Below are 57,671 nucleotides of genomic sequence, written 5' to 3'. Positions count from 1 at the left end.
AGAAACACTTATTAATAGCACTACATATAAACCAACGCTATATTCCTCATCTATAACAAGGTATAATTGGTTAATATTTAAAATAATCAATAAAAATATTAAACCACCAACTACAAACAAGTTTAAAGAACTACGTTTGTACAAATCTACTAACGACTCGAAATCTCTATCATTTAAATACTTTGCCGACATAGGTGATAATAATTGATGCATAGCACGTTGAGGAACTGCAATAACTGTCGAAATAAAAATAGCTACATTATAATAAGCAATGTTCCTCATAGGATTAAGGTACTGCCCCATCATAACCTTATCAATATCTAAAAGCTGGGTCGCTATTAATCCAGCAACAATAATTAGTGCAGAGTATTTTAAAATATTACTTAATCCGCTTACTTTTTTAAATGTAATTACTGGGAATTTTATACTAAAGGCATAAAATTTCATGACCAACATACGCAAAACATAAATTACCACAAGTCCAGCCATAAACTGCTCTAAACTTATAACTTCAAAATGTAATGCAAACAACAGCAGCATAGTGCCAACCCTATGAAAGACTTCTTTCATGAAATTCCCAAACACCGTTTGCATTTGCACTTTTGCCCAAGCAAAAAACACTTCAAAATAAGCCAAAGCAACCGCTATAAAAAAGGTGTGCCATAAATAACCTTTTATTATTTCATTTTCACTTGATAGAAAATCAGCAATGGCATCATGACTAAAATAGACAATCAATATTAATGGAAGTATAATACAAATAGGCAGTATTAACATTAGCGTTAAAAAACTATTTAACGCCACTCTTGTTTTAAATGTAGAATAGAATTTAACCAAAGTATTATGCATACCAAAAGACATTAACGGCATAATAACATAAGCCAAAGACAGCATATAGCCTACCATTCCGTAATAATCGTCGGTTAAAAACTCAGTGTAAAGAAATAATGTGTTTATAGCGCCTATAAAAAACCCTAAATAGGTAGAAATAATATTCTTAAAGGATTGTGTTGCAACGACGCCCATTATAATAAACTAGCTAATGATTTGGTGAGCGCTTTTCTATGATACTTTTGCAATCCAATGGGATGCGTTTGTAAACTATTATTAAGAAAAGCATTATAATGCTCTAAGATAATTCTTTTTAATGAGTCGTAATCATTGTAATTAAAGTAGTGCCCTGTATTAGTTTCTTTTATAATTTTCTGAACATCGGAATCTTTTGGACCAATAGCAACTATAGGTCTATTTGAAACCATATACTCAAACAATTTACCCGGAACTATACACTTTGTATCTTCTGAATCTATTTCTATCAACAATAAAATTTGAGATTGTTTTTGAAATTTAATAGCTTCTTTATGCGACACATACCCTATGTTATTAACATAATTACTTAAATCATACTTTTCAATAGAACCTAATACTTCATCACTAACAAAACCAACAAAATTAAGTTGTAGGTCTTTAGCCAAACTTGAGTTTTCGATAACCAAATCGCTAAGAACTTTCCAAAATATTTCAGGATTTCTTTTGGATAATAAAGAACCTATATGAGACAAAGTAAATTTATAATCCGTAGTGAAATCTACATGAGCTTCGTCATCATAACCATTTGTAATAACCTCAATGGGTTTACTTGTTATAGCTTCAAACTCTTTTTTAGTAGTAAAGCTTGTAACTATAATTTGACCTGAAGTGTTTAAAACTTGTTTCTCTAAAGCTTTATGCTTAGCTGCAGAACTAGCCATTAACTTTAGTTGTTTATGATAACCAATGGTTGTCCATGGATCTCTAAAATCTGCTAACCACTTTACGCCTAACCTCTGTTTTAATTCTAAACCAATAAGATGCACACTATGTGGAGGCCCTGTAGTAATAATAGATTCTATATTTTCGTTTTTAATATAATTTTCAAGAAAGGCCACCGAAGGCTTTACCCAACCTACTCTGGCATCTGGTATAAAAAAGTTTCCACGCACAAAAAGCATAGCCTTTTCGACAAAAGACTGCTGTTTCTCATTTGAAATAATCCCTTTACTAATGGTTTTTGAAGACTTTTTCGAAAATAACCCCGCCCATTTATATGGTTCCTTTATCGGATGTTTAATTATAGTTACTCTATCTGATACTTCAAGCTCCAAACTTTCATCTACAATAGGATAATTAGGGTTTTCTGGAATAAAAACAATAGGATCAATGTCGAACTCTGGTAAATACTTAACAAATTTCAACCAACGCTGAACACCTGGTCCGCCAGCAGGTGGCCAATAGTAGGTTATTATTAGCGTTTTTTTAGACACTTTTATTCTTTTTGAACTCATAAAACAAACCACCAAGTATTAATAAACCTAACAATATTGAACTTGCTAAGGTTATTTTACTTCCCGTTTTAACCACATCTGGATCAAACTTAAACTCAATAATATGTCTTCCTTTTGGAATTTGCATACCGCGCAAAATATAGTTTACGCGCATATGATTCGTTTCTTTTCCGTCGATAAAAGTTTTCCAACCTTTAGGGTAATAGATTTCCGAGAACACCGCAAAACCATCATTTGAGTTATTGGTTTCATATTTTAAGTAGTTAGGTGTAAACGCCTTTAAATCAATACGCGCTAAAGAATCTACGGCATAACTGTTTTTAATATCCCCATCCAATAATGCAGGTTTCATGTAAACCGCCTTGTTTTTAGAATCTAAACTATCTAAAGCCTTAATTTCATCATTAGCCGATTTTACTTCTTCTATAGTACTTACAAACCAAGCATTACCATTAGTGCTTTCATTTTTAAAAGGAAACGCTCCGCCTTCTTCATCTTGCGCCACAATATACTTTGCATTTAGCATATTAAGCACATTAATATTGTTTCTAGAAATATAAAAATCGAATACTTCGCGATAGCGCCTTAATTCGGCTGCATTATAGCCATTTAGAGAATTATGAAAATAGGATGGCTTTGATGGCCCTGAAACCAAATCGTATACCTTATAATGCGATTTATCTTTTAAAATATATTGATCCACCTCTGTAGCCTGAAATGGTTTATTCATTTGAATTCCAGAAACAAAATCATCATTATTAACGTAGCGTCTATCTACACCAACCAAATCAAAAAGAATTAAAGCTCCAAAAGCAACAATAACCCATTTTTCTTTTAGCTTTTCGGTTAAAAAGAAATAAATAGCACCCGCTGATAATAACACCAAAACCAAAGTTCTAAAAGTATCAGCTGTAAACATAGATTTTCTATCGGCTTTTAGGGCATCAACAAAATCTTGCCCGTAATTTTGACGATAAAAACCATCGTTAGCACCAACAAAATCAAATAAGGAGGGTTTAAATAACAAAAATACTAAAGCCAAACCAGCTGTAATACTTACCGAATATTTTAAGGCTTTAAGCTTAACTTCTTTACCTTCATAATCATTAAAAAGCCTCACCAACCCGAAAATAGCTAAAGCCGGTACGCATAATTCTAAAATAACCTGAATAGAACTTACCGCTCGGAATTTATTATATAGCGGTACAAAATCAATAAACAAGTCCGTTAAAAAACCTAAGTTCTTTCCGTAAGACAACAATAAAGACAGTAGTGTACCTCCAACAAGCCACCATTTTAATCTGCCTTTTACTAAAAACAGAGCAAAAACAAATAAAAATAATACGACTGCCCCTATATATGCTGGCGCTTCAACTATAGGCTGGTCGCCCCAATACGTTGGTGCACGACTCGCTTCTTGTGCTGCTTGAGTTGTGGTTGCTCCTAATTTTCTAAAGGCTTCATAAGTAGCAGAGCCTTTACCAACATCTTCGGAGTTTCCACCACCTGTAAAACGAGGTATAAATAGATTAAAAGTTTCCACAATACCATAACTAAACTGAGTTATATAGTCTCGATCTAAACCATTTGTAATTTCTTTAGGCGAACCATCAGGATTGATTGTTAGCTCACTTTTACCACGTTTACTCTCTTTAACATATTCGTTGGTAGCTAAAAAGTTAGTAGCATTTAGCGCTATAGATAAAACAACAGCAGCAACCAAAATACCAAGGGATTTAAAGTAATGAGGCAACATTTGTTTTTTATAAGCATCTATTAAATATGCAATACCTAATATGATAACCAAAAACATAAGGTAGTACGTCATTTGAAAATGATTAGATACTAACTCCAGCCCCATTGCAATGGTTGTTAATAAAAAACCAACAATATATCGTTTTTGAAACACCAATAAGATACCGCTTAAAACCAACGGCATATAAGCTATAGCATGCGCTTTACTATTATGCCCAACCCCTAAAATTATAATTAAATACGTGGAAAAACCAAAGGCTAGAGCACCTAAAGCAGCCAATTTAAAATCGACTTTTAACACTAGTAAAAACACATAAAAACTTAATAAATACAGAAATAAATAGTCTGCCGGACGTGGCAAAAACCGCAAGGTTAAATCTAATTTTTTAATGTAGTTATGCGGATATTTCGCACCCAATTGATACGTTGGCATGCCTCCAAAAGCACTATTAGTCCAATATGTTTCTTCGCCCGTATCAGCTTTAAAGTCTTTTTGCTGTTTGCTCATGCCAATATACTGCACGATATCATTTTGATAAATAGCTTTACCTTGTAAAACAGGACTAAAATATGCTAATGAAATTACTATAAAACCTAATAAAACTAATACGTGGGGTAATAATTTTTTAATTGATAATGGCATGAATCGTATTTAAGAAAATGATTCTGAAAAATAGTTATAATTTTTCAGAATTAAGTATAATGAGATTACTAAACTTTAAGCGAATAATTCCTGTTAAGCGGAACAATAAAAAAGAGAGCACTACTCTATTTCCTCATAATCCACATATTCTCCAACATTTTTGTTTGAAGTTTTTGTTTCCGGGATTTTATCAATAGTTATTTCGCCTTCCTTTTTTTCAGTCTGTTGATTTTGTCTTTTTTGAAATTGACCAAACTGACCTCCAAAACGTTCTTCGGCTTTTTTAGCAGCGAATTTAAGCAGTAAAGGTGCAAAAATTCTAGAAAGAATTTTAATTCCGTAATACACCAAGGCTATTATAAGAATGGTTTTTAATAAACCCATTTTTTAACTTTTATGATTTAATTTAACAAAAATACAATTCTATCTGTTTAAAAAAGGCTCAAGAATGATAAAAAAAGCATAAAATATCTATATTTGACAACCTTTAATACATTTTATTAAAGAAATAATTAAACCTTAGTATTATGACCCCAATAAAATCTAAATTGTTTTTCCTGCTATGCCTAGTAACCACTCAGGCATTTTGTCAATATACAGATGTAATTAATTCTAATAGACCTGGAGTATCTAGAAGTGCTTTTTCTGTAGGTACCAATGTGGCACAATTAGAAATAGGACCTTATAGTGTTAAGGAAGAAAGAACACCAGCAACAGCTTATGAAGTTTCTGGTTTTGGAGTTGATTTTGCCGCACGATACGGATTATTATTTGAAGAATTAGAATTAAATATTGAAGGTACCTACCAAAATGACACAAAATCATTTGCTTCCAATTTTTCTTCTGATCAAGATCGAGGTAATTTTAAATTTTTGGCTATAGGCGCTAAATACCTTGTATACGACCCTTATAAGAACGCTGAAGAGGATAAACCTAACCTTTACAGTTGGAAAGCTAATAGACAATTTAAATGGAAAACTTTAATTCCTGCCGTATCTGTATACTTAGGAGCAAATTACGACACAAAACCTAATCCTTATACCTATTCTGGTATTGAAGGATTCAGCCCTAAAGTAATGATTGCTACGCAAAACAATTTTTCTGGAGGATGGGTGTTTGTAATGAATTTAATAAAAGACAGAATTGGAACAGAACAATCTGATTTTCAATATATCTTAACTTTAACACACTCCTTTAGTCCTAAATGGGTTGTTTTTGGTGAAACACAAGGCATACATAGTGATTTTTATGCAGACAATCTTTTTAGGTTTGGTGGCGCTTATTTATTATCTAAAAACTTTCAATTAGACACCGCCGCAACCTTTAATACTAAAGACACACCATCGATATTTGGTGTTAATTTTGGAGCGTCGTATCGCTTAGATTTCCATAAAGATAAAGAGATTGACAACGGCACGTCTGCTGAAGATCAAGGCGGATTTCAATTACCAAAAGCTAAAGGAAAAAAGAAGAAAAAGAATAAAGAAGCAGATAATCCTGAAAAAATTAATAAACGCAAAAAGAAAGACGTAGATTTTGATGATTAAACTCATTAATTGCTAACCAAAATATATGATAACACTTAAAGAAGTAAAAAATAAAAAGGAACTAAAAGCTTTTGTAAAGTTTCCTTTTAAGCTCTATAAAGACTCAGAATTCTGGGTTCCTCCTATTATTAGCCAAGAAATAAAAACCTTTAGTAAAAAAGAAAACCCAGTTTTTGATGATGCAGAAGCACAACTGTTTTTAGCATACAAAAACGGTGTTATAGTAGGTAGAATAGCTGCTATAGTAAACTGGTTAGAAATTAAGGAGCAGAAAATAAAAAAAATGCGTTTTGGATGGTTTGATTTTATTGATGATCAAGACGTATCTAAAGCACTTTTAAATGAAGTAGAAAAAATAGGAAAAGCTTATAACTTGGAATATATAGAAGGTCCTGTAGGATTTTCTAATTTAGATAAAGTTGGTGTAATGACTGAAGGTTTCGATTCTATAGCACCAATGGTAACGTGGTACAACTATGCCTACTATGCTAAACATTATAGGGATGCTGGTTACGTGGTTGAAAAATCATATTCTGAAAGTAAATTTCCTTTTGAAAATGTGAAGCCAGAGTTTTTCAAAAAAGCACAAGAACTTATTAAACGACGCTATCAACTTAAAGCTTTAAAATTAACAACTACAGAAGAGGTTATGCCCTATGCAGATAAAATGTTCGATTTATTTAATGAAAGCTACGCATCCCTGTCTTCTTTTGTTGCTATTAATGAGGTACAAAAAGCCTATTTTAAAAAGAAATTTATAAGTTTTATAAATCCTGAATACATCAAATTTGTTGTAGATAAAGACGATAAAATGATTGGTTTCGCTATTGTTATGCCCGCTTTCGCGAAAGCTTTACAGAAAATGAATGGTAAATTATTTCCATTTGGATTTAGACATATATTAAATGCTAAAAAGAATAGTAAAGACGTTATATTTTATTTAATAGGCATTCATCCAGACTACCAAAATAAAGGTGTTCATGCTGTAATATTTAACGAATACTACGAAACCTTTAAAGCTAAGGGCATAGAAACTTGCTACAGAACTCCGGAGTTAGAAGATAACGAAGCCATTCATAAAATATGGAAACACTTTTCGCCAGAAGTTTATAAACGACGAAAAACATTCAGAAAAAATCTTGCATAAAAAAAATCCGATTCAAAATTGAATCGGATTTTTTCATAAATATATGTATTAATCTACTCGCCCATTGCAGCAATTAAAGCTGCAGATAAACGCTTGTATGTTCCGTTTTCTAATCGGTCTCTAATCGCATCAAAAGCATCTAGAGTTTCCGAAACATCCTCTAAAGTATGTGTTGCTGTAGGTATTAATCTAAGCAAAATTAACCCTTTAGGTATAACTGGGTAAACCACTATAGAACAGAATATTCCGTAATTCTCACGTAAGTCTCTTACTAAAGCCATGGCCTCAGGAATACTTCCTTTTAAATATACTGGAGTTACACAACTTTGAGTTGTACCAATATCGAAACCACGCTCTTTTAAACCAGATTGTAATGCATTAACATTCTCCCATAATTTGTTTTTCAACTCAGGCATAGTTTTAAGCATTTCTAAACGCTTAAGTGCACCAACCACCAATTGCATTTGCAAAGATTTTGCAAACATTTGAGAACGTAAATTATATTTTAAGTAATCAATTATTTCTTGATCTCCTGCAATAAAAGCTCCAGTACTCGCTAAAGACTTCGCAAAAGTTGCAAAATAAACATCAATATCACCTTGAACACCTTGCTCTTCACCTGCACCTGCTCCTGTTGCTCCTAAAGTTCCGAAACCATGAGCATCATCAACAAATAATCTGAAATTAAATTTCTTTTTAAGTGCTACAATTTCTTTTAAGCGCCCTTGCTCACCTCGCATTCCAAAAACACCTTCAGAAATTACAAGAATCCCTCCACCTGTTTGTTCTGCCATTTTAGTAGCACGCTCTAAATTCTTTTCTAAACTAACAATATCGTTGTGCTTATAGGTAAAACGTTTTCCCATATGTAAACGAACACCATCAATAATACATGCGTGCGCATCAACATCATAAACAATGATATCATCTTTAGCTACCAATGCGTCTATAGTAGACACCATACCTTGATAACCAAAATTTAAAAGATAAGCCGCTTCTTTGCTAACAAATGATGCTAATTCATTTTGAAGTTTTTCATGTAAATCTGTGTGACCAGACATCATTCTAGCCCCCATTGGATAAGCAGAACCATATTCAGCAGCTGCTTCAGCATCAACCTTACGTACTTCAGGATGATTTGCTAAACCTAGATAATCATTAATACTCCAAGTAATAACATCTTTTCCTTGAAATTTCATACGGTTAGAAATTGCTCCTTCTAACTTAGGAAATACAAAGTAACCTTCTGCTTGTGACGCCCATTTACCTAATGGCCCTTTGTCTTTGTAAATTTTTTCGAATAAATCTTTCATTTATTATAATCGTATTGCTATTAAAATTAAGACATAACTACAACTAGTTAATCGCTTTTAAAGAGAATTAAACAAGATATGCTTAAAATTAAAGAAGCTTTTAGTATTTAGTTAGTAACTGCAAAATTAAATATTTATATGGTTTGAGCATAATTTTTAAGGCTCAATTATTAACAAAACCAAAAAAAGGTAATATTTTACCATTTTAGCAAAATATCACCTCTTTTTATATCCTAATAATTCTATTATTTAATGTATTGTATATTTTCTGCAGCCGCCTCGTTTACGCTATCAAAGAAACCTTGATCGCTCATCCATTTATCACTATACACTTTACTCATGTAGCGAGCGCCATGATCTGGATAAATAACAACTACATAATCATCTTTTTTAAACAATCCGTCGTCGCCAAGTTGAAGTAATGCCTGGGTAGCAGCTCCAGAAGTATATCCTACAAACATACCTTCTTTTTTAGCAATTAACCTTGCTGTATGGGCACTATCCTCATCTGTTACTTTTATAAACTCATCTATAACATCAAAATCTGTGGCAGAAGGAATTAAGTTTTTCCCTAACCCCTCAATTCTATATGGATATATCTCTTTTTCGTCGAACTCTCTAGTTTCGTGATATTTCTTTAAAACAGAACCAAAAGCATCAACTCCAATAATTTTTATATTTGGGTTTTGCTCTTTTAAATACTTTCCTGTACCAGAAATAGTACCACCTGTTCCACTACACGCTACTAAATGCGTTATTTTACCTTCAGTTTGATTCCAAATTTCTGGACCTGTAGATCTATAATGCGCATCAATATTTAATTGATTAAAGTATTGGTTAATATAAACCGAACCTTTAATCTCGCTATGTAAACGCTTAGCTACTTCGTAATAGGATCTTGGGTCGTCTGCGCTAACGTGCGCTGGACAAACATAAACCTTTGCTCCCATTGTTTTTAGCATATCTATTTTGTCTGGCGACGATTTAGAACTTACTGCCAAAACACAATCATACCCTTTTATGATACTAACCATTGCAATACTAAATCCCGTATTACCAGAGGTGGTTTCTATAATGGTATCACCTGGAGATAAAATTCCTTTTCTTTCGGCTTCTTCTATAATATAAAGTGCTATTCTGTCTTTAGATGAGTGTCCTGGGTTAAAAGATTCAACTTTTGCGTAAAAGTTACCTTTAAACTTGGAAGCTATTCTATTTAGTTTAACAAGCGGAGTGTTGCCTACCAAATCTAATACATTATCAAATACTTGATTTCTGTTTTTCATATAAGCTTTTTATAAATCATAATTATGCAATTAATCATAATTTAAACCGGACAAAAATAAAACTTTTTTTTTTATTAACCACAAATTCCTTCTAAATCTAGTAAAAACGCATACTCTAAGGCTAATTCCTTTAAACTTTCAAAACGTCCGGAGGCTCCTCCATGTCCAGAATCCATATCAATATGAAACAATAATTTATTTGAATCTGTTTTTAATTCTCTTAATTTCGCAACCCATTTTGCTGGTTCCCAATACTGCACTTGCGAATCGTGCAAACCTGTAGTAACAAGCATATTAGGATAGTTTTTAGCTTCAACATTATCATAAGGAGAATACGACTTCATGTAACTATAGTACTCTGGATGATTTGGGTTACCCCATTCATCATACTCACCTGTTGTTAAAGGAATAGAATCATCTAGCATTGTAGTAACCACATCTACAAACGGCACAGCGGCCAACACACCATTATACAGCTCTGGATTCATATTAATAATGCTTCCCATTAACAAACCACCTGCCGATCCTCCGTAAGCGTATAAATGCTTGTTAGATGTATATTTTTTTTGAATTAGATACTTAGAACAATCTATAAAATCTGTAAACGTATTTCTTTTGTTGAGTAATTTCCCATTTTCATACCATTCGCGCCCCAAATACTCTCCTCCTCTAATATGTGAAATGGCATAAATAAAACCACGATCGAGCAAACTTAATCGCACGCTTGAAAATGAGGGGTCGATAGTTGAACCATAAGAACCATAAGCATATTGTAAAACAGGGTTTGAACCATCTAGCTTTATGCCTTTTTTATATACTAGCGATATAGGGATTTTTACACCATCGGAAGCTGTTGCCCATATACGTTTAGACTCATAATTTTCTTTTTTAAATGCTCCGCCAAGAATTTCCTGTTCTTTTTTTACTTCACTTTGCTTTGTCTTTAAATTATAATCAATAACAGAACCTGGAGTGTCCAAGGCATTGTATCCATAGCGTAATAAATCACTATCAAAATCGGGATTATTACCTATATATGTAGTGTAGGTTTCTGAATTAAACGGTAAATAATAGTCTTCCTTTTTATCCCAACTAATTATCCTAATGTTATTAAGTCCGTTTTCGCGCTCATTAACGATTAAATAATCTTTAAAAATCTCTATATCCTCAATTAACACAGATTTTCTATGCGGAATAACATCTTTCCAGAACCCCTTGCCGGTATTAGTTTCATTACACGTAGAAATCTTGAAGTTTGTAGCATTATCAATATTAGAAATAATGTAAAAACTATCATTATAGTGGGCTATATTATACTCTAAATCCTTTGTCCGTTTTTGAAAAATTTTAAAATCGCCATCTGGTGTATCAGCATTTAAAAATCGATATTCAGAAGACAATGTACTTGAAGACCCTATAACTAAATACTTTTTTGATTTTGTCTTATATATAAAGGTATTAAATGTTTCATCTTTTTCATGAAATACAACTTCATCTGAATCGTTTGCAGCGTGTAGTTTATGCTTATATATTTTATGAGAGCGCAAGGTTACTTCATCTTTCATGGCATAAAACAAAGTCTTATTATCATTCGCCCAAGTAGCACTACCTGTTGTGTTTACTATTTTATCCGAATAAATCTCACCTGTAATTAAGTTTTTTACTTGAATAGTATATTGGCGTCGGCTAACAGTATCGGTAGAAAAAGCTGCTAATTTGTTATCTGGACTAATAGAAATACCTCCTAAATTAAAATATGAGTGCTCCTTTGCCATAACATTACAATCAAAAAGCAACTCCTCCTCGCCATCTAAAGTATCTCTTTTACGCACGTAAATAGGGTAATCCTTACCTGTCTCGTATTTAGTTAAATACCAATACCCATTTAATTTATAAGGTACAGATGTATCATCCTCTTTAATTCGGGCTTTCATTTCTTCAAACAAAGTCTTCTGAAATTCCTCTGTATGCTTAAGCATAGACTTAGTAAAAGCGTTTTCCGCATTTAAATACTCAATTACTTCTGGGTTCTCCTTATCATTAAGCCAATAATAATTATCAATTCGTGTGTCGTCATGAATTGTTAATTCTTTGGCTATTTTCTGTGCTACTGGATATTGATTTTTGTTTTTCAATTAAAGCGTATTAATTCATAAAATATAAGCTTCCAAAAATAGAAAATTTAAATAGCTTTGTATTAAAATAATTAATATATAAAATTATGTTTGGAGATATAATGAATATGATGGGTAAACTTAAAGAAACCCAGAAGAAAGTTGAAGCTACAAAGAAGCGCTTAGATACCGTTTTAATTGATGAATCGAGTAACGACAGCAAGCTAAAAGTAACTTTAACAGCCAATAGAACAATAAAATCTATTGAAATTGATAATGAGTTGCTTGAAGATAAAGAGCAATTGGAAGACTATCTTGTTATAACCTTAAATAAGGCCATTGAGAAAGCAACTCAAATAAATGAGACAGAATTGGCGGCTGTAGCCAAGGATGGCATGCCCAATATTCCTGGTATGGACATGTTTAAGTAAAAAACAGATCCTTATTATATATTCAAATAAAATTGGCTTTTAATAATTTATTTTCAAATAGAGTTCTATAAAACGTTAAATTCATAATAAAATTGTTTTTAACTTCATAATTTAAAGTTAAAATTCCTTATGAAAAGTAAATAAAACCGACAAGTTGTAAGTAAAAATTCATAAAACTAATAGTTTGGTACTTAGTCTAAAAAAACAACACGCAATCGGTACTTCTAATATCTTTGTACATGTAAATTGTAAAAACTAATATTATATTATGAAAAATCTTACCAAAATTTTATTACTAGCAATGCTCGTAGCATTTGCTTCCTGTCAAAATGAGACAGTAACTGAAGACACTTCTGCTCTTTCTGAAGAAGAAGTAGTGTTAGACGAATTAGCCTTAGAAAACGAAATTTTAGTTTCTGATGGCGAAGAAGATGAAACATTTGTATTAAACAATGATCTTACAACTGAAATGCCTGCTCAAGACCTTTCTTTCTCTCTTGTGAGTAAGTCTTATTCTGGAGGTTCATCATCATGTGAACCAGATATCGAAGGATTTGAATTAAATTTACCTGAAACGGTAACTATTACAACTAAAGATCCTGAATGTAGCTCTACAGGAGGAGCATTTATTGGATTAGATATTGCTGATGGTTCATTAGCTGGAGCAGATTACGATGCTTATTGTGTAGATTTAGAAGGCTTTATAGGTCTTTCTACTTACACATATGATGTTTATTCTAGTTATGAAGACTTAAGCGGATTAGAGCAAAGTGCTGGAGTTCCTTTATTTGAAAATGCATCTGATTTTGATAGAATTAACTGGTTATTAAACCAAGATATTATTGGTACTGAAAGCCCACTTGGTGGAACTTATACTTTCGGACACGTTCAATGGGCTATATGGCAAATTATTGAAGGAGAAGGAAACAACTGTACTAACGATTGTGACTACCTTTCTTGCGACCCTATTGATCAATGGGATAACGACAAAACTTATAACGAAAGTTTAGGTTTAGAGTTAGTTGCTGCTGCTGAGGCTGGTGAAGGTTTTGTACCACAATGTGGACAAAAAATAGCTATCGTTCTTGCATCTAAAACTTCTCAATCTCTTGTTATTACTGTTGACGTTCCTGAAAAAGAAGAAGTTTGTAGTGATTGTGACGGAGAAGTTACTGAATTAGAATTAGAATTCGATTGGGGATGTGCTAAGAAAATTGACATTGTACAAAGAGATGAAAACACTTGCTACGGTAAAAGAATTTACTGTAACAGAAGTGTACAGCCAGGTGAAACTATCAGTATAAGTGGTGCGAACCATGATGGTACTTTTGGATCAAAAATTTACATCTACATTAACAACTGTTATTATACTACAATAGATACTGATTGTGATGTTAATATTGGACCTGGATACGAAAAAGGTGTATTTAACGTAATTAGTGGAGCTAGCAGTAATGGTGGTGAGCTATGTGAGTACGTTAAACCAGAGCCTAAATGTTACAGACACTGGGGTTGTAAATACTACAGCAAATGTAGATATTACAGTCATCATCATTAATATTTTTGGTGTAAACACATAATTAAAAGAGGAGCTAAATTAGCTCCTCTTTTTTTTTTAAAATTTACTATTAATTCTATACTCCGATAACTTATTATATAAGTCTTAGCTGTTTTAACAGTATTTCGTGCAAGTTATCTGTATAATCTAAATGTGTTACCATTCTTAGCTTTCTACTTCCCATACTTATAATAAAAATGTTTTTATCAGCTAGTTTGTTTACAAATTGTTGCTCATCAATATCTTCCTTTAATTGAAAAATAACAATGTTAGTTTCAATAGGTTCTACTTTTTTAATTATCGACAAACACTTTAAGGTCGCTCCAATTTCCTTTGCCTTTTCATGATCACTTTTTAAACGCGATATATTATTTTCTAAAGCATATAATCCAGCTGCTGCCAAATATCCCGCTTGCCTCATATTGCCACCAAAAATTTTTCTAACTCTAAGTGCGTTAGACATGATTGCGGAATCTCCAACTAACACAGAGCCTACTGGTGCTCCCAAGCCTTTACTTAAACAAACAGATATAGTATCAAATACTTCACCATATTGTTTAGTAGTTTCATTTTTAGAAATTAAGGCATGCCATAAACGTGCACCATCCAAATGAAAACCTAATTTATTATCTTTACAAACTTGCTTAATCTTTAGGATTTCTTTAAAATCCCAACATGCTCCACCACCCTTATTTGTGGTGTTTTCAATTTCAACTAACGCTGTTTTACTATAATAATAAGCATTTGGATTTATAGCTTCTTCAACTTGCTTAGCTGTAAACATCCCTCTATTTCCATTAATCAAATTACAAGACACACCACTATTAAATGCAGCACCACCAGATTCATAATTAAAAATATGGGCGTATTTATCGCAAATTACTTGATCTCCAGGTGTTGTATGCAATTTAATAGCAGTTTGATTTGCCATAGTGCCACTAGGAAAAAACAAAGCTTGTTCTTTTCCAAACATCTCAGAAATAAGCTTCTCTAATTTATTAATTGTTGGATCCTCCCTAAACACATCGTCGCCTACTTGAGCCTCCATCATTGCCTCCAGCATTTCTTTTGAAGGTTTCGTTACGGTATCACTTCTTAAATCTATAATCATACATTAAATATATCTGTGAAATTATAAAATAAATTTTAACGAACTAAAATTCATTAAAAAAATAGTTTATATAGTTAAAAGGTCCTAAATTAAACCAGAAGACTAAAATTTAAAATAAAATGTTTTGAGATAAGTGCTGCTGTAATCGTCTAAGTAGACAATAAAACTATTTTAGTGAAACACTACTTTTTGAAAAGTACTTTTTCCTTTTATAACGAAGGTTTTGCTTTCTGATTTGTGCTGGTATATCTCAATATTATTGTAATGTTCGAATTTATAGTACAAGAAATTACATATATTCTTCATTAAAAACTGATACTCTGGAGCTCTCCAATTAATTAAAGCAAATGTTTTAATTTCATCTTTTAAATTATCAAACTCTAAAACTTCAAAGCTTTTCTCTGAAGTCTTTATGCTTTGTGCTCCTTTTGAAAAATTACTTTTAATTTTTTTTAAAGTTTCAACAGCTTGTTTCTTTCTTAAAAACGCTTTTAATCGAACTTTTAAAACTTCTATATTTGATATAATTATAGGTTTCAAATCACTTTTATTATACACAACGTGATGCTTAAAGTTATAAATTAAATTACTCCACCTCCGCTTGTATTCCAAATCACCATGTCCTTGGTCGTATATAGAATAGTTATTTTCAATACACCACTCTATTTGCTTATAAACCCCAGTATTTCCTAAACCAAACACCTGATAGTCTATATTATAAGACGCTATAGACCCAATTAAAATATCTTTAAAATGGTATTGAACATTGATTTGAATAGGTTCATTATTATTATAAATTACAAAAAGAGATGCCTTTTTTATTTTTATAAGTTTATAGGTACTTTCAACTAACTTTTCCCACTCACCTAAACGATAATTAGCATCATTTCTTTGTTTAAATCTTTTGATTAACATGTTTCGAAGAGCTTCCATCAATAAGATATATTCTGCTTTTTCAATTTCACCATGATAGAAAACATAATTAACATTAAAACACATTTCTAAACGTTTAATGTTTTTTAATATAGGTTTTACATTTTTACCATATTGACTACGTACATAGCTATTAATATCTTTAAACCCCTTTAATTTTGAGGCATACCCCAACCGATATTCATTAATGACCTTATTTGTTAAATGGTCTTGATAGCTAATATTTAAATACTCTGGTACAATTTGAATTGATATATTTTTTTGTTCAATAGCCTTCTTAAAATTACTATAAAGTATAATGTCATTATCCTTGTAACCAATTTTTATAATACAATCAGGAATAACTTGCCTTTCAAAAAGATCATCATATAAATTAATTCTATTAGTATTCAAGTTTGACATAAATTTTAAATTAACCTAGGACTTTTATTTGTTTAATTAAGAAAAAAGAGGTTTATAACAACTAATTAGATTTTTTTAAACTTTTCAAAAAAACCACAACCCCTTTATGCTTTAAAAATTCCTTTAAATAGACTTTGCCATATTCAATTTTACCTAAAATAAAACCACTAAAAGAATTTCTTTTACTTAAAACATGATGCTCAAAATTATAAACAATATTACTCCATTTCGATTTATAATCGTGATCGCCATATCCTAATTCTATAAGCCCGTAATTGTTTTCAAAACACCACTCTACGTGCTTATAAAGGTCTACATGCCCCAAACTAAACCTTCCATAATCGGTATTATATGAAGAAATCCAACAAAAAATCATATTATTAGACAAGTAGTTCAGTGAAATACTTATTGGTATATCAGCATTGTAAATTACAAAAATGTTTGCCTTCTTATTTTTTAAACTCTCGTAAAAATCATTTTTTATTTGCAACCATTGGCTTAACTTTTCGTCCTTCTCATTTTTCTGCTCAAACCTTTTATCTAGCATTTCCCTTAACTGGTCAAATAAAGAAATATAATCTGATTCTAAAATATTATGCCCCAACATTCTGTAGCTTATTTTAAAACCATCTTCCAAACGCCTAACAGATTGTCTGATTGCTTTTCTAAAACTACGACTCATATGGCTCTCCATATAGGCTTGTATATTTTTTATTTCCGAAATATCAATAGCGTATCCCTTATTAGCCTGCTTAACTTTAGTTAACTTGTATACATCCTCATTAACCAAATATTCTAGATAGTTTGGACATAAACTATGAGAATGAACTAAACTATTTTTTTTCTCATCTTTAATATTATTTTTTAAGATATTCTCTCCTCTATTTTTTATTTCCAAATAACAATTAGGAATTTGTCCTTTTTGAAATAATTCTAAAAATAAATTTAATTTATTTAAATTCTTTTTCATAAAAACAGGCCTGATTTATAACAAGTTAACTTTTTGAAACTTATTTTTAATTGCCAATATAAATTCTGATTTATTGGGCGTTTTATACACTTTTAATAGGCTTTTATGAGCTGAATTAGAAAATAAAAAGTCGTTAATAGGCTTCATCAATTTTAAATAATCATTTTGCTCATCATTTAATACTTCCATGCTTTTTAGAGCTTCCGCGTCATTAAAAGCACTGTAAAGATATTCTGATTCTAGTTTTTCTGTATTTATAAAATGTAGTTTATTTTTCATAGTATTATAAATCAGATTTAACTTTTTAGAACGCAAAAATTCAAAAAATTGAATTTTAAAACCTTCAATTTTAAAGGCTAAAGCTGATTTAAAATTTGATTTCTTCGGAATTGCTAAAAAATGATCTAAGATATAAATTTGGTTACTCCACCTTCTCTTATAGTCATAATCTCCCCTACCCATTTCGTAATGCTTAAATTTATTGATTATACACCAATCTAGCTGTTTATAGATAATTACATTCCCTAGTCCAAACTTGGAGTAATCTAGATTGTAAGACGCTATGGCATTAAAATAAAAATCTCCAAAAATATAATTTAAGGAAATAGATATTGGTTTACCAGACTCGTAAACAACAAAAATAGAAGCTTTATTTTCATTTATAAGCATAAAAAATATCTTATAAAGTCTATCCCACTCCAATAATCTATCATTTATCTCTTTTTTCTGCATAAATCGCTCTTGAAGCATTACGCGAAGTGCTTCAAATAATTGATTATATTCCTTTTTCGAAATCGTACCAATATGCATCTTATAATTAATATCAAAACACATTTCTAAGCGTTTAACATAGCGCCTAATTTCTCTAGCTTTTTTCTTAAATTGAGCCGTAACATAAGGGTCTACAGAAGTATGATCTCGATCAATTTTGATAGAATAACCTTGATGAAATTGAGTTATTCGTTTCGTTTTATAATGAATATTAAATGACGGAACTAAATACCTCGGAATCGATTTTAAAGAATAATACCCCTTTTGCTTTATTAATTCTTTTGAATCAATATTACTTAAAAGCACTTTTTCTGGCTGCTCTACATGTACAATATTATCTATAGGTTCCGGAATTACTTGACTTTCATAAAGGTCAAAAAAGAAATCTCTATTTTCTTTAAAACTCATAGTAATTATAAAATAATCAGGTTAAGTTATTACGAAAAAACCATCGTTTTAATCAGTAATTATTAAGCTTATTAATAATATGCAATAATACGATAAGCAAGAGTTATTTGCGCTCACAAACTTGCATCTTTATTTACCCGTTATCAAAAATATTCTTCAAAGGGTTATTAATTTCTTTTATCTGTAAAAACAGAATTCATTTTGCTTTATTCAATAAATTGTCACCTTATTTTCTATTTTTGTTTAAAATAAAAAAACCATGATAACAACAGATCAAATTAAAGATCTAAACACCCGCCTCGACAAACTTAGGCACTATCTTTGACATAGATGCTAAACTTATAGAAATACAAAACGAAGAAGAACAAACCTTCGACCCTAATTTCTGGAATGATTCAAAAGCTGCTGAGGCTATTATGAAATCACTTCGTGTGAAGAAAAAATGGGTACAAGATTACAAAGCCTTAAAAACGTTTATTGAAGACCTTGAAGTCATCTACGAGTTTTTCAAAGAAGATGAAGCAACCTTAGAAGACGTTGAAAAGCGATACAATAAAGCCTTAGAATTACTTGAAGATATCGAATTTAGAAACATGCTTTCTGAAGAAGGGGATAGCTTAAGTGCCGTATTGCAAATTACTGCTGGTGCTGGAGGAACCGAAAGTTGCGATTGGGCAAGTATGCTAATGCGTATGTATTTAATGTACGCAGAAAAAAGCGGTTTTAAAGTTAAAGAATTAAACTTTCAAGAAGGTGATGTTGCCGGAATAAAAACAGTAACCTTAGAGATAGAAGGCGATTTTGCCTTTGGTTGGCTAAAAGGAGAAAATGGTGTGCACCGTTTAGTGCGTATCTCTCCTTTTGATAGCAATGCAAAACGCCATACTAGTTTTGCTTCGGTATATGTTTACCCGCTAGTAGACGATACTATAGAAATTGAAATTAACCCTGCAGATATTGAGATTACAACAGCACGTTCAAGTGGTGCCGGCGGACAAAATGTAAACAAAGTAGAAACCAAAGTACAACTTACCCACAAACCTTCTGGTATTCAAATTTCATGTTCCGAAACCCGTTCTCAACACGACAACAGGTCTAGAGCTATGCAAATGCTTAAATCGCAATTGTATGAAATTGAACTACAAAAACAGCTATCGCAACGTGAGGATATCGAAGCCGGAAAAATGAAAATTGAATGGGGTAGTCAAATTAGAAACTACGTGATGCATCCTTATAAATTAGTGAAAGATGTTCGTACGGCTCACGAAACTGGAAATGTTGATGCTGTTATGGATGGCAATATAGACGCCTTTTTAAAGGCTTATCTTATGGCTATGGGGCAAAAAGTTGAAGACGATAACCAATTATGAGTAAAATAGACACTATAATTTTCGATCTTGGTGGGGTTTTAATCGACTGGAATCCAGAATATGTTTTTTTAGATGTTTTTAATAACAATAAAGAGAAAACAAAATGGTTTTTAGATAACATTTGCACTAGCGATTGGAACGAAAACCAAGATGCTGGCTATCCTATTGCTCAAGCTACCGAAGATAGAGTTGCACTTTTTCCTGAATACGAGAAAGAAATTCGTTTATTTTATGGGCGTTGGCCAGACATGTTAGGTGGTGCCATTGTGGGTACTGTAGACATCCTAAAAAAATGTATAGCGTCTAATGATTATAAATTAGTTGCTTTAACTAATTGGAGTGCTGAGACCTTCCCTATTGCTTTAAAGCGTTTTGAGTTTTTACAATGGTTTGAAGGCATTTTAGTTTCCGGCGAAGAAAAAACTAGAAAACCTTTTAAGGATATTTATACCTTAACTTTAGAGCGTTTTAACATTAGTGCTGAAAAGTCTGTATTTATAGACGATAATCTAAGAAATATTGAAGCCGCCAAAACATTAGGAATTCATGGCATTCACTTTGAAACACCAGAAAAACTTCTTCACCAATTAAAAACCTTTAATATAAATATATAATGATAAAAATATATCACAATAACCGTTGTAGCAAATCGCGTAACGGATTAGCCCTTTTAGAAGAATCTGGAAAACCTTTTGAAGTTGTTAAATATCTTGACAATGTTCCAACTGTTTCAGAGTTAAAAAAAATCATTAAGTTACTTAATATAAAACCCATAGATTTAGTTAGAAAAAACGAAGCTATCTGGAAAGAAAATTTTAAAAATAAAGACCTAAGCGATTCAGAAATAATTGCTGCCATGGTGGAATTTCCTAAGCTAATAGAACGCCCAATAGTAATTAATGGAGATAAAGCAGTTATTGGCAGACCAACAGAATTAATTTCAACTATTTTATAGACTAAATCGGCACGAGCATTAACATAACTTTAACCTATTACCATTAAACCTTAAGTTAAATTTGTAGTCAAATTTTTTAAAGGTAACTCATGCTCAAAAACTATTTACTACTATTATCAGTACTATTTTTTACCCAATTTTCATTTGCTCAAAAATCAGAAGGAAAAGATGTTAACATCTCTGGTGTTGTTTTAGATAAGGAAACAAACCTCCCACTAGAATATGCAACAATAGCCTTTTTTAGCAAAGCTGAAAACAAAATAGTAACTGGTGGCATTACAGATATTAAAGGTCTCTTTAATATTCCTGTATCTTCTGGATTATACGATATTTCAATCGAATATATTTCATTTAAAACCATTACTCTACAAAATAGAAAAATAACAAAATCTGAAAATATTGGTGAATTTTATCTTGAAATTGATGCTGAATCCTTAGGCGAAGTTGAAATTATTGCAGAAAGAACTACAGTAGAATTAAAGCTTGATAAAAAAATATATAATGTTGGAAAAGACTTAACTGTAAGAGGCGGAACGGTTAGCGATGTTTTGGATAATGTACCTTCGGTTTCGGTTGATGTTGAAGGAAATGTGGCCTTAAGAGGTAATGATAATGTACGTATTTTAATTAACGGAAAACCATCAGGCTTGGTTGGGTTAAATTCTACTGATGCTTTACGACAGCTACCAGCAGAATCTATTGAACGGGTTGAAATTATCACCTCACCTTCAGCAAGATACGATGCCGAGGGTACCGCTGGAATTTTAAATATTATTTTACGCCGAAGCAAATTACAAGGTTTGAATGGAGCTATTACAACTTCGGTTGGTTATCCAACTTCAGCAGGAATTTCAGGCAATATAAATTACAGAACGGGCGATTTTAACTTCTTTAACACCACTGGTTATAGTTATAGGGAGTCTCCTGGTAACGCATTGTCTGCAACACAATACTTTAATGAGTACTATGACGATAATTTAATGACAACTATAAATGATCCCGACACTTTTTTAAATGAAATCCGTAGTTTTGATAGAGTTAGAAAAGGGTTAACCACTAATACAGGTTTAGAGTGGTATATTAATGAAACCACCTCTGTAACATCCTCCATAGTTTATAGAGATAGCGACAATAGTGGCGATACCAGTAATTTAATTTCAGAACTTGACCTAAATGGCAATTTATTAAACCAATCCACACGTTTGGAACCGGAATTTGAAGACGACAAAACTATACAGTATTCATTTAACTTAGATAAACAGTTTAATGGAAATTCGGAGCACAGGTTTACTTTAGATTTTCAATATGAGCAAGCTAAAGAAGTTGAAAAAGCTATTATTAATGAAAATGGTATAGACACCGAAGATGTTGAAACGGCAGAGGTTCAAAATGAAATACTTTTACAATCTGATTACGTTCAGCCACTTGGAGAATTAAGCCAAATTGAATTTGGATATCGTGGAAATTTTAACGAACTAAACACAGATTACACATTAGCTTTTAACGAAAATGGTCAATTTGTTGTAGATACAGACGTAAGTAATTATCTAATTTATAGAGAATATATAAATGCAGCCTATGCACAGTTTGGAAGTAAAATTAAGGAGCGTTTTTCATATCTATTGGGTTTACGCGTTGAAGATACGCGCATTACAATAGAGCAATTAACAAGTAATCAGTTTGAAAGAAAAACATATACCGAATTTTTTCCAACTATTAATTTAGCCTACGAAATTTCAGAAGATCAAAGTTTCACGTTAGGCTATAATCGACGAATTAGAAGACCTCGCTCACGTTATATTAACCCATTTCCGTCAAGAAGTAGTGCAACAAACCTATTTCAAGGAAATCCAGACTTAAATCCGAGCTATTCTAATTCGGTAGATTTAGGATATTTAAATAAACTTGGTAGCCTAACATTAAATTCTTCTATATATTATACCCATTCTACCGATGTGTTTACATTTATAAATGAGGATTCTGGAGAAGTAGTTGATGTAAATGGAACAGATATACCTGTTATTAGAAGAACACCTATTAATTTAGCAAGTAATGACAGAATGGGCTTTGAATTCACAGTAACCTACCGTCCAAATAAGAAATGGAGCTTAAATAGTAATTTTAATCTTTTCGACTCTAAAACAAGAGGTGATTATAACGGCGTGATTTATGATGCTAATAATTTGAGTTGGTTTGTTAGACTTAACAATAAATATACTTTACCTGGCGATATAGATTGGCAAACAAGATTATTTTATGGTGGTCCAAGTGAAGATGCTCAAAATAAAAATAAAGGTATATTCTCTACTGATTTAGCTTTTAGTAAGGATTTGTTTAATAATAAATCATCTATAGCCTTTTCAATTAGCGATTTGTTTAACAGCAGAAAGCGAATAACAAACTCGTACACAGAAACATTCAATAGCTATTCTGAATTTCAACGTCGAGAAAGAAGTTTTAACTTATCATTTACACATCGCTTTAACCAAACGCAAACAAAAGAACGTGAAAAACGTGGTGGCAATAGTAATGGTAATGACTTTGATTTTGAGGAATAAGCCTCTATTTAAAGCACAAAAAAAGGGAAACTAAATTAGTTTCCCTTTTTTTTATATATTAATTTAATGTTTTAAGCATGACGCTTAGCCTTCTTTTCTTCTCTAATTTCCTTTAATCTTTCAATTATAGAACCTCCTATCCAATAAGGAATAACAAAAGTTAATAAAAAAATCATTAACCAAAACCCTAAAGTTAAAATGCCTAAAAATGCTAAAAAGCCTAAATACTGGTCAAAATCAAACATAATTGTAATTGTCTTTTATAAATACCTGACAAAGATAATGCAAAGGTTTGTTTTAAACAATATCAAGTTGAAAATTATTAACAGAGTTTTTAACTAATCTAAATTTGGTTGAGGCGTCATACGTAGGTAAGGCTTAATTTCGTTAACCCCTTTAGTAAAGATGTTTTTAGCATCAGCAGTTGAAATAGCTGGACTAATTACCACATCTTCACCATGTTTCCAGTTAGCTGGTGTAGCTACTTTATGATAGGCCGTTAATTGTAAAGAGTCAATAACACGTAATAACTCCTCAAAATTTCTACCCGTAGATGCCGGATAAGTAATTATTAATTTAACTTTTTTATCGTTACCAATTACAAAAACAGAACGTACCGTTAGTTTACTATCAGCATTTGGATGAATCATGTCATAAAGTTCAGAAACTTTTCCGTCTTCATCTGCAATAATTGGAAAATTAACAGTCGTATTTTGAGTTTCATTAATATCCTTAATCCAGCCATGGTGGGACTCTACACCATCAACACTTAACGCCATTACTTTAACATTTCGCTTATTAAATTCTTCGGTATACTTTGCAACAGTACCTAATTCTGTTGTACAAACAGGCGTATAATCTGCTGGGTGAGAAAATAAAATACCCCAGCTATCCCCCAGCCATTCATGAAAATTAATTTGACCTTCAGAGGTTTGTGCTGTAAAATTTGGAGCTTCATCTCCTAATCTAATTGTTGCCATATTATTTATGTTTTAAATTTAAACTTAATTTTTAATCCTACTAAATTAATAGATTTAAAGCTTATTAGATAATTAAATTCGTTATTTATATGTTAAAAACTAACAAAAATCAGCTTTAAAAATACCATAAATGAATTACCTTAGCATTTCATAATTTAAGCATTATTAAAATGAGTTACAGAATTGAAAAAGACACTATGGGCGAGGTTAAAGTGCCTGCCGATAAACTTTGGGGAGCACAGACTGAACGCTCTAGAAATAATTTTAAAATAGGTCCTTCAGCATCCATGCCACTAGAAATAGTTTATGGTTTTGCATACCTAAAAAAAGCTGCTGCTTATACCAATTGCGAATTAGGTGCATTGGCAATAGAAAAACGCGATTTAATTGCACAAGTGTGTGATGAAATTTTAAAAGGTAAGCATGACGACCAATTCCCTTTAGTAATTTGGCAAACGGGTTCGGGAACGCAAAGTAACATGAATGTTAACGAGGTTGTTGCTAATAGAGCACACCAAATAGCTGGTAAAGTTATAGGTGAAGGCGAAAAAACAATTCAACCAAATGATGATGTAAATAAATCGCAATCGTCTAACGATACATTTCCAACAGGTATGCACATTGCAGCTTACAAGAAAATTATTGAAACTACTATTCCGGGCGTAAAGAAGTTGCGAAACACTTTAAAAAGTAAATCTGAAGCTTTTAAAAACGTTGTGAAAATTGGTAGAACGCATCTTATGGATGCCACACCACTTACACTTGGTCAAGAGTTGTCAGGTTATGTAGCACAATTAGATCATGGCTTAAAAGCTCTTGAAAATACTTTAGCACATTTAAGCGAATTAGCACTTGGCGGAACTGCTGTAGGGACAGGATTAAATACGCCTAAAGGATATAGCAAGCGTGTAGCAGAATACATTGCAGAATTTACAGGATTACCTTTTGTTACGGCACCAAATAAGTTTGAAGCTTTAGCGGCGCATGATGCTTTAGTAGAAACTCATGGCGCTTTAAAACAATTGGCTGTTTCATTAAATAAAATAGCTAATGATATTAGAATGATGGCTTCTGGACCACGTTCTGGTATTGGTGAAATTATTATTCCTGCTAACGAACCAGGAAGTTCTATTATGCCAGGAAAAGTAAACCCAACGCAATGTGAAGCTTTAACTATGGTTTGCGCTCAAGTTATGGGTAATGATGTAGCTGTTTCGGTTGGTGGTATGCAAGGACATTATGAGCTTAACGTTTTTAAACCTGTTATGGCCGCTAATGTTTTACAATCTGCACAACTAATTGGTGATGCCTGCGCTAGTTTTGAAGAACACTGTGCTGCCGGAATAGAACCTAACCAAGAAGTGATTACCAAACTTTTAAACAACTCTTTAATGCTTGTTACCGCATTAAACACAAAAATTGGGTATTATAAAGCTGCAGAAATTGCTAATACTGCTCATAAAAATGGTACGACATTAAAAGAAGAAGCTGTTAATTTAGGCTATGTTACTGCTGAAGACTATGATGCTTGGGTAAAACCAGAAGATATGGTTGGCGGACTTAAATAATAAATAGAATACTTTAATCTCATAAAAAAAGACAGGCGAATTAATTCTCCTGTCTTTTTTGGTTGGTTAGTTAACTATCCTTTTATTAAAAAGAATATGCTTCAAATATATATAAACATTATTGAATAAAAAAAGCCTCAAACTTTACGTTTGAGGCTTTTTCACTTTATAGGGATGCAATGGATTATTTTAAAGTAAACTCTGAGCTAGACACTAAATCTTTTTCATTAAAAACGTTTACTATGTAACGTCCTTTTTCAAAATCTGTGCTAGAAGTAACAAATTCACAAACATTAAGACTAGCATTTTCATAGTTAAACTTGCTAATTATACTGTAGTTTAAAGTTTTCTCACCAAAAGTAATTTGTTCGTTTAAACCTAAAATGTTGCTTTTAGGATCTATAACTTGTACATATAATTCTTCGTCTCCAGCTTGTACTAAAGTATTTTTAGCTACTGTAAAACATACTCTAATTTTATCTGCTCTTCTTGCTCTTTCAGTTGGTATTAATTTTCCAGAAGTTCTTTCAATAACTCCAAAACCTTTTAAACCTACTGTATTTAAAATTGCTGCGTTAGATACCACTTCGGCTAATGCATTATTTTGAACTAATAATGAATCTGTAAAAATAGTGCGCTCTTCTAAACGAACACGTGTGCTATCTAAAGAAGTTGCCAAATATGAATTTTCAACTTTTAAGGAATCATTTTGAGCCAACAATACGTCCATTTCTTTCTGTAATGATGCATATTTATTTTTATATCTCCACAAGCTCTTTACGTTGGTTTCAGATATTTTTAAAGAATCAATTAAACCTTGTATACGTGCTCTTGCTTCAACTAAATTACCATTAGAAATTTCGTTCTCGCCAATAGCATCGTCATATTGCTTTGCCATTGCATTTAAATCGTTCATTACTAACTGCTTTTCTTCAGATAATTCATTCTGAACTTTTTTGCTACTGCTATATAAATTCATAGTATAAAAACCCGTCGCTAAAAATAAAACTAGCGCTATTCCTAAACCTACTTTAAGTCCTGTATTACTTTTGTTATTTTCCATAAATTCTTGTTTTAATGTTTTTAAGTCTATTTTAATTTGCTTTAAAATGCCTAAAGTAAATAATGATGTACATTCAATATTCAAAATTCATTTTATAAGGCTAATCTAGTTTCTACTTAACAAAATTACTCCAATTATGTTATTAAACAAATCCTGTTTTTAGTCCTTAATAAGCTAACATATTACTATGATAACCTGCATTTGTTAGATATACGATTACTTAGTTCGTTTAGATGTTACTTAAAATGAAATGCTAAAAACATAGGCATTATTTTATGCTTTGAAAGAATCCAAATCCTTATTTTACAAGACCTTAACATGTAAACTTAAAATTTTGTTAAACCATTAATAACCGCAATTATATTAATATTACATGTTTGGTGAATTTTAAAATCGATTTAAAAATTAATATGCTTGTTGCTTTTTTTGAAGTCGAAATAGCTATGAAGCAATGACAAAAAAGATTACTTTTAACATAACAGAACGTGTATTGCCCACTACCTAAATTGATAAAAACAAAATACAATGCATACCATTATACCTTTTAAAAATCAATATGCTAAAGATTTTTATACTTTAAATATGGAATGGCTAAAAACCTTTTTTTTTGTTGAACCTTATGATGAAGAGGTGTTAAGTAACCCAGAAAAATACATTATAAACAAAGGCGGACATATATTTTTTGCTAAACCTAATAATACAATTATAGGAACCGTAGCCTTAATGCCTATTGAAAATAGTGATAGATTCGAATTAACAAAAATGGCCGTATCTCCAAATTATCGTGGGCAAAAAATTGGTCAGAAACTTATGCAACATTGTATTGATTTTGCTAAACATAATAACATACCAAAACTTATTATATATTCTAGTAGAAAGCTTGAAAACGCTATTTATATTTACAAAAAGTATGGATTTAAAGAAATTCCAGTAGAACCTAATTGTCCTTATAAACGTTGCAATATTAAACTGGAACTTGTGTTATAACTATTCCGTAACGCCCTCTAAATCTAATAAAAATGCATAATTTAGAGCTAGCCTTTTGTAACGCTGAAAACGGCCGGAAGCACCACCATGACCAGTTTCCATGTCGCAATCCATAACTAATAAATTGTTGTCTGTTTTTAAGTCTCGCAACTTAGCAATCCACTTTGCTGGTTCCCAATATTGTACTTGGCTATCCCAGTAGCCAGTAGTAATTAAAATATTGGGGTAGTTAACTGCCTTAACATTGTCGTAAGGCGAATAGGAAAGCATATAGTTATAATATTCTTTTTCCTTTGGGTTTCCCCATTCATCAAATTCAAAAGTAGTTAACGGAATACTTTCATCGAGCATCGTAGAAACAACATCAACAAAAGGAACTGCTGCTACTACTCCATTCCATAAACTAGGCTCCATATTTAAAACGGCTCCCATTAACAATCCTCCTGCCGATCCACCTAAGGCATATAAATGCTTACTTTCTGTATATTGTTCTTTGATTAAATATTTTCCAACATCAATAAAATCTGTAAATGTGTTTTTCTTTTTTAATAATTTACCGTTTTCATACCAGTCTCTACCCATTTCTTGCCCACCTCTAACATGAGCAATAGCATAAATAAAACCTCTATCTAACAAACTTAAACGCGATGAATTAAATGATGCCTCTGTACTACTACCATAAGATCCATAAGCATAAAGCAATAGCGGGTTTTGTCCATTTCTCTTTATGCCCTTTTTATACACTATAGATACCGGTATTTTAGTGCCATCTTTTGCCGTAGCTTCTAAACGCTCAGAGATATAATTTTCAGTGGAAAACGAATCATCCAAAACTTCTTCTCGTTTTAGTAACACTTGTTCTTTCGTTTTCATATTATATTCATAGGTACTATTGGGTGTTGTTAACGAGCTATAATTATAACGCAATAAATTGGTGTCGAAATCGAGATTAGAAGTTGTATAGGCTAAATAAGTAGGATCATTAAATGCTAAGTAGTGGTCGCTACCATTCCATTCTTTTACTCGAATTTGCCTTAAACCACCTTTAAGCTCTTCAATAACCAAAAAGTCTTTAAAAATTTCCATCCCTTGAAAAAACACATCTTCCCTATGCGGTATTACATCTACCCAATGTTCCTTTTCTGTTTTATTTACAGGCGTTTTAACTAATTTAAAGTTTTTTGCATCTTTATTTGTTCTAATGTAAAAATGATCTCCGTAATGTTCTAAATTATACTCTAAATCTTTTTCTCTTGGCTGAACAACCTTCCACTTACCATTAGGCATATTAGCATCCAATACTCTAAACTCTGTCGATAAGGTTTGATAACTTACTATTACCAAATAGTCTTTAGATTTGGTTTTATAAACAGCGCAAGCAAATGTATCGTCTTTTTCTTCAAAAACCACTTCGTCTTCAGATTGATTAGTACCGATAACATGCTTTACAATTTTGTTTTGACGCAAGGTTTTAGGATCTTTAGTAGTATAAAAAATGGTTTTATTATCATTAGCCCAAACAGCACTGCCACCTGTATTATCAAGCTTATCCTTTAAAATCGCTGCTGTTTCTAAATTTTTAAAATGAAGTGTGTATTGTCGTCTTGAAACCGTATCAATACCAAATACAAGCATTTTATTGTCTGGACTTACGGAATGCGAGCCAAACCCAAAATACGAATGCCCGTTAGCAAGTTCTGGACCATTAAGCATGATTTCTTCATTGGCAGCATCTTCAAGTTTTTTTCTGCAAAACAACGGGTAATCATCACCTTCCTGAAACCTTTTGTAATAGGAATAACCATTATCGTTTACAGGAACCGATTCGTCATCCTTCTTAATCCTACCAACAATTTCATCGTATAATTTTTCCTGTAAACCATTGGTATGTGCCATAACTTTTTTAAGGTAATTATTTTCTGCATTTAAATAATCTAATACATCCTGAGTTTGAGCGTCTGGCGTTTCAGCATTTTTTTGGTCATCACTTAAACGCATCCAAAAATAATTATCAATACGTGTGTGATCATGCACCGTTAATTCCTCGGGAACTTTTTTGGCTATGGGAGCTTCAAGTGAAACATGTGGTTTTAGAGGTTCGTTATCTTTACATGAAGACATTAAAATAAAGAGAAACAAAAAAGTAAAAAGAGTGCTTTTCATAATACCTAAATTTAGAGCTAGGAAGGTACGAAAAATAACACCACAAAATATGCAATTTTTTGACGCTTAACATTTTAATAGTTTGCAGGAAAAACAAAATTAAATCCATTATTATATCTAGTATCTCCTCTACTATATAGGCTATATCTAATGGTATTATTAAACGCTATTACATCCCTTAATCTTCGTCTTAGTTGAGCATATGGTGCGTTACCTTTTAAGGAGGTATTTCTAAACGTCCTCACATCATCAAATTGCATTTTTAATTTCGGAATGTATATCGTTTCAATTTCTATTTTATATTTAGATAAAGGACCAAACATATTAAAGTCTTCTTTAAATCTTAACCATTCATATTTTTTAGTATAAACACTTAAAATTTGAAGCAACATGTTTTTATCTGGTTTTAAATATCTTTCGTATTGCCCAATAATATCATTAAAAATTTCGGTTATAAGATCATGAAAAAGTACTTCGTCTTGAGTTCTTTTTAATAGTTTAGTTAATGCATTTAAAATTAATTTAGAAAAGAAATCGGCTTCCTTATTATCTACTCCTTTTTTAACTAAAAACTTTCGTTTTTTATGCTTGTAAAGGCCTGACCAAAATATCTCATCATAATTAACAACTTCTACAATAATTTCTCTTTTGGAAAGTAAAGTTAATAGGATTACATCGAATGTTTCATAGAGTAACTCTTCCCAAGACACTTTGTTTGTAAGAGATACATGATTATATTCAAAATTATGATATTTAGTAAATGTATACAGTCCAATATCCTCACAATGAAAATTCATAGGGTCTATTTCTATAAACGCCCGAGAAGTTATATTCTTTGAATAGAAAAATGAATAGATTGACATGCTAATTATTAGACGCCCTCAAAGAATCAAGTTGTCTTTGTAACCTAGCTATTTCTTCGGCTTTTTTATCTACTTGAGGTATAACATTTATGGTATCTTTAGGCTGCTCAACCATATCAATGGTTTTTGTTTCTTCGGCATAATAATAACCAATTTTTTCGCTGGAGCGCCATGCTTCATTTAATTGATCGTACACTGTTTTATCCCATTGACTTGGGTGCTTAACATCAATCCAAACCACATCTCGATATTCACTATCAACTAAAGCCAAATCTGGAGTTGCCGAACCATCAAAATTATCTGAACCTTCGCGAATTGCAGAAATTGTACCTAGAAAAAACAAACGTTTTCTACCTGCAATATCTTTTATATAAGGTCTAAATTCTACCGGTTTGTTAACCGACCAATCAAATTCTTTACGAGATTCAATAACTTTTAAAGGCATAGCAGAAACACCTGCATAGCCTTCTTTTTTTGATGCATGGTCGTAATAGTAAAAATTGTTACTTCCGTCGGCTGGCACAAAAACACTGTAAGTTAAACTTGTTCTTTCGTTTCCAACAGGTTCTAAACCAAACCAGTGATACAATCCGTTATAGGCGTTTGTATTGGTATCTGTAAAATTAAAATCGGTTACAAAAGGTTGTTGGTTTTGGTCGTCTGCCAAGTATGGAATTTTAACGGCGGTTTCCATATTCCATGGTAATGGATCGCTAAATCCACCTAAGAACTTTAAGGATTCGGCTTGTAATCTTGATACTTTTTCGGCTAGTGTATTTTGTCCTACTAAAAATGGATACTTATTCATGTCTTCTGGACTAACATAGTTTCCTTTTCCAATTAAAATACGCTCTATATAGTCGTTAAAATCGTGCTCACCACTATCAATTACCATAACACCTCCAAAGGTAGGATAAGGAAAAAGGAAGCCTTTCCATTTTATTAAACTCACTACTTGCACCCATTTACCAGAATCGTTTTTCATGTAATAGGTATCGCTAGGTTCCATACTAAACAGCTGAAAAAAGTTGAAACGTTGCACTACGGCGTTATATGTATTTCGGCTAAATTTTAAAGATTCGCCAATTGAAAATGTTACCGGAATGCGATTCTCGCTAGAAAATCTAGGAAAAGGTGTTGTGCTAGATACCGCAAAAACTTCTTCGGTATTATCTGTCATTCCTTGCCACATATATTTTTCTGTAGGTTGAATGGCCATGGTCCATTTATTCTCGTTTCCAATTCTAACTAAATGTGGTAAGGATACGTCTTTAGTTTCTCCTACACTTTCGTTAGCCATAGAAAACACATTGCGAAGCGGTTGGATGCGCTCGTTTTGCGTTAATGGTAGTTCGTGAATTTCTGTTTTATTTAGGTTATTAAATACATTGTAAGTTTTCATGTAATCGTACATTTTAAAATGCCAACCTACAGCGTACAAAATTCCAAAAAATACAAGTAATACTACTAAAATGCCTAATCGACCTCCTGTTGTTGGTGAATTTCTGAATTTTCGTAACCCTAAAAACAAAACAATACCACTAAGTAGAATGATAAAAATAAATTTTCTAACAAATAATAAAGCAGGTTGATAGTCGTCTCTTAAAACAAACAACGCTATTAATAAAACTAATGCTCCAATAACGGTTATTGTTTTTTGTTTCTTTCCTTTATTCCAGTAGTTTTTAATCATCTGTAATTTTATTTTTCATTTCCGCGCATGCGAAAATTTATTTTATTTACTTATTAATTGTTTGTTGAAACTGTTTACTTTAAAACCTATAGTAATCCCTTATCTTTTAAACGCTCTCTCGCACTCTTCTCCTCTACTTTAGGTTCGTTAGCTATTTCCTTTTTAGCCTCTTTAATTACTTTCGGTTTTTCGTTTTTTAAATCTTCAATAAAATCTTTTCCCTTTTCGAATGTATCTTGAACCATATCCTCAATCGAGTCACTTTTTTCATCGATTACCTCGCTAGATTTAAAAATAAAATTTGCTAAATAGGTCCCTATTAAAGTACCAACAATCATGGATGCAAAAATGGATATAGTAGCTATATCGATAGGAATTAAAAATCGAACAATTATAATGCCTATTAAAAACAGGAATCCAACAAAAACGAGTCGCAATAAAAACGTTTGCTGATACACAAAACCCGTTTTATCATGAGGTTTCATTTGAAGTTCTTTCGAGTTTATTATTTTATTAAAAAACCGATACAGCCCATTACCTTTAGATTCTCTCCAATATAAAAAGATTCCGAATAGTATAGCGCCAATAAATACGATGAGTTCTAGTGTCATAATTTTGTTTATTTATTCTCCCTTATATGAATAAAAAGAGAATTGTACTTTTATTCAAATTTTATACAAGGGGTTAATTACCCTTCCGTCTTTAATTCTTGAATTAAAATTAAATCCACCTTCCCTTAAAAAGTGAAGGAATTATTTATCAATGTCTTATAAAATTAGTCTATATTTTCTATATATTGCTACTAATCGTTTCAACCGCCCAATCCTTAAGGGAATCATCCCAAGTTTTAAAATTAGTATAAAACGTTTCTTTATCGTACCAATACCAAAATAAAATATCTTTTGATGAAATATTTACCAATAATTTCCAGATTAAATCCTGGTGTTTAGCATCTAATGAAGAATGCGGTTTATGCAGAGCTTCAAATAGTTTTTCGTCAACAATATCTGCTATTTTGTATTGGTTACTGGTTTCTAATTTCTCTAAATAGCGTTCTACGCTCATTACTTTTTTCCTTGCCTTAATATCAAGTTTATTTAAGTAACTTTTAAATAATATAGGGTCGTTTAAAATATCTTTTACCGGATGATTCACATTTTTTAAATGCTGAGCCATTTCAAATTTCTTAATACGTTCGTAACGTTTTGTGGTAATTGCCTTTTCTAAATCATATTCTATAATAACATGATCACGCAGTTTATCCATAAGTTCTGGCTGCTCAATATGATAAATTAAAACATCGTAATTAGTGTCTTTGATAGCTTCTTTATGCCATGTTTCATCTTCAAAGACTACAATAGGTTTTATAAAATCTCTTAAAACATATACCCCTCCAAAGGCTCTGGTGTAAAATGAATCGGTTGCAAATTGTAATTCGTGTAAATCTAAATTTCTGGTTCTTAAATCGCCAAAGGTTTTAGCAGAATCTAGAATTTGCTGATGCAAAGTTTCATCTATAAAATTATTAGCTCGTTTAAAGGTCTCAACAAGTTGTAATTGTTCTTTTTGAACATGCTTTAAATTATCTATAAGATGAAAATTGATGGCGACTTTATTATATTTTAAAACATCTAAGGGTTCGTAAAAAGCGTCTATCCCTTGATCGAAATCTAAACAAATGGCACAATCTCTGGTAATATCTTTAATCTTTTGGTCGTGAATTTTAAACACAAACTTCATCATGTCTCTATCGAACGAATGAAACGGTAAGTATACCGGTTTACCTTTTTGAAGCGGAGAAATAATAATTCCATGCGGATTTGCTTCACCATTATTTAAATAATTTAGCTCTCCTTTTTCTTCTGCAACTTCTGGACTCCAACCTATACCATCAATGTGAAAGGTTTTTAGCTTTGTTTTAGAAAAACCAAGTTTTACTAAGCATTTGTTGTAACGCTCAACGAGTTTTCCGCTAACGGGAATAAGTTCGCTTCTGTATAAGTTTGCTTGTTTTAGTTTGTCCATATTACTATTCCCATAAAAGTGAGAATCACATTTTTAATTTATTACACGCTTTATTAAATTGTTCAACTTTATAAAGCACAAATAAAAACTAAATTTATTTTGATTTTCGCTTTTCAATTCTTTTTAGTCTTTTTTTTTCTTTCCTTTTAACTTTTAGATACTTGTGATGTGCTTCAATTGTTTTAATATCTAAAAAGCCATTTATATCAATATTGTATCCTAATCTTTTTAATTTTTCTTGATATTTTTCTAATTTAATTTTTTTTTGTTTCTGCTTAATCAGTTCCTTCTTAGTTTTTTCTGTTTTCATTAGTGAATCATCAGGACAGTCCACTTGTTTCCATTCAACTTCCTTATCATAATAAAAACATCTTTCATAACATTTTCCTGCCTCAACTTTTTGAGGAATACTAGAATTTTGAGCTCCCAACGGAACTGATAAACCTAAAAAAAGTAACATTAGTAAGTTTAAAATCTTTTTCAATTATAAACTGTTTTATTTGTTTAGCGATACAAGGTTATGAATAATAGCATACTGTAGCAACACAATAGTTCGTGTATCTACAATTTCGCCATTATTCAACATTTTTACGGCATTTTCAAAAGGCATTTCTAGCACTTCAATATCTTCGTGTTCTGTATCTACACCACCGCCTTCATTCACCTTCATATCATCGGTATATTCTCCAATAAAAAAATGCATTTTCTCGGTCATTACACCAGGCGAAGAATACGCTTCATATACCTTTTTAACGGATTTTAAACGATAACCAACCTCTTCTTCGGTTTCTCTAATAATACAAGCTTCAGGGTTATCTTTATCAAGCATACCAGCTGCAATCTCCACTAGAAAGCCATCCTTATTGTCATTTAAATACGTTGGCATTCTAAATTGCTTGGTTAGGATAACCGTTTGTTTCGCTTTGTTATACAACAGTATTCCTGCACCATCGCCTCTATCATAAACCTCGCGCATTTGGTTTACCCATTCGCCACTAGACATTAAATAATCGAAAGTGACTCTATTTAAAATGTAATAGTTATCTGAAAGTAACTTGGTTTCAATATTTTTTATATGCTTATCGCTCATTTTCAAAAGTACTTCTTGCTTTAGTTTCTATATTTAATTGGTTCACCCGGGTATCGACTTTTCGTTTAAAATCGGTATCTGCAATGGTTGCCACATTATCTAAATAGCGCACCACTTCTTGCCTTCTAATTTCAGAAAAATCTAAGCCTTTCATATTGCCTCGCATCAATTCTTGAAGCATATTAAACTTGGTATCGTAATCTTGTTTGAAATAGATTTCTGGATTCTCAAACCAATCTTCTTCCAAATCGAAATCGGTTAATCGTAATGAAATTGCCGATTGAATATTACGTACATCTCGTGAAGAAAAGAACGGAAACACAGACTGCATTTCCTTATACAAATTAGCATAAAATAAATGCTGATTGGTTTTAAACTGCTTTTCTACTTTATCGTAAACATCATGAACACGTGCTTCTGTTGGCTTATCAACGTTACTTAAAATATCGCCCATGTTTTTTGCTAAACCTTGATCTTGTAAATAGGCATAATTTTCCGGACCTTGCATGTTCACAAAGTCTGGGATAGTATCGTCCAATTTACGCCACCAAATGTGATCTTGATCTAAAAAATCATGTTCTGTTCTTGCACCATCTATTTGAAATCGTCCTTGCACACGTGAAATTACCGCTTTATCCAACATTTCTGGAAGGTTTGTAAACAACCCTATAGAACTGTTACCATAATTTACAGCATAAGCGCCCTCTGTATATCTTAAAAATACACCTATTACTTCTTTTACACCAGCCGAAACACCTTGGGCAGTACGTTCTTGCAAGTTATTTTCGGCATCATCAATAGGTGCGAAAATTAATTTTGTTGGATCTTGCATGGGTTTCATCCACTCGACCATTTTTTCGGCAGAACCACCTTGAAACGTCGAAATTAAGGTATCTGGCATAGGATGAAAAAGAAACGGAATATCTAAGGTATCGCAATGTTCTTTTAGTCGTGTTGCAATGGCTGCAATAAGCATACTTTTTCCTGTACCTGGTATTCCGTAGCCCATAAAAACGGGCATAAATCCACCAAGTTCTTGAAAAGGATTCTTTTTTGCTGTAAAATCGTAACTCAGCATGCGCTCAGTTAATCGCCGTGCAAAGTGCTTTGCATCTCGATTACCTACAATTTGCTCGAATTTAATTTTATTAAACTCAATACTTTTTGCAGTGCCTTGAAACACATTATTCCAACCAGAAATAGCAAATTCAGATTTTTCAAGTTTATAGGTTCTATCTTCAATGGTTTCGGTGTACTCTAAACTGCTTTTTCTTAACTGAATTTCGTCAATTAAAGCTTCAAAATAAACCACTGTAAAATCAATAACATCTTTATCGGACTTTATAATTTCGGGATGATCTAGGTATTTATCAAAGTAAAACAAACTACACGATATTCCTTTTAATGGCGACATTAAAGACAATTCTGGTATACCAGCAAATTTCTGCTTCATGACGCTTAAGTCATCGGAGGCATGTGGTTTTAAATCGTTTAATATTTTATAAGCGGTTGCAAATAGCATAAATGCGGTAGCCGTATGCATTTTGCTTTCGTACTCGCGTTTTCCGTTGTTATCTAGAGCCGATTTGTTTTCGTTCAAACTAGATAATCCAGACGCATCGTAATAACTATCTTTAATCCAAACACCTAAGGTTATACCTTCTTGAACGGCATATAAAGTTTGATTTAAATATATAGGAAGCGCCACAGAATCTGGCAACAACCGCTTTTTTAAAGCCAAAATGGTTTTTGAAACCGAGGTTATACTCGCAGAACTGCCATTATTAGCTCTTGATAAATACAATAAAATAGATTCATCTTTTGCATCTTTATCTCTGTTTTTTGCACGCGACCCTTGCTCCCACTGTATACTTTTTAAGTATGATGAAGCTTCATCGCGAAGCATATCGAGTTCGGTTAATTTTATTGGAAATGTTGAATTGTGCTCCATGTTTTTTAGTCTTCAGTCCTCAGTTAGCAGTCTTCAGTGCTCACTGTTATGGACAATTATTTAGTATTCGGTTGGTAGTATTCAATCTCAGTAACAGTTAACAGTACCTACTCAACTCTGCTTACTTAATCTTAAACTGTTTATTTTTATTATTTATATCGCAGTACTGAAAAATGTCACTGCGACTGTAAACTATATTTATTTTATTTTTAGTCCCGCGACTTCAATAGGTGCTTTAGCCAAATTATTCATCATTTCTGGTGTTTTATTATACAGCAATTGAATAATACGATGTGGTGCTAAAATGTACTTTTGTTTAAAAACCTCGTCCCAACGTTGTAGGGTTTGCTTGCTAAAAAAACTACCTTCTTTAAATTCACTTTTTGAGGCCACTTCATTAACTCGTAACGAAAACGCATACGACTCTAAAGGGATTTCTTTTTTACCAATACTCTCTAATATGGCGTGTGTTACTTTGTGCTCGTCTTTAGCAAATACATTATGCAATGGGCCTAAATCTATGCGTTTAATTAGCTTTGGCGATACTTTAGATAATTTTCTGTCTATGGTATATGCCATAGTATCTAAAGACATATCTCTATCGGCAACTGTTTTTAAAACCTCATAAATATCATCGCGATAATCGTTAACCTTTTTACCATCGTAATTAAAATACATGAAACAAATAAAAGGTCGGTTATGAGACACATCGTAAAAACTCCAGCTTACTAAAAAGTTGGCATCCTCTTGATCTTGAATTTCTAAGATTTTACCTTGAACAAACTTGTTAAAAATATACTGTTTATTAACCGAAGTATAGTAAACTATAGATGATGCTTGAAAGAGTTTACTTTTACTAATGGTCTCTTTTTTACGCATTAGCGTATCTAAAAACTCCTCTTTAAGCGTTTCTACTGGTGTTAATTTACCCAGATACTCATCGCGTAACTCTAAATCGTTAAAAAGGTAACGGAATTCTAAATAGTTAGGTAGTCCAGAATCTGTTAAATCTACCTTCATATTATCTTCGTCGTCGTACATGTATTTAACACGCATAGCCTCAATGGAATATAACAGCAAATCGCAGTATTGCTTAAAAAGCTGAACTTCTATTTTGCTACATATTTGCTCTCTTTGAACGGCCACTATTAATTCTTTAAAAGCGAAATCTACCATTTTATGGTAAAAAACGTATTGCTCTTTAGAATCTAAAATAGCCGAATCTAATGGTGTTACTATGTGGTTAATGGACATGTTTTAATTAAAAATAACTAATTAAAAAATTAACAATGCTTATTGCAAACCTGAAGCTAGTCGGGTATGCGTTAAGGATTGAACGGTATGTTTGAGCTCCTCGCAGAGAGCGAGTAGTGAAAGCCTGACCCCGCTTTTTCGCGGGGTAACGCCCTTATATTTTTTTGATGCCATACGGATAATAATCGACAGGACTCGAAATTATACATTAACTTAATAAATCGTCGTCGTTAGCTTCTGGTTTTGGTGTTGGTTTTCCTTCTGGTTCTCCACCATCGTCGCCTTTTGGTGTTGTGTTTTCGGCATTGTAATAATCTTCGAAAATTTCTTTCATATCAATACCGTAACGCTCTGCAAAATTCTTTTGGATTTCGCCATCTTTAGCACGAATTTCTTGTAAAGCCTCGGCATAACTGCTGTAAACGCCTTGCATAACTTTTTCGTGTACCGGAATGTTATCCATCATGTCTTGACGTGCTTTGGCACTTGCTGTATGCATAGATGCTAGGGTTTCGCCAATATGCTCATCTGTTTTTACACCTAAATGCTCTAAAATTGCAGCAAATTCTTGATCGGTACGTGCTTTTAAAGCCACTACGTAACCATCGTAGTACTTAAGACGCTCCTCGGTATCGGACTTTAATTTTGCACGATGCGTTTGTAAATTACTGCGCAAAGAAGTAAGTACTTTTATGGTTAAATTGTGTTTGTGCACAAAACTATCTTTACTTGCAGCTAAAGTAGTGTAGGCATTTTTAAGACCTTCTAGTTCTTCTACTTTTTGCTCTAAGGCTGTCATTTTACCAATAGCCTCGGAATACTCGGTAGATTGCTTATCGGCAATATCCTCCAGTGCTTGACGTGCCTGTTTTAATAAAGCATAGTTTTCTTCAAGCTTTGCTTCTACTTCTTTCTTTTTAGCTAAGGCTTTTGTGTGGTTTTTTGAAGCCTCGACAATGGCATCTTTAAGCTTTTCTTCTACCTCTTTAATTTCTACCTCACGGTTTTTTAAACGGGTAACCGCTGCTTGCGATTTATATGACAACTCGCTTAATAGGGTTTGCACATCGGCACTTTCTATACGTTCTTGAAACATGGCTTTTGCCTTATTATCGGCTCCCGCTCTTGTTTTTTCGGCTATGGCAAACTCAGCTTCTTCTTTTTTAATTTTGCTTTTACGCCCCCATAGATTATTCCACCACGTATCTGGTTTGTTTTTAGCATCCTCTAATTCTATTCGTGCACGCTCTAAGGCTTTTTGTGCATCGTCGATAACCTTTTGCTCGGTTGGATTTAATGCCGAAAATTTCTCGAACATAATACCAACTTCATCTTGATAGTCGGTTAAGTCTTTTATAGCATCTAAAAGTGTTGTTCTGTCTTTCTCGGCCATATGTACCACATCGTCCAAAGTGGCATTTAATATTTTCTGCCTTGATTCTGGATCGTCCTCTTGAGACAATTTAGATTTCATTGTGTCAATGGCTTTCCCCCAATTAACATCTACTTTTTCGGTTTTTTCGTTTGAATTGGTTTCTAATAAATCAAAATCATCAGACATGTTATATTTTGTGTTTTAAGTTTAACATTAATATTAAGTAAGCAATTTCGTTAAAAATTCTGAATTTAAAAGCGTAAATAACTATTTATAACACCTTAAATCATTTTTTTTTATCCTTGCTCTATTTATAAGTATCCCAAGTTATGAAAATGTTACAGTTAATAAAAAATATCGCACATTTTAATAGAATAGAGTATATTTGTTAATACCCTAACGCTTTCGATGCATTACAATGCTACTAAAAATTAAACTTACCAATTTTGCAGCCTTCTCTTTAATTAGTGAGTCTAGTATAGTTATGTTACTTGTTGTAATTACGGTGTTTTTTGGAATACTTTTACTTCTTGGTGTACGAAAATCTTATAAGTTAAAAAAGGAAAATGAGCGTTTAGAAGCTATGAGTGCTAAGTCTTCTGAGAATACTGACGACTCATATAAAGATTTTACCGATGGCCATATGTACGGAGGTAATTAAAACTTAATATGTAATGCTTTTTTATATTTTAACCACCATATTTGTAATTATTGTTATTTTAGTAGCATTAATGGCGAAGCGTTTTTTATATGTTAATGAACATGAAGCCTCTATTAAAAAAGAGTTAAAGACCTTCAATGATAATTTTGAAAACATTAAAAATATTGAGGTTAATTTGGATTATAAAATGGGTACAGACCATATTTATAAACAAAAATAAACGACTTCTTATTCCCATCATATTCATTTTTCCTTTTATTCCCTTATACTTTATTACTTAAATAAAATGCTATAATTTCTGAATGCATTAAAGTTTCTCTTTATTAAGTCAACTTTAAAATTTTTTTTGCTTTAGTTTTGATTGAACGCAAAAAAGGAAAGATTTATGAAAGCATCAGATTTGTTTATTAAAGCACTAGAAAACGAAGGTGTAGAATATATTTTTGGACTTCCTGGTGAAGAAAATCTAGATATATTAGAATCTATTAGAACCTCTGATAAAATAAAATTTGTATTAACTAGGCACGAACAAGGAGCCGGTTTTATGGCAGCCACTTATGGGCGATTAACAGGAAAACCTGGGGTGTGTTTATCAACCTTAGGACCTGGCGCCACCAATTTAGTAACCACAGCTGCTTACGGGCAATTAGGCGCAATGCCTATGGTTATGATTACCGGACAAAAACCTATTAAAAGTAGTAAACAAGGTAAGTTTCAAATTATTGATGTTGTAGATATGATGCAGCCTTTAACCAAATACACAAAACAAATTACTTATGGCGAGCACATTCCTGCCATAATTAGAGAGGCGTTTAGAGTTTCTGGTGAAGAACGCCCTGGAGCCGTACATATTGAATTGCCCGAAGATGTTGCCCAAGAAGATGTTACAGACCCTCAAATATTTGATGTTGTTGATTATAAAATTCCTTATGCTGGAAAAGCCGTTATAAATCATGCCGCCAACATGGTAAGAAATGCCAAAATGCCCTTATTACTTATTGGCGCTGGTGCCAACAGAAAACGCGCAAGTAAAGCATTAACTCATTTTGTTGATAGTTTACAAATTCCGTTTTTTAATACACAAATGGGAAAAGGTATTATTGATGAGCGTAATCCGCTTTACTTAGGTACAGCAGCACTTTCTGATGATGATTTTCTGCATGAAGCCATACATAAAGCCGATTTAATTATTAATGTTGGTCATGATACTATAGAAAAACCACCATTTATAATGGAAAGTTCAAGCAACCAAAAAGTTATACATGTTAACTATTTTGCAGCAGAAATAGATCAACTTTACTTTCCGCATTATAATGTTATTGGTGATATTGCTGGTAGCGTTAAAAATCTGGCCGAAGCTTTAAAACCAGATGCTAAATCGTGGGATAACGAAGTGTTTTTTAAGGTTAGAGATAATGTATCTGCGCATTTAATGAAATACGAACAGGACGACCGCTTCCCTATTTTACCGCAACGCTTGGTAAAATTGGTTAGACATGCGTTACCAGACGATGGCATTGTAACACTAGATAATGGTATTTATAAAATTTGGTTTGCTAGAAATTATCCGGCATATGTTCAAAATAGTCTAATTTTAGACAATGCTTTAGCAACTATGGGCGCAGGATTACCTTCTGCTATAATGGCAAAAGAATTGCATCCCGATAAAAAAGTAATTTCTATTAATGGCGACGGCGGTTTTATGATGAATTCTCAAGAACTTGAAACTGCTGTAAGATTACAATTGGATTTGGTTGTTATTATTTTAAATGACAATGCTTACGGCATGATACAATGGAAACAAGAAGGTGAAGGTTTTCCTAAATACGGATTAGACTATAAAAACCCAGATTTTGTTAAATATGCCGAAAGCTTTGGAGCCACAGGCTATCAACCAAAATCGGTTAAAGAATTTAATACTAATTTAGAAGAAGCATTAACCGCCAAGGGCGTTCAAGTTATTGATTTAGCTGTAGATTATTCGCTAAACCATGAAATACTGAATGTAATAATTAAAGAATTTTCAAAAAACATAAAATAATGAGCACAATAACCACAATAAATCCAGCTACAGAAACCTCTATAAAAACATATAATCGTTTAACAGAATCTGAAGTTGAAGAGCACTTAGAAAGAGCCGGTACAGCATTTAAATCATGGAAAAAAACATCGTTTACAGAGCGTAGTAACCTCATGACTAAACTTGCCGAGGTATTTGATAAGCGCCATGAAGAATATGCGCAGTTGGCCACCCTAGAAATGGGAAAACCTATAGAACAAGCTAGAAAAGAGATAGAAAAATGCGCTAAAATTTGTCGTTACTATGCAGAACATACCGAAGCATTATTAGCCAATGAACCCGTTAAAACCGAAGCTAGTAAAAGCTACGTTACATTTCAACCTATAGGCGTTATTTTGGCCATTATGCCATGGAATTTTCCGTTTTATCAAGTTATACGGTTCTTAGCTCCAGCATTAATGGCAGGAAATACAGCTGTTTTAAAACACGCCTCGAATGTACAAGGTTGCGCCTTTGCTCTAGAAGAAGCATTACATGAAGCAGGATTTCCAAAAGCAATTTTTAGCAATTTAAATGTAAGTTCAGATCATGTTGAATCTATTATAGAAAACAAGCACATTGTTGCAGTAACCTTAACAGGAAGTGCACCCGCAGGACAATCGGTAGCAGCAATTGCTGGTAAAAATTTAAAGAAATCTGTATTAGAATTAGGTGGTAGCGATGCTTACATTATATTAGATGATGCCGATTTAGAAGAAGCTACAGATTTAGCTACTTATGGCCGATTACAGAACAATGGTCAAACTTGTATTGCAGCCAAACGATTTATTGTTTTAGACGTTATTTACAACGATTTTCTAGAACTATTTAAAGAAAAAATGACCGCAGCTAAAATGGGCGATCCGACAGACGAAGATACCTATTACGGTCCATTAGCACGAGTAGATTTAAGAGACGAATTGCACGAACAAGTAGAAAAAACAATTAGCCAAGGCGGAAAATTAATACTTGGAGGAACCATACCAGACAGAATCGGTGCTTATTACCCTGCCACCATTCTAGCCGATCTAGAACCAGGCATGGAAGCTTTTGATGAAGAATTATTTGGCCCTGTGGCATCTGTAATAAAAGCAAAAGACGAAAAGCATGCGATAGAACTAGCAAATAATTCGAAATTCGGGTTAGGTTCTGGTGTTATTACCAAAAATAATATTAGAGGCGAAAAAGTTGCTTTACAATTAGAAGCCGGAAACAGTTTTGTAAATAAACTAGTGGTTTCAGATCCTAGAATGCCATTTGGAGGTATAAAAACAAGTGGTTACGGTAGAGAACTTTCAGGTTATGGAATTCGAGAATTTACCAATACTAAATCTATTTGGATAAATTAAAACAGTTCGTTTTATAAAACAAAAAAAGGCTCACGTAAACGTGAGCCTTTTTTATATTTCTAAATAAAATTATCTTACTAATTTTCTGTATTTAATACGCTTTGGCATTAAATCGCCACCAAGACGTTTCTTTTTGTTTTCTTCATAATCAGAAAAACTACCTTCAAAGAAATACACTTGACTATCGCCTTCAAAAGCTAAAATATGAGTACATATTCTATCTAAAAACCAACGGTCGTGACTAATAACAACTGCACAACCTGCAAAGTTTTCTAAACCTTCCTCTAAGGCTCTTAACGTATTAACATCAAGATCGTTTGTTGGCTCATCTAAAAGCAATACGTTACCTTCTTCCTTAAGCGTCATAGCTAAATGCAAACGGTTACGTTCTCCACCAGAAAGTAATTTTACTTTTTTATTTTGCTCGCCGCCAGAGAAGTTAAATCTGCTTAAATAGGCTCTAGAATTTACTTCTTTTCCCCCCATCATAACCAACTCTTGCTCATCACTAAAGTTTTGCCAAATGGTTTTCTCTGGATCTATATTAGAATGCTTTTGATCCACATAAGCTAGTTTTGCTGTTTCACCAACGGTAAACTCACCTTTATCTGGTGTTTCCTCTCCCATTATCATTCTAAAAATTGTAGTTTTACCAGCACCATTTGGTCCAATAACACCAACAATTCCTGCTTGTGGTAAATTAAAGTTTAAATCGTCGTATAATAATTTATCATCATACCCTTTGGCAACCCCTTTGGCCTCAATTACATTGGTTCCTAAACGTGGTCCGTTTGGTATGTATATTTCAAGTTTTTCATCAAGTTGTTTTTGATCTTGACTCATTAACTTATCATAATTTTTTAAACGTGCTTTTTGTTTGGTTTGACGTCCTTTAGCTCCTTGACGTACCCAATCTAACTCGCGTTCTAACGTTTTTTGACGTTTAGAAGCTGTTTTACTTTCTTGTGCCATACGTTTAGATTTTTGGTCTAACCAAGACGAGTAATTCCCTTTCCATGGGATACCTTCACCTCTATCTAACTCTAAAATCCATCCAGCAACATTGTCTAAAAAGTATCTATCGTGTGTTACAGCAATAACAGTTCCTTTATACTGTGCTAAATGATGCTCTAACCAATGTACCGATTCGGCATCTAAGTGGTTGGTAGGCTCATCTAAAAGTAATACATCTGGTTCTTTTAACAGTAAACGACATAAAGCCACACGGCGCTTTTCACCTCCAGAAAGTACTCCTATTTTTTTATCGCCATCTGGAGTACGCAACGCATCCATAGCAATTTCTAATTTGGTATCTAGCTCCCAAGCACCTGCAGCATCAATTTGATCTTGCAATTCGGCTTGTCTTGCCATTAACTTATCCATTTTATCTGGGTTAGAATATACTTCTTCCAAACCAAACTGGTCGTTAATTTTATTGTATTCATCAAGAATAGCAACAGTTTCTGCTGCACCTTCACGAACCACTTCCATAACCGTTTTATCGTCGTCTAATTGCGGTTCTTGTTCCAAATAGCCAACCGAGTAATCTTGTAAAAAGGTTACATCGCCTTGAAAATTTTTATCTACACCTGCAATAATTTTAAGCAAGGTTGATTTACCAGAACCATTAAGACCTAAAATTCCAATTTTAGCTCCATAAAAAAAGCTTAAATAAATATTTTTTAAAACCGGTGTATTAGCACCAGGGAATGTCTTCGTTAAACCAGACATTGAAAAAATTACTTTCTTATCGTCACTCATTGTAATTTGTAATAATTAATTAATTTAATAACATCGCTATACACGACCTTTTAATGCATTAAACACCCATGCCACAGCAAAAAAGCCTAAACCTACAGCACCAAAGCCCCATCCTGCAACGTCGTCGTATCTAAATGCGCCTAATCCCATTAGCAAAAGCCCCATTGAAATCATTATCCATGTCGCCCAAGCTAAAACTGTGTTTTTATTCATCGCCATAATCTTTTCGTATTTATAATTGGTTAGTTGAAAAGCAAATATCGCATATTTGAAAGTAAATTTAAAGTTTATAAATAATTATGTTTAATTATTTTTATTATTGAAACACCAAGTACTTCTCGTTCTTTATAAAAATGTATCAATTTTGGGAGCCTTTTTTTTAAGACTTTTTAATTAACAATTAATTATCATTTTCAAACTGATAATTTAATATTATACTATCTACTTTTATTTATTCTTTTAAAGAGAATAAATTATTTAAAATTTATGAATAAAGCATTATTATCATTAGCCATTGGAGGGTTTGGAATAGGATTAACCGAATTTGTCATTATGGGTATTTTACCCGATGTAGCCACGGCTTTTAACATTACTATACCTGAGGCAGGTCATTTTATATCTGCTTATGCCATTGGAGTTGTTGTTGGAGCACCTTTATTAACTGGTTTAGGAAGTAAATTTCCAGCCAACAAAGTATTATTTGCGCTTATGTTATGGTTTACCGTTTTTAATACTTTGTCGGCATTTGCTACCGGTTACAACTCATTTATGGTGTTAAGGTTTTTGTCTGGTTTACCACACGGCGCATTTTTTGGAATTGGTGCTGTTGTGGCCGGAAAACTCTCTAAAGAAGGTAAAGCAGCACAAGGTATAGCTATTATGTTTTCTGGTTTAACCTTTGCAAACCTTTTAGGCGTACCTCTTGGAACATATTTAGGAAAACATTTCAGTTGGAACGTTTCTTTTTTTATGGTTGGTTTAGTTGGTGTATTTGCTGTTTTGGGTGTAAAACTATGGATGCCTGTATTAAAACAATCGTCTGAATCGAGCTTTTTTAAAGAGTTTAGAGTTTTTAAACGTTTAGAGCTTTGGTTAATTATCTTATTAACAACAATTGGTACTGGTGGCTTTTTTGCGTGGTATAGCTATATAGCGCCTCTAATTACAGACGTAGCAGGTCACTCTAAAGAAGTAGTCTCATATGCCATGATTCTTGCAGGATTAGGTATGGTAATAGGTAATTTTTTAGGAGCGAAATTAGCGGAAAAATTCTTGCCAATTTATGCAATAATTATAATATTGGTTGCTATGGCAATTAGCTTATCCTTAAATACCTATTTAGCTTCCGATAAGGTTATGGTTTTAGTAATGACTTTTATTATTGGGGTCGTTACTTTTTGCATATCAACACCTATACAAATGGCAATTATTAACGCCTCAAAAGGTTCTGAAACCTTAGGGTCTTCACTTAATCAAAGTGCGTTTAATATAGGAAATGCATCTGGTGCCTATTTAGCAGGTTTACCAATTGCCATGGGATATGGATATACATCGGCAGATTGGGTAGGAGCTGCAATGGCAGGAACCGGAATACTAATATCTATTGTAATTATACTATTAAGGAAATATAATCAAAAACAAACTAGTATGAGTTATTCATAAAACAAGAAAAGCATCCCTAAATAAGGATGCTTTTTTTTTACTATTAATTAATTCTTCTAATTAGGTTAATGGAACTTCAATAAATAAAAGCCCTGAGTCTTCTTTTGTTTCAATTTTGAAACTAGAAGTACCAGATATACCCATAGCATCTCTAGTATTAAGCTCATTTTCAATAATTAAATGCTTCCCAAAAATGGTCATAATATAAACACCATGATTTTTACTTTTTAGTTGATACTCGAACGTTTCACCATTATCTAGGTCTATTCTAGAAATTAAAGCATCTTGATGAATTTTTAAACTTCCCTCTTGAGTTTCATCTATAGAACTCACTAGAGTCTGAAGCTTATTTTTTCTTCCTTCATCATCAAAGTTTTTTTGGTCGTATCGCGGTGTAACTTGCTCTTTATCCGGAATAACCCATATTTGAAACAAACGTAAATGCTCGGTATTAGACCCGTTAATTTCAGAGTGTTCAACGCCAGTTCCTGCCGACATAATTTGAACTTCGCCTGGTAAAACAGCTTGCCATTCATTATGCATAGAATCTCTATGTTTAAGCACGCCAGTTAAAGGAATAGTAATAATTTCCATATTGTTATGCGGATGTGTACCAAACCCCATTTTTGGCGCAATAACATCATCATTAAGCACACGCAAAGCACCAAATTGCACTTTTTCCTTATCAAAATAACTGGCAAAACTAAATGAATGATTAGCTTGTAACCAACCATGATTTGCAAATCCTCTACTTTCTGCTTTATGAATTACTGTTTTCATTGTAAACTGTTTTTAATTATCTCATTTTATCTAATAAATCACTTAGTTGTTCTGCTTCTTCTTCGCTTAAATTTTTTAATAATTCACTATGAGAATGCATAGGAATTGTTTCTAAAAAATCTAATCCAGCCTTAGTAATTGTAATTTTAACCACGCGCCTATCCTCCTTAGAAGCGCAACGCTCTATATACCCCTTTACGCATAACTTATCCATTAACCGTGTGGCATTTGGAGAGCGCTCCAACATTCTTTCTTTTATAGTTTGAACTTTTAATGGACCTTTAGCTCCCTTTAAAATTCTTAAAATATTATACTGTTGAGGCGAAATTCCAAAAGGCTTAAAAAACTCGTTTTGACGGGTTGAAATCAAATTTGCTGTATAAATAATATTCAGCAAAGCCTTTACCTTGTTATTGGCAAACTTCGAATTAATTTCTTTTGATAAATCTCCCATATCCTATTTTATAATGCGTTTTGAAACAATACTACTTTATTTTTTAGTGCTGTGTGTAAATCTTGATTTGTAATAGATCCTTCTGAAAAATTATCGTTAAAAGAAGGAAAACTGAAATCTGATACAATACGACCGCCCATAAAAGGAAAACGGCCTTTAGCGATTTCCAAAACTGTGGCACCTCCTCTAGCACCTGGAGATGTAGCCATTAAAAGCATAGGTTTCTCACTCCATAATTTACCATCTATTCTAGACATCCAATCGAACAGGTTTTTAAACACGGTTGAATAAGCGCCGTTATGCTCGGCTAAAGACAATATTATGCCATCGGAAGATTTAATAGCTTCTAAAAACTTATGAGCGTTTTCTGGAATGCCTTTATCAATTTCTAAATCTATACCGTATAATGGTAAATCGAAATCGTTTAAATCTAAAACTGTTGTTTTTACATTATCAACCAAACCTGCTGTAAATTCGGCCAGTTGCTTGTTTATTGAGTTTTTACTGTTACTCCCGGCAAATACTAGTATATTTTTCATTAATTATCTGTTTTTATTACTTGTTTATTTTTTAGTCTATTAAATATATAAGAAACGACTAGTGCAATAATTGCTAGCACTGCGGTTCCTTGTGCGCCATCTTCTACCATAACATGGGCAAAAAAAGCTAAAACAAAAGCGTAAAAGAACCCTGCATAGGCCCATTCTTTAAGTATTTTAAAACTTGGTGTCCAAACCGCTACCAATCCTAATAATTTTAAAATAGCGTAAGGATAAATTAAGTATGTTGGATACCCCAAACTTGTAAAAGCGCCCTTAATCATGTCATGTTTAAAAAAGTACATGCTTACAGAAAATAGCACTACAATAGATAGCACTACTGTTCCTATGTAATAGATAATTTTATTTTTATTCATTATTCAATTTGTTAATTATAGTACAAAGATAGGTTTAAAATATTTATTTTCCTAGGAATATATTTCCATGTAATATTATTTAACAAAATATTCACTTTAAATACCAAAATAGGTTTTGTAAATTCGTATCAAATAAAATAATGTATGGATATCAACTTCAATAAAAACGAAGATCATAATAAACTATTAGTATCTGAACTTAAAAGAAGACTAGCGAAAGTAAGTCTTGGCGGTGGTGCATCGCGTATTGAAAAGCATAAAAGCAAGGGTAAAATGACGGCTAGAGAGCGTGTTGATTACTTGTTGGATCCTAAGGCTAAATCTATTGAAATAGGCGCTTTTGCAGGCGAAGACATGTATAAAGAACATGGAGGTTGTCCGTCTGGTGGTGTTGTAGTAAAGATTGGTTATGTAAAAGGAAAACAATGTATTGTAGTTGCTAATGATGCCACGGTTAAAGCAGGTGCTTGGTTTCCTATTACTGGAAAGAAGAATTTACGAGCACAAGAACTGGCTATTGAAAACAAATTACCTATCATTTACTTAGTGGATTCAGCAGGTGTTTACCTTCCGCTACAAGATGAAATATTTCCAGATAAAGAACACTTTGGACGTATATTTAGAAATAACGCCATAATGAGTAGTATGGGTATTACTCAAATAGCTGCCGTAATGGGTAGTTGCGTTGCTGGTGGTGCTTACCTTCCTATTATGAGTGATGAAGCACTAATTGTTGATAAAACGGGAAGTATATTTTTAGCGGGAAGTTACTTAGTAAAAGCCGCTATTGGAGAAACTATCGATAATGAAACTTTAGGAGGCGCAACAACACATTGTGAAGTGTCTGGAGTTACCGATTATAAAGCCAAAGATGATGCTGATGCTTTAGATACCATTAAGAATATTATTGATAAAATTGGCGATTACGACAAAGCTGGCTTTAACCGAAATGATTCTAAAAACCCAAAAGAAAACCCTCAAGATATTTATGGAATTTTACCTAAAAGTCGTGCCGACCAGTATGATATGTACGACATTATTAAACGTTTGGTTGATAACTCAGAATACGATGAATATAAAGCTGGTTACGGACAAACCATAATAACATGCTATGCTAGAATTGATGGTTGGGCTGTTGGTATTGTGGCTAACCAACGTAAACTAGTAAAAACTACAGGCTCTAAAACTAAACCTAAAGAAATGCAATTTGGCGGTGTCATTTATAATGATTCTGCCGACAAGGCGACTCGTTTTATTGCTAATTGCAATCAAAAGAAAATTCCATTAGTATTTTTACAAGATGTTACAGGATTTATGGTTGGTAGTAAAAGTGAGCACTCTGGTATTATAAAAGATGGTGCTAAAATGGTAAATGCTGTTAGCAACTCTGTGGTTCCAAAATTTACTGTTATTATAGGTAATAGTTATGGTGCTGGTAATTACGCAATGTGCGGAAAAGCTTATGATCCAAGATTAATTTTTGCGTGGCCAAGTGCAGAACTTGCTGTAATGAGTGGTAATTCGGCTGCTAAAGTGTTATTACAAATTGAAAAAGCATCTCTTGAAAAACAAGGTGAAAAGTTCACCAAAGAAAAGGAAGACGAACTTTATAATAAAATAAAAGAACGCTACGACAACCAAGTGTCTCCGTATTATGCGGCGGCAAGACTTTGGACCGATGCTATTATAGATCCATTAGACACCAGAACATGGATTAGTATGGGTATTGAAGCTGCAAACCACGCTCCTATTGAGAAACCATTTAATTTAGGGATAATACAAGTGTAATTAGTAGGTAATATACAACCAACCTGCAGAGCTTTTGTTGGAGTTTTTAAGCTTAAGTACATAATAATAAGTACCCGTTGGAACTTTTTTGTTACGTTTTATAACGTTATTAACATTAGCAAGACCGCTCCAATTGTTTTTGTAATTATCAACTTGATAAACTACAGAGCCCCATCTGTTAAATATGATTAGCTCATTTTCAAAGGCTTCGATTCCTTCAATGTAGAAGACTTCGTTAATGCCGTCTCCATTTGGAGAGACTAGGTTTGCAATATCGATATCATCTTCGGTAATTAATGCGCCAAAAGTGAGTATCTCATATTCGGAAGGATTGAAAATAATAGAATTTATTGTTCCTTCTGATGTTGTTCCAGAAAAACTAGAATTTCCTAAGTCTTTCCACTCTTCATCTTGAATATGCCAACCTACTATTCTTAAAGCCCTTAAATCTTCTGCAAGATTATCAATTTCACTTTCAGAATCCCAAGTTAAGGTAACAACAGAATTATCAGGGCCATTAAAGTCCCAAAACTCTAAATTGCTTACTACACCAAGTATAGATTCTAAACTATTTGTGTTAAAACTAGTTGTAAATGTAGAAGGCGAATTAGGATCCTCATCAAAATAAGCTGCTTTTACTTTTGTGTTAGGAACTGTATTTGTGGTAATTAAAGGTCGGAGTTTATCGCGATCTCCAATAGGAAAACTAAAGGTTAAATCGCCTTGATAAGATGCATAACCATCTGTATTTCTTTCATCATCTTCCAAAACATAAAAAGAATCTGTAAGATAATCTAATGACACGTTTGGGTATTCTCTAGGCGTTATAACATCGCCAACAATATAACTTACGCTATTTACTATTTCTGTGTTAATATCTAAAAACAAATGATTAACAACATCTACTTCCATGTCATGGAATCGAGGAATTTCCGTACCAGATATAGATAGTGAATAATCTTCACTATAAAAACCTGCTATTCCAAGGTTTTCATTAAAAGTACCATCGTTTACAAGATCTATATGGAATCCAACTTCGGCATTTTCATGCATTTGGACATTGCCATAGTTTTGAAATGCTACTTGTGCATAGCAATTACCTACAAACATTAAACATATATAAATTATAAACTTCATTATTTTTTATCTGTAGGCTGTAAATAGTACTACAACATCTTCAGCTTGAACATCTGCTGGCTGAACATTTAGAATAGGATTTGTGCTAGTTGCAGTTATTTCTCCATTTGTATACGTTACATTAATTGTAAAACCATCGGTTGTAAAACCTGTAAAAGCACCGGTAATTACACCTAAATTACTTCCGTTTTGATCGCCGTAACGCAAACCTAAACAATTTGTACTGCTAGAAAATCTTGAGATATCATTAACAGAATTTCCACTAGCACCCACATAAATAACTTGTTGCGTTAGAGTAGTATCAGTGTTAAGTCTTGCAAACCCATTCATGGTACCAAAGGAATTACTAATTCCTCTAGCATTATTACCAACGCCATTATCTGCATTAAGATTTAAAGATTCAACATTGGCATGTGCTACAAAACTAACTTGACTGGGTTGAAACGGTATAGCAGACACTGTAGTAATGCCACTTCCAGTTACAATAAAAAAGCCATGGTATACATTTACTGAATTTGAAACCCAATTTGTACCGTCAAATGTTTTAGTAACACTGGTAGTACCACTAGTATCAAACCAAACATCACCTTCCAGTGCGTTTACAGGTGCAATTGCAGCCGTGGTAACTCGATTGTTTCTAATGGTTTCAAGAGTTCCTTTGTTATCAATAACCCTAACTTCTTGGGCGTTAATTGCTATTGAAACAATCAACGCCAAAGTTAGTATTAAAAAATTTTTATTCATTAGGGAAATTGTCATGGTTTATTTTAGTTAATCCATTGAACTTCAAAAACATCATCAGCATAAATTGCCCAGTCGTTTGGTGCGGTAGCACTAGGCACTAAAGTAACCGCTCCGGCAGCAACCGTATAATCTACATTTGCTAAAAGTTTAGCTCCGTTTCTGTACACCCATACTTTTTGATATATAGCAGGAATAGAAACATCGGCTAAAGTGGGTGCTGTACCATCTGCAGTTGCAGTAGCCGTTAATTGACCAGCTTGCACTAAATCTGTAGCTAATAATTTTTTTGTTTCACCTGTAGCTTCATCTCTTACTAGAATTGTATACCCAGAAGTATCTAGTGTTCCTGCTGTTGCGGCAACTCCAGTTTCTTGTAAAACACCATCAAGAACAAAAGTACCTCCTGTGTCTAGTGTAATTTTAAACTCATTTGCACCAGTAGCAATGTTTGTAGCATCAGTAAGTGTGCCACCTAGTTGCCATGTAGATACAATACCACCATCTGGAGTAGCATCAGTTAAAAGTGTTAAACCATTTTTAACTTGTAAATACTTTTTAGTTCCTTTATTATCAATTACACGAATGGTACCATTAAGCTCAGTAGACTTTCCTACTTTTTCAATAGCGCCAACATCACCTGTTGTTTGTTGTGCATTACTTAAGCTGAAAGTCATAACAGCTATTAATGCTAATCCTAATTTTAAAAATTTGTTTTTCATTTTACTTTGTTTATTTATTAATTACTATTTAGGGGATTTACTTTTAATTGAACTATTCTTATTTCATCGCCATCATAACATGTGGCTTCTGGTTCTACTTCTATGGTCGTACTATTTACTCTAGTAAATGTTATTCGTGCTCCGTTTCTGTATACTTCCAGCTCATCAACTACTGCGAATTCTGAAGGCGTTGTAAATTGAGATTGACCGTTATTGGCCATTACAATAACTTGTTGCTGCCTTACAAGGTTTGAAGTAGATACTTTTTTAAGTACTCCCGAAGTATTATCTACAACTACGATACTATTTGATGAATTACTAAAATTCACATCCTGAAGCCCTTCAATAGCCAATGTGTTTAAAGCATTGGTTGTAATTACAGTTGGTGTTATTAAAGCACCACCTAGCTGCAGAGTATTACTGTTTATAGAAATACCGTTGTTAGCATTAATGTCTTTATTAACCGACACCCAAACGCTACCATTATAAGAGTAAATTTCGCCTGTATTTTGATCTACATAGATATCTCCAGCTAAAGGGTTTACTATTGAAGCATTAGGAACACCGCTACCGCGACGTGGATTAATATTTATAGGAAGCCATTGAGTACCATTCCATATGCTTACTAAATTTGTAGCATTGTTAAACCAAAAATCACCTATTTTATTGTTTAATGGGCTAGTTGCACTAACGCTAATATTTGGCTCGTCGCATAAATTTTTCCAAATTAAACCATCAAAAGCAAAAACACATTGGGCATCTGTATTATAAACCAACGCGCCTTCTAAAGGTGTTAAGGCATTTATTTCGCTTTCACTTAATCTCGTAATAACAAGTACTTTGCTATTACTTTCTAATTCTAGAATAGAATTTGAATTAATTAAAGAAGGATTATCACCTATTTTAACTTGAGAGATCATTAAAAGCGGGAACGCTATAAAGATTAATGTTAATGTTAGTATTTTAGTTTTTAACTGCACTTATATAATTTGATTAAAAATTCGATTCTAATAATAAGACTCATCATAAAGATAAAAGTCACATTTTGTCGTTGAAATACACTTTTTTATTAAATTCAAGGCAAAATTAGGTATGAAATAGTCTTTTTAAATTACAATTAGATGAATAAAACTTAAGTGTAGACGAATGGTATTTATCTGCAGTTAATCTGTTTTTTTAAATGGAGATATTTATTAATAAAACCTACAGAAATCTCTATTACCTAAGATGAAAAACAATTTTATAACTCTAAGAAATGATATGTTTTTAAACGAAAAAAGAGGCTTTCTTGATAGAAAACCTCTTTTTAATTACTTTAAAGCCCTTTTTATAGGGTCAAATTTATTTAATATTTGTACCGTAAGGGAATAACAACTGAACGCCCTTTTTCTGCGACATTGATTTTATTTCTTTTAAAATTTTGTAATTCTCCTCTCCTAGTTCCTCCTTTAAAATAGTTTCTTTAGCTTTTACTATGCCAAAATCTTCAAGCATTTTATCTAAGTCTTTTTCAAAAACAGGAAACTCTCTTACTGAATACTCTTGAAGTTCTGCTGCTTCTGCCGCATACTTTAATGCTAAATCTAAGCCTCCTAATTCATCAACCAACCCAATTTTCAAGGCATCTACACCTGTCCATACTCGACCTTGCGCAATCTCTTCAACCTGGGCTATAGTTAATTTTCTGCCTTGCGCCACTCTATTTGTAAACAACTCGTAAACGTTAACAACACCTTCTTTTATATATTTTCGTTGTCTATCACTTAAAGGTTCAAAAAAACTATAAGTTAATGCGTTTTGGTTTGTAATGACTTGTTCTGCATTAATGCCCATATTTTCTGCTAGCTGCTTTCCGTTAGGCAACATACCAAAAACTCCAATACTACCTGTAATTGTGGTTGGTTCTGCTATAATTTTATGTGCATTACTAGCAATATAATAACCACCAGAAGCAGCGTAATTACCCATTGATACTATAACAGGTTTTACTTTTTTAGTTAATTCTATTTCTCGCCAAATAAGTTCGCTCGCCAACGCGCTTCCTCCTGGAGAATTAACGCGTAAAACGACAGCTTTAATATTTGGGTTGGTTCTGGCTTCTAGTAGAGACTTTTCCATGGTACCTTGACCTACAGTATTTTCGTCGCCTTCACCATAAATAATATCGCCTTCGGCATAAATGACTGCTATTTTATTCTTATTATACTTTCCTCCTAAATATCTTGAAGCATATTCGGAATAATCTTCCATAGCTACTCTATTTAATTCCTTATCGGGCTCCATACCAATAGCATACTTCATGGCGCTAATATATTCGTCATGATATGCTATTTTATCTATTAAATTAGATGATTTAGCTAATTCCGGGTTTCTAGCCAATAAACTATCTGCTATACTATTTAAACGTTCTACCGTAATATTTCGACTTACTGCAATATCTTTTCTCATTTCCAGCCAAAGCGAATTTAAATAAGCCTCGATTTGAGCTCTATTATTATCACTCATTTCATTTGCTAAAAAAGGTTCTACAGCACTTTTGTATTTACCATGTCTAACAATTTCCATTTTAAAACCTGTTTTTTCTTGGAAATCTTTGAAATACAATTGCTGTGTTGATAAGCCTTTAAATTCCATCATGCCTGCAGGATTAATATATATGGTATCGGCAACCGAACTTAAATAATAATCTTTTTGCGAATAGATATCGCCATAAGCTACCACAAACTTGCCAGATTCCTTAAACTTTAATAAGGCACCTCGAAGCGCTTTTGTTTGCGAAACGCCCGCATTAATAAAATTGTTATCTATAGAAATACCTTTTATATTATTGTCTGTTGCTGCGTAATGTATAGCATCAATAATGTTAAAAAGTCCTTTTTTACTGCTTTCATTTAAAAATGGATATTCAGCAAATTCAATTTTACCGCCATAATCTTTAATGGGAAAGTCTAAAGTTAACTCTAAAACCGAATTAGATTTCACCTTAATTAAATCATCGGATCCTGAACCTAAAATAGCTCCTAAAATTATTAA

The 57,671-nt window shown here is 32.7% G+C and carries 51 protein-coding genes (2 of these 51 only partly in view); 16 read left to right on the top strand and 35 right to left on the bottom strand.

Features of this window, described 5'->3' with window-relative positions; all coding sequences use genetic code 11:
• The 4 genes from AAFN75_RS15100 to AAFN75_RS15085 form a co-directional block, all read right to left on the bottom strand.
• Positions 1-1,026 carry the 5' portion of a polysaccharide biosynthesis C-terminal domain-containing protein gene (locus AAFN75_RS15100; RefSeq protein ID WP_411807127.1) on the bottom strand. It extends 435 nt beyond the left edge of the window, so 1,026 of the gene's 1,461 nt are visible here — the first part of the coding sequence; the start codon lies at positions 1,024-1,026; its stop codon lies beyond the left edge, outside the window.
• Positions 1,026-2,324 carry a glycosyltransferase family 4 protein gene (locus tag AAFN75_RS15095; protein ID WP_411807126.1) on the bottom strand — a complete coding sequence of 433 codons (1,299 nt, stop codon included), beginning with the start codon at positions 2,322-2,324 and terminating at the stop codon, positions 1,026-1,028. The genes AAFN75_RS15100 and AAFN75_RS15095 overlap by 1 nt, the downstream gene beginning before the upstream one ends.
• Positions 2,296-4,722 (bottom strand): YfhO family protein, encoded by a 2,427-nt coding sequence (locus tag AAFN75_RS15090; protein WP_411807125.1) that lies wholly within the window; start codon positions 4,720-4,722, stop codon positions 2,296-2,298. Before AAFN75_RS15090 ends, AAFN75_RS15095 begins: the two co-directional genes overlap by 29 nt.
• Before the next feature lie 120 nt (positions 4,723-4,842).
• Complete coding sequence (locus AAFN75_RS15085) at positions 4,843-5,106, bottom strand: DUF4834 family protein (protein ID WP_411807124.1); 264 nt, start codon at positions 5,104-5,106, stop codon at positions 4,843-4,845.
• A gap of 143 nt (positions 5,107-5,249) precedes the next feature.
• Here AAFN75_RS15085 and AAFN75_RS15080 point away from each other — a divergent pair, with 143 nt between their 5' ends.
• Positions 5,250-6,269, top strand: coding sequence for a transporter (locus AAFN75_RS15080; RefSeq protein WP_411807123.1), 1,020 nt, complete (start codon positions 5,250-5,252; stop codon positions 6,267-6,269).
• Positions 6,270-6,294: 25 nt separating this feature from the next.
• Entirely contained in the window at positions 6,295-7,416 is a 1,122-nt protein-coding gene (locus AAFN75_RS15075; RefSeq protein WP_411807122.1) for a GTP cyclohydrolase, read from the top strand.
• Between the two features lie 53 nt (positions 7,417-7,469).
• Here the strand turns inward: AAFN75_RS15075 and AAFN75_RS15070 are convergent, their stop codons facing one another.
• The 3 genes from AAFN75_RS15070 to AAFN75_RS15060 all read right to left on the bottom strand — a co-directional run bounded on the left by AAFN75_RS15070 (position 7,470) and on the right by AAFN75_RS15060 (position 12,150).
• A complete protein-coding gene (locus tag AAFN75_RS15070; RefSeq protein WP_411807121.1) occupies positions 7,470-8,729 on the bottom strand; it encodes an aminotransferase class I/II-fold pyridoxal phosphate-dependent enzyme in 1,260 nt (419 codons plus the stop codon).
• 245 nt (positions 8,730-8,974) lie between these two features.
• Positions 8,975-10,015, bottom strand: a complete 1,041-nt coding sequence (locus AAFN75_RS15065; RefSeq protein ID WP_411807120.1) for a PLP-dependent cysteine synthase family protein — start codon at positions 10,013-10,015, stop codon at positions 8,975-8,977.
• A gap of 74 nt (positions 10,016-10,089) precedes the next feature.
• Positions 10,090-12,150, bottom strand: coding sequence for a S9 family peptidase (locus AAFN75_RS15060; RefSeq protein ID WP_411807119.1), 2,061 nt, complete (start codon positions 12,148-12,150; stop codon positions 10,090-10,092).
• A gap of 86 nt (positions 12,151-12,236) precedes the next feature.
• Here AAFN75_RS15060 and AAFN75_RS15055 point away from each other — a divergent pair, with 86 nt between their 5' ends.
• Together AAFN75_RS15055 and AAFN75_RS15050 are read left to right on the top strand one after the other, a co-directional pair.
• On the top strand, positions 12,237-12,560 hold the full coding sequence (locus AAFN75_RS15055) for a YbaB/EbfC family nucleoid-associated protein (RefSeq protein WP_411807118.1): 324 nt from the start codon (positions 12,237-12,239) through the stop codon (positions 12,558-12,560).
• A 268-nt stretch (positions 12,561-12,828) separates the two neighbouring features.
• Positions 12,829-14,118, top strand: coding sequence for a hypothetical protein (locus tag AAFN75_RS15050; RefSeq protein WP_411807117.1), 1,290 nt, complete (start codon positions 12,829-12,831; stop codon positions 14,116-14,118).
• A 94-nt stretch (positions 14,119-14,212) separates the two neighbouring features.
• Here the strand turns inward: AAFN75_RS15050 and AAFN75_RS15045 are convergent, their stop codons facing one another.
• The 4 genes from AAFN75_RS15045 to AAFN75_RS15030 all read right to left on the bottom strand — a co-directional run bounded on the left by AAFN75_RS15045 (position 14,213) and on the right by AAFN75_RS15030 (position 18,713).
• Positions 14,213-15,229: a threonine aldolase family protein gene (locus tag AAFN75_RS15045; RefSeq protein WP_411807116.1), complete on the bottom strand. Its 1,017-nt coding sequence runs from the start codon at positions 15,227-15,229 to the stop codon at positions 14,213-14,215.
• A 171-nt stretch (positions 15,230-15,400) separates the two neighbouring features.
• Entirely contained in the window at positions 15,401-16,564 is a 1,164-nt protein-coding gene (locus AAFN75_RS15040) for a GNAT family N-acetyltransferase (protein WP_411807115.1), read from the bottom strand.
• A 61-nt stretch (positions 16,565-16,625) separates the two neighbouring features.
• Positions 16,626-17,534: a GNAT family N-acetyltransferase gene (locus AAFN75_RS15035; RefSeq protein ID WP_411807113.1), complete on the bottom strand. Its 909-nt coding sequence runs from the start codon at positions 17,532-17,534 to the stop codon at positions 16,626-16,628.
• 15 nt (positions 17,535-17,549) lie between these two features.
• Entirely contained in the window at positions 17,550-18,713 is a 1,164-nt protein-coding gene (locus AAFN75_RS15030; protein ID WP_411807112.1) for a GNAT family N-acetyltransferase, read from the bottom strand.
• 259 nt (positions 18,714-18,972) lie between these two features.
• Here AAFN75_RS15030 and prfB point away from each other — a divergent pair.
• The 4 genes from prfB to AAFN75_RS15010 all read left to right on the top strand — a co-directional run bounded on the left by prfB (position 18,973) and on the right by AAFN75_RS15010 (position 23,596).
• Positions 18,973-20,083, top strand: a protein-coding gene (gene prfB / locus AAFN75_RS15025; RefSeq protein ID WP_411807111.1) for a peptide chain release factor 2 whose coding sequence is annotated in 2 segments (ribosomal slippage) — positions 18,973-19,035 and positions 19,037-20,083 — 1,110 coding nt in all. Because the reading frame shifts where the segments join, the coding sequence is not laid out codon by codon here.
• A complete protein-coding gene (locus AAFN75_RS15020; RefSeq protein ID WP_411807110.1) occupies positions 20,080-20,697 on the top strand; it encodes an HAD family hydrolase in 618 nt (205 codons plus the stop codon). Before prfB ends, AAFN75_RS15020 begins: the two co-directional genes overlap by 4 nt.
• Positions 20,697-21,038: an arsenate reductase (glutaredoxin) gene (arsC, locus tag AAFN75_RS15015; protein WP_411807109.1), complete on the top strand. Its 342-nt coding sequence runs from the start codon at positions 20,697-20,699 to the stop codon at positions 21,036-21,038. Before AAFN75_RS15020 ends, arsC begins: the two co-directional genes overlap by 1 nt.
• Positions 21,039-21,127: 89 nt before the next feature.
• The gene (locus AAFN75_RS15010) at positions 21,128-23,596 is read left to right on the top strand and encodes a TonB-dependent receptor domain-containing protein (RefSeq protein WP_411807108.1); all 2,469 of its coding nucleotides are present in this window, start codon (positions 21,128-21,130) and stop codon (positions 23,594-23,596) included.
• A 71-nt stretch (positions 23,597-23,667) separates the two neighbouring features.
• Here AAFN75_RS15010 and AAFN75_RS15005 read toward each other — a convergent pair whose 3' ends face one another.
• Together AAFN75_RS15005 and AAFN75_RS15000 are read right to left on the bottom strand one after the other, a co-directional pair.
• Positions 23,668-23,841 carry a hypothetical protein gene (locus tag AAFN75_RS15005; protein WP_172625840.1) on the bottom strand — a complete coding sequence of 58 codons (174 nt, stop codon included), beginning with the start codon at positions 23,839-23,841 and terminating at the stop codon, positions 23,668-23,670.
• 93 nt (positions 23,842-23,934) lie between these two features.
• Positions 23,935-24,576 (bottom strand): peroxiredoxin, encoded by a 642-nt coding sequence (locus AAFN75_RS15000; protein ID WP_411807106.1) that lies wholly within the window; start codon positions 24,574-24,576, stop codon positions 23,935-23,937.
• A 170-nt stretch (positions 24,577-24,746) separates the two neighbouring features.
• On the opposite strand from AAFN75_RS15000, the gene fumC reads away from it, so the two are divergent.
• Positions 24,747-26,144, top strand: coding sequence for a class II fumarate hydratase (gene fumC, locus AAFN75_RS14995; RefSeq protein WP_411807105.1), 1,398 nt, complete (start codon positions 24,747-24,749; stop codon positions 26,142-26,144).
• 184 nt (positions 26,145-26,328) lie between these two features.
• On the opposite strand, the gene AAFN75_RS14990 is transcribed toward fumC, so the two are convergent.
• Positions 26,329-27,207, bottom strand: coding sequence for a chromosome partitioning protein ParA (locus AAFN75_RS14990; protein WP_411807104.1), 879 nt, complete (start codon positions 27,205-27,207; stop codon positions 26,329-26,331).
• A gap of 525 nt (positions 27,208-27,732) precedes the next feature.
• Here AAFN75_RS14990 and AAFN75_RS14985 point away from each other — a divergent pair.
• Complete coding sequence (locus AAFN75_RS14985; RefSeq protein ID WP_411807103.1) at positions 27,733-28,194, top strand: GNAT family N-acetyltransferase; 462 nt, start codon at positions 27,733-27,735, stop codon at positions 28,192-28,194.
• On the opposite strand, the gene AAFN75_RS14980 is transcribed toward AAFN75_RS14985, so the two are convergent.
• The 10 genes from AAFN75_RS14980 to AAFN75_RS14935 form a co-directional block, all read right to left on the bottom strand.
• Positions 28,195-30,357 carry a S9 family peptidase gene (locus AAFN75_RS14980; RefSeq protein WP_411807102.1) on the bottom strand — a complete coding sequence of 721 codons (2,163 nt, stop codon included), beginning with the start codon at positions 30,355-30,357 and terminating at the stop codon, positions 28,195-28,197.
• 74 nt (positions 30,358-30,431) lie between these two features.
• Positions 30,432-31,154: a hypothetical protein gene (locus AAFN75_RS14975; RefSeq protein WP_411807101.1), complete on the bottom strand. Its 723-nt coding sequence runs from the start codon at positions 31,152-31,154 to the stop codon at positions 30,432-30,434.
• Positions 31,155-31,221: 67 nt separating this feature from the next.
• Positions 31,222-32,913, bottom strand: a complete 1,692-nt coding sequence (locus AAFN75_RS14970) for a hypothetical protein (RefSeq protein ID WP_411807100.1) — start codon at positions 32,911-32,913, stop codon at positions 31,222-31,224.
• 86 nt (positions 32,914-32,999) lie between these two features.
• Positions 33,000-33,524, bottom strand: coding sequence for a hypothetical protein (locus AAFN75_RS14965; RefSeq protein ID WP_411807099.1), 525 nt, complete (start codon positions 33,522-33,524; stop codon positions 33,000-33,002).
• A gap of 178 nt (positions 33,525-33,702) precedes the next feature.
• Positions 33,703-34,938: a DUF6638 family protein gene (locus AAFN75_RS14960; protein WP_411807098.1), complete on the bottom strand. Its 1,236-nt coding sequence runs from the start codon at positions 34,936-34,938 to the stop codon at positions 33,703-33,705.
• A 94-nt stretch (positions 34,939-35,032) separates the two neighbouring features.
• Positions 35,033-35,422, bottom strand: coding sequence for a hypothetical protein (locus AAFN75_RS14955; RefSeq protein ID WP_411807097.1), 390 nt, complete (start codon positions 35,420-35,422; stop codon positions 35,033-35,035).
• Positions 35,423-35,434: 12 nt separating this feature from the next.
• The gene (locus AAFN75_RS14950) at positions 35,435-36,028 is read right to left on the bottom strand and encodes an NUDIX domain-containing protein (RefSeq protein ID WP_411807096.1); all 594 of its coding nucleotides are present in this window, start codon (positions 36,026-36,028) and stop codon (positions 35,435-35,437) included.
• Entirely contained in the window at positions 36,018-37,979 is a 1,962-nt protein-coding gene (locus AAFN75_RS14945) for an AAA family ATPase (protein WP_411807095.1), read from the bottom strand. The genes AAFN75_RS14950 and AAFN75_RS14945 overlap by 11 nt, the downstream gene beginning before the upstream one ends.
• Before the next feature lie 198 nt (positions 37,980-38,177).
• Positions 38,178-39,233, bottom strand: coding sequence for a hypothetical protein (locus AAFN75_RS14940; protein WP_411807094.1), 1,056 nt, complete (start codon positions 39,231-39,233; stop codon positions 38,178-38,180).
• Positions 39,234-39,441: 208 nt separating this feature from the next.
• Positions 39,442-40,794 carry a microtubule-binding protein gene (locus tag AAFN75_RS14935; RefSeq protein ID WP_411807093.1) on the bottom strand — a complete coding sequence of 451 codons (1,353 nt, stop codon included), beginning with the start codon at positions 40,792-40,794 and terminating at the stop codon, positions 39,442-39,444.
• A gap of 232 nt (positions 40,795-41,026) precedes the next feature.
• Here AAFN75_RS14935 and AAFN75_RS14930 point away from each other — a divergent pair, with 232 nt between their 5' ends.
• From AAFN75_RS14930 to AAFN75_RS14915, 4 genes are all read left to right on the top strand, one after another.
• The gene (locus AAFN75_RS14930) at positions 41,027-41,269 is read left to right on the top strand and encodes a hypothetical protein (RefSeq protein ID WP_411807092.1); all 243 of its coding nucleotides are present in this window, start codon (positions 41,027-41,029) and stop codon (positions 41,267-41,269) included.
• A 13-nt stretch (positions 41,270-41,282) separates the two neighbouring features.
• The gene (locus AAFN75_RS14925; RefSeq protein ID WP_411807091.1) at positions 41,283-41,489 is read left to right on the top strand and encodes a hypothetical protein; all 207 of its coding nucleotides are present in this window, start codon (positions 41,283-41,285) and stop codon (positions 41,487-41,489) included.
• A gap of 165 nt (positions 41,490-41,654) precedes the next feature.
• A complete protein-coding gene (locus tag AAFN75_RS14920; RefSeq protein ID WP_411807090.1) occupies positions 41,655-43,310 on the top strand; it encodes an acetolactate synthase large subunit in 1,656 nt (551 codons plus the stop codon).
• Positions 43,310-44,677 carry an NAD-dependent succinate-semialdehyde dehydrogenase gene (locus tag AAFN75_RS14915; protein ID WP_411807089.1) on the top strand — a complete coding sequence of 456 codons (1,368 nt, stop codon included), beginning with the start codon at positions 43,310-43,312 and terminating at the stop codon, positions 44,675-44,677. Before AAFN75_RS14920 ends, AAFN75_RS14915 begins: the two co-directional genes overlap by 1 nt.
• A gap of 69 nt (positions 44,678-44,746) precedes the next feature.
• Here AAFN75_RS14915 and ettA read toward each other — a convergent pair whose 3' ends face one another.
• Positions 44,747-46,438, bottom strand: coding sequence for an energy-dependent translational throttle protein EttA (gene ettA, locus AAFN75_RS14910; RefSeq protein WP_411807088.1), 1,692 nt, complete (start codon positions 46,436-46,438; stop codon positions 44,747-44,749).
• Positions 46,439-46,474: 36 nt separating this feature from the next.
• Positions 46,475-46,651, bottom strand: a complete 177-nt coding sequence (locus tag AAFN75_RS14905) for a CAL67264 family membrane protein (protein WP_241678341.1) — start codon at positions 46,649-46,651, stop codon at positions 46,475-46,477.
• Between the two features lie 273 nt (positions 46,652-46,924).
• Here AAFN75_RS14905 and AAFN75_RS14900 point away from each other — a divergent pair, with 273 nt between their 5' ends.
• Positions 46,925-48,100: an MFS transporter gene (locus AAFN75_RS14900; protein ID WP_411807087.1), complete on the top strand. Its 1,176-nt coding sequence runs from the start codon at positions 46,925-46,927 to the stop codon at positions 48,098-48,100.
• 60 nt (positions 48,101-48,160) lie between these two features.
• On the opposite strand, the gene AAFN75_RS14895 is transcribed toward AAFN75_RS14900, so the two are convergent.
• From AAFN75_RS14895 to AAFN75_RS14880, 4 genes are read right to left on the bottom strand one after another with little or no spacing between them, the layout of a single operon-like run.
• Positions 48,161-48,880, bottom strand: coding sequence for a pirin family protein (locus AAFN75_RS14895; RefSeq protein WP_411807086.1), 720 nt, complete (start codon positions 48,878-48,880; stop codon positions 48,161-48,163).
• Positions 48,881-48,896: 16 nt separating this feature from the next.
• On the bottom strand, positions 48,897-49,334 hold the full coding sequence (locus AAFN75_RS14890; RefSeq protein ID WP_411807085.1) for a MarR family winged helix-turn-helix transcriptional regulator: 438 nt from the start codon (positions 49,332-49,334) through the stop codon (positions 48,897-48,899).
• 8 nt (positions 49,335-49,342) lie between these two features.
• Positions 49,343-49,873, bottom strand: a complete 531-nt coding sequence (locus tag AAFN75_RS14885; RefSeq protein WP_411807084.1) for an NADPH-dependent FMN reductase — start codon at positions 49,871-49,873, stop codon at positions 49,343-49,345.
• Entirely contained in the window at positions 49,873-50,250 is a 378-nt protein-coding gene (locus tag AAFN75_RS14880; protein WP_411807082.1) for a DoxX family protein, read from the bottom strand. Before AAFN75_RS14880 ends, AAFN75_RS14885 begins: the two co-directional genes overlap by 1 nt.
• A gap of 144 nt (positions 50,251-50,394) precedes the next feature.
• Here AAFN75_RS14880 and AAFN75_RS14875 point away from each other — a divergent pair, with 144 nt between their 5' ends.
• Positions 50,395-52,038 carry an acyl-CoA carboxylase subunit beta gene (locus tag AAFN75_RS14875; protein WP_411807081.1) on the top strand — a complete coding sequence of 548 codons (1,644 nt, stop codon included), beginning with the start codon at positions 50,395-50,397 and terminating at the stop codon, positions 52,036-52,038.
• Here AAFN75_RS14875 and AAFN75_RS14870 read toward each other — a convergent pair whose 3' ends face one another.
• The 5 genes from AAFN75_RS14870 to sppA form a co-directional block, all read right to left on the bottom strand.
• Complete coding sequence (locus tag AAFN75_RS14870; protein ID WP_411807080.1) at positions 52,039-53,175, bottom strand: gliding motility-associated C-terminal domain-containing protein; 1,137 nt, start codon at positions 53,173-53,175, stop codon at positions 52,039-52,041.
• Between the two features lie 6 nt (positions 53,176-53,181).
• Positions 53,182-53,919 (bottom strand): hypothetical protein, encoded by a 738-nt coding sequence (locus AAFN75_RS14865; protein WP_411807079.1) that lies wholly within the window; start codon positions 53,917-53,919, stop codon positions 53,182-53,184.
• A 23-nt stretch (positions 53,920-53,942) separates the two neighbouring features.
• Positions 53,943-54,638, bottom strand: coding sequence for a hypothetical protein (locus tag AAFN75_RS14860; protein WP_411807078.1), 696 nt, complete (start codon positions 54,636-54,638; stop codon positions 53,943-53,945).
• Positions 54,639-54,655: 17 nt separating this feature from the next.
• The gene (locus AAFN75_RS14855) at positions 54,656-55,618 is read right to left on the bottom strand and encodes a hypothetical protein (RefSeq protein ID WP_411807077.1); all 963 of its coding nucleotides are present in this window, start codon (positions 55,616-55,618) and stop codon (positions 54,656-54,658) included.
• Between the two features lie 361 nt (positions 55,619-55,979).
• On the bottom strand, positions 55,980-57,671 hold the 3' portion of the coding sequence (gene sppA / locus AAFN75_RS14850) for a signal peptide peptidase SppA (RefSeq protein WP_411807076.1). Its footprint extends 72 nt past the window's final position; the window shows 1,692 of its 1,764 coding nt (coding positions 73-1,764); its start codon lies off the right edge, out of view — the gene reads right to left on this strand; it ends in the stop codon at positions 55,980-55,982.

It is taken from the genome of Algibacter sp. AS12 (assembly GCF_046736315.1).
Taxonomy (GTDB): Bacteria; Bacteroidota; Bacteroidia; order Flavobacteriales; family Flavobacteriaceae; genus Algibacter_B; species Algibacter_B amylolyticus.
The sequence above is the reverse complement of the archived record's forward strand: the minus strand, read 5'-3'. Positions and strand labels throughout refer to the sequence as shown.

What these genes read in the sequence shown, in the direction of transcription:
- AAFN75_RS14865 (WP_411807079.1), bottom strand. Translation starts at nt 53,919, where the DNA reads ATGAATAAAAATTTTTTAATACTAACTTTGGCGTTGATTGTTTCAATA.
- AAFN75_RS15070 (WP_411807121.1), bottom strand. Translation starts at nt 8,729, where the DNA reads ATGAAAGATTTATTCGAAAAAATTTACAAAGACAAAGGGCCATTAGGT.
- AAFN75_RS15010 (WP_411807108.1), top strand. Translation starts at nt 21,128, where the DNA reads ATGCTCAAAAACTATTTACTACTATTATCAGTACTATTTTTTACCCAA.
- AAFN75_RS14870 (WP_411807080.1), bottom strand. Translation starts at nt 53,175, where the DNA reads ATGAAGTTTATAATTTATATATGTTTAATGTTTGTAGGTAATTGCTAT.
- AAFN75_RS14885 (WP_411807084.1), bottom strand. Translation starts at nt 49,873, where the DNA reads ATGAAAAATATACTAGTATTTGCCGGGAGTAACAGTAAAAACTCAATA.
- AAFN75_RS15080 (WP_411807123.1), top strand. Translation starts at nt 5,250, where the DNA reads ATGACCCCAATAAAATCTAAATTGTTTTTCCTGCTATGCCTAGTAACC.
- fumC (WP_411807105.1), top strand. Translation starts at nt 24,747, where the DNA reads ATGAGTTACAGAATTGAAAAAGACACTATGGGCGAGGTTAAAGTGCCT.
- AAFN75_RS14900 (WP_411807087.1), top strand. Translation starts at nt 46,925, where the DNA reads ATGAATAAAGCATTATTATCATTAGCCATTGGAGGGTTTGGAATAGGA.
- AAFN75_RS14875 (WP_411807081.1), top strand. Translation starts at nt 50,395, where the DNA reads ATGGATATCAACTTCAATAAAAACGAAGATCATAATAAACTATTAGTA.
- AAFN75_RS14970 (WP_411807100.1), bottom strand. Translation starts at nt 32,913, where the DNA reads ATGATTAAAAACTACTGGAATAAAGGAAAGAAACAAAAAACAATAACC.
- ettA (WP_411807088.1), bottom strand. Translation starts at nt 46,438, where the DNA reads ATGAGTGACGATAAGAAAGTAATTTTTTCAATGTCTGGTTTAACGAAG.
- AAFN75_RS14990 (WP_411807104.1), bottom strand. Translation starts at nt 27,207, where the DNA reads ATGGAAAATAACAAAAGTAATACAGGACTTAAAGTAGGTTTAGGAATA.
- AAFN75_RS15090 (WP_411807125.1), bottom strand. Translation starts at nt 4,722, where the DNA reads ATGCCATTATCAATTAAAAAATTATTACCCCACGTATTAGTTTTATTA.
- AAFN75_RS14895 (WP_411807086.1), bottom strand. Translation starts at nt 48,880, where the DNA reads ATGAAAACAGTAATTCATAAAGCAGAAAGTAGAGGATTTGCAAATCAT.
- AAFN75_RS14960 (WP_411807098.1), bottom strand. Translation starts at nt 34,938, where the DNA reads ATGGACAAACTAAAACAAGCAAACTTATACAGAAGCGAACTTATTCCC.
- AAFN75_RS14945 (WP_411807095.1), bottom strand. Translation starts at nt 37,979, where the DNA reads ATGGAGCACAATTCAACATTTCCAATAAAATTAACCGAACTCGATATG.
- AAFN75_RS14915 (WP_411807089.1), top strand. Translation starts at nt 43,310, where the DNA reads ATGAGCACAATAACCACAATAAATCCAGCTACAGAAACCTCTATAAAA.
- AAFN75_RS14965 (WP_411807099.1), bottom strand. Translation starts at nt 33,524, where the DNA reads ATGACACTAGAACTCATCGTATTTATTGGCGCTATACTATTCGGAATC.
- AAFN75_RS14975 (WP_411807101.1), bottom strand. Translation starts at nt 31,154, where the DNA reads ATGAATTTTCATTGTGAGGATATTGGACTGTATACATTTACTAAATAT.
- AAFN75_RS14930 (WP_411807092.1), top strand. Translation starts at nt 41,027, where the DNA reads ATGCTACTAAAAATTAAACTTACCAATTTTGCAGCCTTCTCTTTAATT.
- AAFN75_RS15095 (WP_411807126.1), bottom strand. Translation starts at nt 2,324, where the DNA reads ATGAGTTCAAAAAGAATAAAAGTGTCTAAAAAAACGCTAATAATAACC.
- AAFN75_RS15085 (WP_411807124.1), bottom strand. Translation starts at nt 5,106, where the DNA reads ATGGGTTTATTAAAAACCATTCTTATAATAGCCTTGGTGTATTACGGA.
- AAFN75_RS15020 (WP_411807110.1), top strand. Translation starts at nt 20,080, where the DNA reads ATGAGTAAAATAGACACTATAATTTTCGATCTTGGTGGGGTTTTAATC.
- AAFN75_RS15000 (WP_411807106.1), bottom strand. Translation starts at nt 24,576, where the DNA reads ATGGCAACAATTAGATTAGGAGATGAAGCTCCAAATTTTACAGCACAA.
- AAFN75_RS14925 (WP_411807091.1), top strand. Translation starts at nt 41,283, where the DNA reads ATGCTTTTTTATATTTTAACCACCATATTTGTAATTATTGTTATTTTA.
- arsC (WP_411807109.1), top strand. Translation starts at nt 20,697, where the DNA reads ATGATAAAAATATATCACAATAACCGTTGTAGCAAATCGCGTAACGGA.
- AAFN75_RS15065 (WP_411807120.1), bottom strand. Translation starts at nt 10,015, where the DNA reads ATGAAAAACAGAAATCAAGTATTTGATAATGTATTAGATTTGGTAGGC.
- AAFN75_RS14985 (WP_411807103.1), top strand. Translation starts at nt 27,733, where the DNA reads ATGCATACCATTATACCTTTTAAAAATCAATATGCTAAAGATTTTTAT.
- AAFN75_RS14890 (WP_411807085.1), bottom strand. Translation starts at nt 49,334, where the DNA reads ATGGGAGATTTATCAAAAGAAATTAATTCGAAGTTTGCCAATAACAAG.
- AAFN75_RS15035 (WP_411807113.1), bottom strand. Translation starts at nt 17,534, where the DNA reads ATGAAAAAGAATTTAAATAAATTAAATTTATTTTTAGAATTATTTCAA.
- AAFN75_RS15050 (WP_411807117.1), top strand. Translation starts at nt 12,829, where the DNA reads ATGAAAAATCTTACCAAAATTTTATTACTAGCAATGCTCGTAGCATTT.
- AAFN75_RS15045 (WP_411807116.1), bottom strand. Translation starts at nt 15,229, where the DNA reads ATGATTATAGATTTAAGAAGTGATACCGTAACGAAACCTTCAAAAGAA.
- AAFN75_RS15030 (WP_411807112.1), bottom strand. Translation starts at nt 18,713, where the DNA reads ATGAGTTTTAAAGAAAATAGAGATTTCTTTTTTGACCTTTATGAAAGT.
- AAFN75_RS15075 (WP_411807122.1), top strand. Translation starts at nt 6,295, where the DNA reads ATGATAACACTTAAAGAAGTAAAAAATAAAAAGGAACTAAAAGCTTTT.
- AAFN75_RS15005 (WP_172625840.1), bottom strand. Translation starts at nt 23,841, where the DNA reads ATGTTTGATTTTGACCAGTATTTAGGCTTTTTAGCATTTTTAGGCATT.
- AAFN75_RS14880 (WP_411807082.1), bottom strand. Translation starts at nt 50,250, where the DNA reads ATGAATAAAAATAAAATTATCTATTACATAGGAACAGTAGTGCTATCT.
- AAFN75_RS14940 (WP_411807094.1), bottom strand. Translation starts at nt 39,233, where the DNA reads ATGTCCATTAACCACATAGTAACACCATTAGATTCGGCTATTTTAGAT.
- AAFN75_RS14950 (WP_411807096.1), bottom strand. Translation starts at nt 36,028, where the DNA reads ATGAGCGATAAGCATATAAAAAATATTGAAACCAAGTTACTTTCAGAT.
- AAFN75_RS14920 (WP_411807090.1), top strand. Translation starts at nt 41,655, where the DNA reads ATGAAAGCATCAGATTTGTTTATTAAAGCACTAGAAAACGAAGGTGTA.
- AAFN75_RS14980 (WP_411807102.1), bottom strand. Translation starts at nt 30,357, where the DNA reads ATGAAAAGCACTCTTTTTACTTTTTTGTTTCTCTTTATTTTAATGTCT.
- AAFN75_RS15040 (WP_411807115.1), bottom strand. Translation starts at nt 16,564, where the DNA reads ATGTCAAACTTGAATACTAATAGAATTAATTTATATGATGATCTTTTT.
- AAFN75_RS14905 (WP_241678341.1), bottom strand. Translation starts at nt 46,651, where the DNA reads ATGAATAAAAACACAGTTTTAGCTTGGGCGACATGGATAATGATTTCA.
- AAFN75_RS15055 (WP_411807118.1), top strand. Translation starts at nt 12,237, where the DNA reads ATGTTTGGAGATATAATGAATATGATGGGTAAACTTAAAGAAACCCAG.
- AAFN75_RS14935 (WP_411807093.1), bottom strand. Translation starts at nt 40,794, where the DNA reads ATGTCTGATGATTTTGATTTATTAGAAACCAATTCAAACGAAAAAACC.
- AAFN75_RS14860 (WP_411807078.1), bottom strand. Translation starts at nt 54,638, where the DNA reads ATGAAAAACAAATTTTTAAAATTAGGATTAGCATTAATAGCTGTTATG.